The sequence below is a fragment of the Sulfitobacter sp. UBA1132 genome, from assembly GCF_002311545.1.
GTDB classification, from domain to species: domain Bacteria; phylum Pseudomonadota; class Alphaproteobacteria; order Rhodobacterales; family Rhodobacteraceae; genus Sulfitobacter; species Sulfitobacter pontiacus.
Genome location: NZ_DCAN01000011.1, coordinates 455,878 through 510,046 on the forward strand (window position 1 = coordinate 455,878; position 54,169 = coordinate 510,046).

Genomic DNA, 54,169 nt, shown 5'->3' on the forward strand with positions numbered 1-54,169 from the left:
GCCCATGCCGCCGCCGATGCACAGGGTCGCGAGGCCTTTTTTCGCGCCGCGTCGCTGCATCTCGAACAAAAGGGTGTTCAGGATGCGCGCGCCGGAGGCTCCGATGGGGTGGCCGATTGCGATGGCACCGCCGTTTACGTTCACGATCGATGGATCCCACCCCATGTCCTTGTTAACCGCGCAGGCCTGCGCCGCGAACGCTTCGTTGGCTTCGACAAGGTCTAGATCCTCGGCCTTCCAACCCGCTTTCTCAAGCGCTTTACGCGATGCATAGATCGGGCCGGCACCCATGATCGTCGGGTCCAGGCCAACGGTCGCATAGGACGCGATGCGCGCCAAAGGTGTGATGCCGCGCTTTTCGGCGTTGTCTGCGGACATCAGCAATGCGCCAGCGGCGCCGTCGTTCAGGCCGGACGCATTGGCTGCGGTGACGGAACCGTCTTTGGTGAAGGCGGGGCGCAGTTTCTGCATCGCTTCCATCGTGGCACCGTGGCGGATGTATTCATCTTGATCGACAACCACCTCGCCCTTGCGGGTTTTGACGGTGAACGGCACGATTTCGTCCTGGAATTTACCAGCCTTCTGGGCGGCTTCGGCTTTGTTCTGCGAGGCCACCGCGAATGCGTCTTGGGCGTCGCGGCTGATATCCCATTTAGCGGCAACGTTTTCAGCTGTTTGACCCATATGGTACCCGTGGAACGCATCCCACAGACCGTCGCGGATCATCGTATCGATAAGTTGCACGTCGCCCATTTTCTGGCCCGGACGCAGATTTTGTGCGTGGGGGCTCATCGACATGTTTTCCTGACCGCCGGCTGCCACAATATCGGCGTCGCCCAATTGGATGTGCTGTGCTGCCAAAGCGACCGCGCGCAGACCGGAGCCGCAGACCTGGTTGATCGACCATGCAGCGCTTTCGATAGGCAGGCCCGCATTAACATGTGCCTGGCGGGCAGGGTTTTGCCCCTGAGCGGCGGTCAGAACCTGACCCAGAATTGTTTCATTGACCTCGGAAGGGTCGATGCCTGCGCGGGCGACGATCTCTTTCAGCACCGCGGCGCCCAGATCGTGCGCTGGTGTATTTGCAAAGGATCCGCTGAAGCTGCCGACAGGCGTGCGCGCTGCGGATGCGATGACAACGTTGGTCATATGTGTTCTTCCCCTGAACTACTGACGTGGGGTAATATAATACGGCGTTTTCCCGTTCCCCCGTCTTCTATGGTTTGGACATATCCCATTGCTGCACATGCGGCAATCGCGCCATGTTCGCTTACGCATTTTTGCGCTCTTCCGGCGTGCTCTGCCAGTAGGGTTGGGTGGTTGGTGCGCCATACAGAAAGCCCTGTTGGCAATCGACCCCAAGCGCGAGAAGCAGGGATGCATCGTCTTGATTTTCCACCTGTTCGGCGACGGTAATCATGTCGAAGTTGCGGGCAATCGACACCATGATCGACACGATTGCACGATTGTCGGGGTGGTCGCTTACGCCGCGGGCGAACTGCCCGTCGATCTTCAGAATGTCAAAGAACATCTCTTTCAAATAGCGGATGGCGATGTAGTCAGAGCCAAAGTTATCCAATGCAAAGCAAACGCCCCGTGTCTGGAGCTGGTCCATAAAGCTGGCGACAAGCTCTGGCATCTGCATCGCCGATTTTTCGCTAATTTCTAGGATGAGACGTTCGCCAATGGTGCCGTCGCGCGACAGCCACCGGTTCAAAAGGGTCGTCCATCCCGCATACCCGATAGAGCGCGCGGACATGTTGATGGAAAGGCGTAACCCTTTGTTTTCGCTCAGCGCGGCAAGCCCCGCATTGAGCGATAGCACATCAATCTCGCGGCCAAGCTGGGTCTTCTCGACCACGGGCATGAATTCGCGGGCGGGGATGACGCGACCGGTGGGATCCAGAATGCGAATAAACCCCTCGTAAAAGGCGATTTTGGGGTCGTCCGCGTCCCGCATGACAGGCTGGTATGCCATCAACGTCTGATTATGCGCGACAGCAGCCCTGACCATGGCCAGCGTGCTGCCGTCGCGTTGGGTCAGCGCGTAGTCGAGCGGGTTTTTCGTTCCCTCGGGCAGATCGGCGAGCGGGTGTGGTGATATATCTTCCAAAGTGGCGCTTCCATTTATCGCTGTACTCATGTCACCTTGGCGCGGAAACTTGTAACGCCGGGTTAACGCGGCAATGCAGTACAAATTTTAGCCATCCGGCCAGATCCGTCGGAGAAGGGGATGTGGATGCAGCGGTGTGACTGGGCTGGGCCAGAGCAAATTTATCTGGATTATCATGACACTGACTGGGGTGTGCCGGAGTATGACAGCCGCGCGCTTTGGGAAAAACTGATCCTTGATGGCTTTCAGGCAGGGCTGAGTTGGATCACGATACTTAAAAAGCGAGAGAATTTCCGCGAGGCTTTTGCCGGTTTTGACCCTAATGTCATCGCTACATGGGGTGAAGCCGAGGTTGAACGCTTGCTCGCCAACCCCGGCATTATCCGCCACCGCGGAAAGATCGAGGCGGCGATTACAAATGCACGCGTTTGGCAAGAGATTGAAAAGAAGGAGGGATTTGATCGGTACTTATGGAAATACGTGGGGTTCGAGCCACTGCAAAACCGGTTTGAGCGTCAGTCGGATGTTCCCGCATGGACGCCGCTTTCAAAGCAGATATCGGCTGATTTGAAAAAACGGGGGTTTAAGTTCTGCGGCCCGACAATCGTCTATGCGTTTATGGAGGCTGTGGGCATGGTGAATGACCATTTGACGTGCTGTCCCCGTCATCAGGCTGTGGCGCAAAGGCCCAAACACGACTGGGACGCCGGCTAGGCCGCTGTTACCGTGTTAGGCGGTAACGGTACTTAGGCGCTTTGCGAGTTGGTCAAGCATCACAATCGTGTCGCCGCTGGTCGAGAATGCCTTGGTGCGGCAGTAGTCGAGGTTGACCACGATATCGCGATGACATGCTGCCTCTGGCGAAGTCTGGACGGCGTTCTTCACCACGTCAGCGATGTTGAGCGTGGATTGCGTTTTAAGCGCGGGCGAGAGCGCGGCGAAGGTGCCGTTTGATCGATATGTCACGATAAGGTTCAGGCTGCTGAGCGCATCGGTCAACCTGCGTGCCAATCCGACAGAAAACTCGACGCGCTGGTCTTGCGGAACCTGCGCAAGCACATCCGCAAAGTTCTGCAGCACGATCACAGCGATCTGCATGCCGCCACCAAACTCGGATTGCATGCGCATAATGCAGTTTTCAAAGGCGTCCTGCGGGACAAGGCCGCTCTCGGAAAGCTCGGACGGCGACATTGGACGGTCGAGCGCGAGCTCTTTCAGAACGTCGAAATTCTCTTGGTTGGGGGATTCATGCGGGCGTTTCAGGTGCCGGACAAATTCGGCGTTGCGCATTTCCGCACCATGAATGCGTGCCTCAAGGTCGAAGAACTCGAACGGTTTGATGATATAGTCCCACGCGCCCGCCACGAAGGATTTCGCGATGCTTTCGCTGTTCTTTACCCCGGTGAGCATGATGATGGGCACGAATTCGTACCCGTCGATTTGTCGGATGTGGGGGATCAGTTCTACGCCGGACATTTCCGGCATCTGGATGTCGAGCAGTAGGCAGTCGAAAATAACCGGCGCGCTATGGATGACTTCAAGCGCCTCCTTGCCGGAGGCGGCCGTGCGGACATATTCGTGATCTTGCGTCCGAAGATATTCTTCTAGCAAATTGCGCAGATCTTGATTGTCCTCGACGGCCAAGATCCTCATGCGCGTGGTCTTTCGACGCGATGCACCACAACTGCGTTATGAGTTCCGATGAAGTGCATTGGATGCAAACAGTATCCGCCGCGATAGCCCATGTTATGCGTCACACTAGCCCCCTCAAACCGTTCAACACCTTGATGCTGCGTGACAATCGTTAACATTTCAACTTAAAAGTGCCCGCTTTAACTTTTTGTTAACGATTTTGGCGATTTTAAGGCAACGTTCGGCGGGTCACATGACGTAGGGCGGCGGAGCGTTCATCGAAATGCGCATTTTCACGGACTTCCCGGCCGCTGCTGCCCAATAAGCTACGATTTGAGGCTAATTGGGCCAAGTTCGTGCATTGACTCCAACCCGCAGCACCGTATAAGCGCCGCTTGATTGGTGTTGGTGGACCCCGCAAGGGGAACCCTGTCAGGCTTCGGCCAGAGGACAACGCCCTTTACCGCCCGTCGCAATCCTGCGGGGGCCTCAAAAAGGAGAACAGCCGTGACTAAGCGTACAGCTGCCAAGCACAAAATTGACCGCCGTATGGGCGAAAACATCTGGGGCCGTCCTAAGTCCCCAGTGAACCGTCGTGAATACGGCCCCGGCCAGCACGGTCAGCGCCGCAAGGGCAAAATGTCCGACTTCGGCATTCAGCTGCGCGCCAAGCAGAAGCTGAAAGGCTACTACGGCGATCTGACCGAAAAGCAATTCCGCCGCATCTACGGTGAAGCCGAGCGTGTAAAAGGCGACACCGGTGAAAACCTGATCGGTCTGCTGGAGCGTCGTCTGGACGCCGTTGTATACCGCGCCAAATTCGTCGCGACCGTTTTCGCTGCGCGCCAGTTCGTGAACCACGGGCACGTCAAAGTGAACGGCAAGAAGGTTAACATTCCTTCCTACCGCGTCAAAGAAGGCGACGTGATCGAAGTGCGTGACCGTTCCAAGCAAATGGTTGCCCTGCTCGAAGCGACGCAACTGGCAGAGCGTGACGTGCCTGACTACATCGAGGCGGATCACTCCAAGATGACAGCGACATTCGTGCGCACCCCCGCTTTGGGCGACGTACCATACCCTGTCATGATGGAACCGAACCTCGTGGTCGAATTCTACGCGAAGAACTAAGGTTCCTCGCATATCAATGCCGAAGGGGCCACGCTGGAAAGACCGGCGTGGCCCTTTTTGCGTTTGGTGACGCGCCTTTAGCGCGGGGCCATATGACGCTGGGACAAGATCGTAGTGGCGCTGGCGACGGCGCGCGTTTATGGTCCGCCCGACAGGAGACATGACAGATGACAACCGCTATTCGCCCGCAACCCGGCATTATGGACATCGCGCTGTATCAAGGCGGGGCGTCCCATGTGGCGGGGCTTGATAATGTGATCAAGCTCAGCTCGAACGAGAACCCGCTTGGCCCGTCCGACGCGGCCGTCAAAGCGTTCCGCGATGCGTCCTATGATCTGCACCGCTATCCGTCCTCTGATCATACCGCGCTGCGTCAGGCGATCGCGCAGGTGCACGGGCTGGACGCTGACCGCATCATTTGCGGGGCCGGCTCGGACGAGATCATCGCCTTTTTGTGCCAAGCGTTCTCGGGCGAGGGGACAGAGGTGCTGCACACGGTGCACGGCTTTGGCATGTACCGGATCTCCGCGCTGGCCAACGGGGCGACCCCGGTCGAAGTTCCCGAAAACGAACGGGTCACGGATGTGGATGCGCTGCTCGCGGGCTGCACCGACAAAACGCGGCTGGTGTTCATCGCAAACCCGAACAACCCCACCGGCACCATGATCGGGCTGAGCGAGATTGAACGTCTTGCCGCCGGTATCCCCAAACAGGCAATTCTGGTGCTCGACGGGGCCTATGCCGAATATGTCGAAGGCTATGACGGCGGCGCGGCTTTGGTCGATAGCCACGATAATATCGTGATGACGCGGACGTTCTCCAAGCTGTACGGTCTGGGCGGGCTGCGGATCGGTTGGGGCTATGCTCCGGCGCATATTATTGACGTGCTGAATCGTGTGCGCGGGCCGTTCAACCTGTCGCAGGCCGCGCTGAATGCCGCGACGGCGGCGATCAAGGATACCGGCTACGCCGCCCATTGCCGGAGCGAGAACGCCAAATGGCGCAATTGGATGGCTGATGCGCTGGCAGAGATCGGCGTGCCGTCTGATGTGTCTTGCGCGAACTTCATCCTCGCACGGTTCAAGTCGCAGGACGAGGCCGAGGCCTGTGATGAATACCTCAAGACCCAAGGGTTGATCGTGCGGCGCGTGGCGGGCTACCAGCTGCCGACCTGCTTGCGGATCACCGTGGGCGATGAAAGCGCATGCCGCCGCGTGGTGCATGCGATCCGACAGTTTAAAGGCGACTGATATGCCCGTAATTTATGAGAAAGTCGCGCTGATCGGCTTGGGGCTGATCGCCTCTTCGATGTTCTGGGCGATGAAGCGCGGCGGGCTTGCGGGCCATGTGTCGGGCTTTGCACGCAGCGCCGAAACCCGCGACACCGCCCGCGAGATTGGCCTGTGCGACGAGGTCTGCGATTCCATCGCCAAGACAGTGAAAGACGCGGATCTTGTGGTGCTTTGTGTACCCGTCGGCGTCATGGGGTCGGTCGCGGCCGAGATGGCCGGGCATCTCAAACCCGGCTGCACGGTGACGGATGTGGGGTCGGTCAAGGCGGATGTGATCGCGCAAGTGGGCCCACTGCTGCCCGACGGGGTGCATTTCATCCCCGCACACCCTTTGGCGGGGACCGAACACTCCGGCCCACGCAGCGGCTTTGCAGAGCTTTTTGACAACCGCTGGTGCCTGCTGGTGCCTGTGCCCGACACCAACGCCAATGCGATCTCGCGGTTGCGGAACCTCTGGGATGGTATGGGTGCCAATGTCGAGGAAATGGATGCGGAGCATCACGATCTGGTGCTTGCGGTGACCAGCCACGCGCCGCATTTGATCGCGTATACGATGGTGGGCGTGGCCGACGATTTGCGCCGCGTGACCGATAGCGAAGTGATCAAATATTCCGCTGCGGGTTTTCGTGACTTTACCCGCATTGCGGCAAGCGATCCGACCATGTGGCGCGATGTGTTCCTGACCAACAAGGAGGCCACGCTCGAGATTCTGGGCCGCTTTACGGAAGAGCTTTTCGCATTGCAGCGCGCGATCCGTATGGGGGATGGCGATCATCTACATGATTACTTCACCCGTACCCGCGCGATCCGTCGCGGGATTATCGAAGCGGGGCAGGACACGGACGCGCCGAACTTTGGTCGCCAACCCGGCAATAAATGATCCGGACGGCGCTGATATACGCGCTGCTTTCCGGTGCCGCACTGGCCGGCCCCGATACCTCTTTGCGCCCGCCGGCTTTGGCCGGGGGGGCTGCGCTGACACCCCAAGGGTCGATTGCCACGCCGCCGCGCAATGTGGGGGCCAAACGCGCGATAGCGGCCACGGGCGAGATCTCCTCCTCGCTACGGCCCAGCCTGCGCAGCCGTAAGCTAGAGCAAGCGGCCAAGGCCAAACGCCGCCTGCTGGCCAAGGGCGCGGTATGCGGGGATATTTCCATTCAGGGCAAGGCGATCGGACGGGTGCAACCCAAGCTAAAGGGCTGCGGCGTCAGCGATGCGGTGCAGATCCAGTCGGTGTCGGGCGTGCGGTTGAGCCAAGCGGCGGTGATGGATTGCAAGACTGCCAAAGCATTGAAAACATGGATTGATCAATCGGCAAAGCCCGCTTTTGCCGGTCAGGGTGGCCTGCGAGGGCTGCGTGTCGCCGCCCATTACGCCTGCCGGACGCGCAACAACCAGCCGGGTGGCAAGATATCAGAACACGGGCGCGGGCGGGCGATCGATATCTCGGGTTTCCAGATGCACAGCGGAGCCGAGGTCAGTGTGTTGAAGGGCTGGAATGCCCCCGCCAGCCGTAAGGCCATGCGTCGGGTGCACAAGGGGGCCTGCGGGCCCTTTGGCACCGTGCTTGGCCCGAAAGCGAACCGCTTCCATCTGGATCACTTTCATTTCGACACGGCGCGGTATCGCAAGGGGACCTATTGCCGTTGATTTAACGCAATTCAGCGCAAGATAATCTTGGGTGCTCGGCCCAAGGGGATGAAACCCATAGACATCTTTCCGTCCTTCACGGTGATGTCCAGATCCAGCGCATCGGTGTTCCCCGACATTTGTGCCAACCCCTTCAGCATTTGTTCCGCTTGGGGGCGGAAGTTGGGGGGGATGTATCCCGCGCTCTCAACCATGGTCAGCATCGTCGGCCAGTCTTGTGCCGCGACCGACAGCGTCCCTGTTGCCAGACCGTCTTCGGCGACCACAATTGTACCGCGCAGGGACAGGGCGATGTCGCCCCAGGCAAGCTCGGCATGACGCAGGTCGATCACGCGGGGCTGGGGGCGGGTCGGGCCAAGGGCCTTGCGGTCCCACAGCCGGTCAAAGGTGATGGTCGCTTTGGCGGTGACGGTGTCAAACGCCTCTGCCCAATCGTCGGGCAGGCCGAACAGGCCGCGCAGTGCGGCACTGGGGGTGACGTTTTGCGCGTCCAGCGCCAGATCGTAGATCGGCTGGCCGACGGTCTGTTGCACAGCGCTCACGTTCAACCCGTGCCCCTCGACAGGGCCGGTGACGGGCAGATCAAGCACCCAGGCTCCGCCATCCAGCGTCAACCGGTCCAGCTGGCCGGAAACACTGGGGCGTAGGCGCAGATCGGTTGTCACGTCCTCGGCCGACAACATGGCGCGCAGGTTGGGGCCGGACAGGCCAAGCTCGACATAGGGCGAGGCTACGGTGACATATCCGGGCCAGTATGCGGGGGTAGAGATGTCGATGCGCTTTGCCGCGACGGCGCTGGCGATCCCGCGCCCGGCATTTTGGGCCGGCGGGGTCAGGGTCACATCGGTCAGACGGGTTTGCAACCGCGTGGGGAAGCCCTGCTTTTTCATTTCGCCCACGTCTGCCTGCCATCCGGCTGCGCGGCGCGTTTCGATCAGTTTCGCGATGCCCCGCTGCAATCCGGACGAGGCAGCGACCCACCATCCGCACCAAACCGCCGCCAGAACGACAATAACCAACACGACCTTGCCCATTTTACCCAACACCTTATTAACGCCTGCGATAGCGCAGCTTTAAACAAGCCAATGATAAAGGACCAGAGACATGGCAATGTGGGTGTTCGGTTACGGCAGCTTATTGTGGAAACCGGGGTTTGACGTCGCGGAAAGCGTGATCGGGCGGTTGCCCGGGTATGCGCGGTCTTTCTGCATGCGCTCCATCCACCACCGTGGCTCGGTCGAACGTCCGGGGCTTGTGCTGGCGCTGGATGCGGATACCGGCACGGCCTGCGATGGCATGGCGCTGCGCGTGGCACCGGGCACCGAAGAGGCGACGCTGGCCTATTTGCGCGAACGCGAGCTTGTGTCGTCGGCTTATGTAGAGAAAACCCTGGATGTGCAGCTAGAGGACGGGCGCACGGTCGCGGCTTTGGTCTACGTGATTGACGCAGAACATGACCAATACTGCGGCGGCTTGCCGCTGGAAGAGCAGGCGCAGATCATCTCGGGTGCGGTTGGCGGCATGGGGCCGAATACCGAATACCTATTCAACACCGCAGCGCATCTGACGCAGATCGGACTGCATGATCCGTCGCTGGCGTGGCTGCACGACCGCGTAAAGACTTTATGCGCATAAACCCGTGGCATAACCGTCGGGATTAAGTGTAGGCTGCGGCAACAGAAGCACAAAAGTGTCAGGAGCCACGAGGCATGGCGCAGTCAGATCGCGAATCCAAACCACAGTTTTCCCAGCCGGTGCGGCAGATCACGCTGATGCTGATCGCCCTCGGGCTGACTTGCATCGGGGCTTTTCTGGCGCTGCCAAGCGTTTTGCCTATTTTTGCGGCGAACCCCTATTTGAACGGGGTCATTATCGTCGTTTTCTTCATCGGTGTGATTGCCTGCTTTTACCAGGTGGTGCAGCTGATCGGCTCTGTCCGCTGGATCGAGAATTTTGCCTCTGACGCGCCCAATGCCGATGCCGTCGCCCCGCAGCTGCTGGCACCGCTGGCATCGCTGCTGCGCACACGCGGTGCGCGGATGCAGGTGAACGCAACCTCTACCCGATCTATCCTCGATTCAGTCGCCACCCGCATCGACGAAGCGCGCGAGATCACGCGCTATATCGTCAACATGCTGATCTTCCTCGGGCTTCTGGGCACGTTCTACGGCTTGGCGACGACCGTACCGGCTGTTGTTGAAACCATCCGCAGCCTCGCCCCGCAAGAAGGGGACGGCAGCACCGATATGTTCGCGCGCCTGATGACAGGGCTGGAATCGCAGCTTGGCGGTATGGGGGTGGCGTTCGGGTCGTCCCTTTTGGGGCTGGCGGGATCGCTGGTGGTTGGCTTGCTTGAACTCTTTGCCGGTCACGGGCAGAACCGCTTTTATCAAGAGCTTGAAGATTGGCTCAGCTCGATCACCCGCGTTGGTTTTTCCTCGGGCGAGGATGGGGCGTCGGATCAAAACGCGGTGGCAGGTGTGCTGGATCACATGGCCGAACAGATGGACAGCCTGCGTCAGCTGATCGGACAATCGGCGGAAAGCCAGACCGCGCTGAACAGCAAGATCGGTGCGCTGGCCGCCACGATGGAGGAACTGTCGGCGCGGGCCGCACAGACCGATACGCCGGCCGAAAGCCTTGACCGGATCGCCAAGGGGCAGGAGCGTATGGTGGCCGTGCTTGAAGGGCAGGGTGAACACGAACGCGCGGATGCGGAAAGCCGGATGCGCCTGCGGTCGATCGATGTGCAGATGCTGCGTATTCTCGAAGAGATTTCAGCCGGACGGCAGGAGACTATGGCCGAGTTGCGCAAGGATATATCCTTGCTGGCCAAGGCGCTGTCGGCCCCGCGTGGCGCTGAGCCGCGCCGCTTGCGCACCCCTGACCGTACCGACACCGAGGGCAGCTGACCATGGCGCTTTCCCGACGCACTGGAGCACGGTTTCAAGGCTCGATCTGGCCGGGATTCGTGGATGCGATGACGGGTCTTTTGCTGGTGCTGATGTTCGTGCTGACCATCTTTATGGTGCTGCAAGCCGTACAGACCCAGCGGATCAACGGCCAAGAGAACGAACTGAATTCACTGTCGGGTGAAGTCGCGGCGCTGGCGCAAGCGCTTGGGATGGAACGGCAAACCACGGCCGAGCTTGAGGCAGAACTGGGGACGCTGAACACATCCCTCACCGCTGCCCGCGATCAGGCGGCAGAGCAGGCGGCGATGATCGCCTCCTTGACCGCGACACGCGATGCGCAGGCCGCACAGCTTGACGCGGCAGAGGCCAAGATCACCGGTTTCGAGGCGCAGGTGGCAAGTCTGTTGTCCCAGCGGGATGCGGCGGTCGCCCGTGGAGAGGCGCTTGAGACACGACAAGAAGAACTGCTGAGCGCGCAAGAGGCGTTGAACCTTGCCTTGGCGCAGGCGCGGACAGAGACGGACGCTCAGGCCGAAGCCGCCCGCCTTGCCGCCGCCCGCCGTGATGCGCTGTCAGCGCTGGTGGATGATCTGCGGGCGCAAAATCAGGATGCGCAGGCCGCGTTGGAAACCGCCGCCGCGCAGAACGCCGCGGCGCTGTCAGAGGCCGAAGCCGCCCGTCTGGCCGAAGCCGCTGCCGCCGAACGCTTGCGTGAAAAGCTGGAAAACGCCGATGCAGAGCTGACCGCAATGACGCTGGCGCTAGAGACGCAGCGCAAAGAGGCCGAGGATACGCTGACCCTGCTCGCCGCCGCCCGCGCTGCCAAGGAAACGCTGGATGCAGAACTTGCCGCTGCGCTGGCGGAAACCGAAAATCTCGAGGCAACACAGGCCGATCGGGCAGAGCTGCGCGCCAAACTGGCGGATGCGCTTGCGGCAAAGCTTGCCGCTGAGAACCGCGCCGAGGCAGAGCTGTCGGATGCAGAGAAACAGGCCGCTTTACTGGATGCTGCGCGGTCCGAGCTGGCGCAGGAAGAAGCGGCGACTGCCGCGGCACAACGCCAGACAGAGTTGTTGAACCAGCAGGTTGCCGCCCTGCGCGGCCAGTTGGGGGAACTGCAATCCCTGCTGGATGATGCCGTCGCACGCGATGCCGCGAAAGAGGTGCAGTTGCAATCGTTGGGGTCAGATCTGAACACCGCCCTCGCACGGGTCGCCGCCGAAGAACGCCGCCGCGCCGAGCTTGAAGCGGCTGAACGTGCGCGGCTTGAGGCCGAGACGAAGAACCTCGAACAATACCGGTCCGAGTTCTTTGGCCGCTTGCGCGCGCTTTTGGGCAATCAGGAGGGTGTGCGCATCGAGGGGGACCGTTTCGTCTTCTCTTCCGAGGTGTTGTTCCCCCCGGGGGCCGCCACGCTGTCCGCCGATGGTCGCGGAGAGATCGCCAAGGTCGCCGGTATCCTGCGCAACATTGCGGCCGATATCCCGCCTGAAATCGACTGGGTCATTCGCGTAGACGGGCATACCGACAACCAGCCGCTGTCGGGGTTGGGCGAATTTGCGGATAACTGGGAGCTTAGTCAGGCGCGCGCCCTGTCGGTGGTCAAATATATGATCAACTTCCTCGGGATCGCACCGGAACGGCTGGCCGCGAACGGCTTTGGCCAATATCAGCCCGTTGCCAGTGGCAACACCGAAGCCGCCCGCGCACAAAACCGCCGGATCGAGCTGAAGCTGACCGAGAGGTAGCGTTATTTGACCTCGATTTCCGTGCTGCGTTGGCTGATGATCTGCAGGCCGCGGATCATCGTCACCGTGCCGGTATAGGTGCCGGCGGGCCAGTCCACGCGGCTACGTTTGCCGATGGCGCGAAAGGCTTGGGCCTGGGTTTTGGTCAGCGTCACATCATCCGCGATCACCATGCCGTCAGGGCCGGCGATGGACAGGTTCACGATGTCATCTGCCCGCGTGCCAAACATATAGCCCCAGACAACCAGCGCATCCGCATCCACGGGCAGGGAGGCTGCGGCCGCATCGCCTTGTTTGATGGCGTCATAGGCGGGGACCGCATCGGCAAAACCAATGCTGATCAGCCCACCGGCGCGGTAGTCGGGCCGTTCGGCCCAAAGATTGCTATCACCGGGCGCGTCGCAGCGGGTCGTCCCATCGGGATCGAAGGGGTCAACGACGGCCCCATCTTTGCGCACCGACAGATGCACATGGGGGAAGGCGGCCTTTCCCGACTGCCCGACAAAGCCGATGGTATCGCCCAAAGCGACCTCTTGCCCCGTGGTAACGCTGACGGAGCCTTGTTTGAGGTGGCAGTACTGGGTTTCCCAACCGTTCCCGTGGTCAAGCACGACGCCGTTGCCACATTCCTTACCGTCGATACCGGCGGCGTTTTCGCTGGTATAGCCGCTGTCAGCCATACCGTCGCGCATACCGGTGACACGGCCTGCAGCGCTGGCAAGGACGGGGATGTTGTCGGCGATACGGGCCCGGCTGGACAGTGCGAAATCCGTGCCTTTATGCCCGTCATAGCTTAACGCGGCACAGGTGAAATCCATCGCATCAGACGACGGGGCGCTATCTACATACTGCTGGATGAAGCAGTCTGTGCCAAGGTCGCAGTCAAGGGGAGGGGAGATAAGAAAACCCTCTGCCAGCACGGGGCTGGCAAAGGGCAGGGCAAGCGCAAATACGGCGCTGCGTGGTATCATTCAGCTGTCAGCAACGGTGGCTTGTTGCCTGTCAGCTTGGGGTTTTCCGACCCGAGGATCGTCAGGTCCAGCTCGCCCTTCTTGACGTTGACCTTGACCACACCACCTTTCGCCAGCTTGCCGAACAGCAGCTCTTCGGCGAGGGGCTTTTTGATGTGCTCTTGGATGACGCGTCCAAGGGGGCGCGCACCCATTCGTGCATCATAGCCTTTGTCGCCCAGCCATTCTGCGGCTTTGGTGGACAGTTCAATCGTCACGTTGCGGTCCATCAGCTGAGCTTCAAGCTGCAGCACGAACTTCTCGACCACCCGCAAGATCACATCTTTCGGAAGCGGCGCAAAGCTGATCACCGCGTCCAGACGGTTGCGGAATTCGGGCGTGAAGGTCCGTTCGATCGCGGCGGTATCCTCGCCGGTGCGACGGTCACGGCCAAAGCCGATCGCTTCCTTCGCCTGCTCGGACGCGCCTGCGTTCGACGTCATGATCAGCACGACATTGCGGAAATCCACTGTCCGGCCGTTATGGTCCGTCAGCTTGCCGTGATCCATCACCTGCAACAGGATGTTGTAGACGTCCGGGTGGGCTTTCTCCATCTCGTCGAGCAGCAGAACGCAGTGCGGGTGCTGGTCAACGCCATCGGTCAACATGCCGCCCTGATCAAACCCGACATAGCCGGGAGGGGCACCGATCAGGCGGGACACGGCGTGTTTCTCCATGTATTCAGACATGTCGAAACGCAGCAGTTCCACACCAAGCGTGTCGGCCAGCTGTTTCGCCACCTCGGTCTTACCTACACCTGTCGGTCCTGCGAACAGGTAGTTGCCGATGGGTTTTTCCGGCTCGCGCAGGCCAGCACGGGCCAGTTTGATCGCGGACGACAGGGCTTCGATCGCCTTGTCCTGACCGAAGACGACGCGTTTCAGCGATGCCTCAAGATCCTTGAGCACAATCACATCATCCTTGGATACGTTCTTGGGCGGGATGCGCGCGATCTTGGCCACCACGGCTTCGACTTCTTTGGTGCCGATGGTCTTGCGCCGTTTAGAGGCCGCCAGCAGATGCTGCGCCGCGCCCGCTTCGTCGATCACATCGATGGCGGAGTCAGGTAGTTTGCGGTCGTTGATATAGCGGTGCGCCAGTTCAACCGAGGTCCGGATCGCGTCAGAGGTGTATTTGACCGAGTGGTGATCCTCGAAGTAGGGTTTGATGCCCCGCAGGATTTTCACCGCATCCTCGACCGAAGGCTCGTTCACATCGATCTTTTGGAAACGACGCGCAAGGGCACGGTCTTTTTCGAAATGCTGGCGGAATTCCTTGTAGGTGGTCGACCCCATGGTGCGCAGCTTGCCGCCCGCAAGCGCGGGTTTCAGCAGGTTGGAGGCATCCATCGCGCCGCCGGATGTGGCACCGGCACCGATAACGGTGTGGATCTCGTCGATGAACAAGACGGCGTTGTCATGTTCTTCCAGTTCGGTCACCACGGCTTTCAGGCGTTCTTCGAAATCACCGCGGTAGCGGGTGCCGGCCAGCAACGCGCCCATGTCGAGCGAGTAGATCGTGGTTTCGGCCAAGACCTCGGGCGTTTCACCGGCAACGATCTTGCGCGCCAGCCCTTCGGCGATGGCGGTTTTCCCGACGCCGGGGTCGCCCACCAGCAGCGGGTTGTTCTTGCGGCGGCGGCACAGCACCTGGATGCAGCGTTCCACCTCGTCCGATCGGCCGATCAGCGGATCAACGTCGCCTTCGCGGGATTTCGCGTTCAGATCGACGGTGTATTTCGCCAGCGCGGATTCTTTCTTGTCGCCATCGGTGACGCCTTGGGCTTCTTCCTCGTGATCCGGCGCACCGGACACGGGGCGTGGTTCACCGAAAGCCGGATCCTTGGCGACGCCATGCGCGATGTAATTGACCGCATCATAGCGCGTCATATCCTGTTCTTGCAGGAAGTAGGCGGCGTTGCTTTCGCGTTCTGCAAAGATCGCGACCAGCACGTTCGCGCCGGTCACTTCGGTCCGGCCAGAGGATTGCACATGGATCGCCGCGCGCTGGATCACCCGCTGGAACGCTGCCGTTGGCACCGCTTCGGAGCCGTCAACATCGGTGACCAGATTGTTCAGGTCTTCATCGACAAATTCGACCAGCGTTTCGCGCAGTTCGGTCATATCGACGGAACAGGCTTTCATCACCTGCACGGCGTCGGGTTCGTCGATCAGGGCCAAAAGAAGATGTTCAAGCGTAGCGAATTCATGTTTGCGCGCATTGGCAAGGGCCAGCGCCGCGTGAATGGCTTGTTCTAGGGTAGACGAGAATGAAGGCACAGGCGTGCTCCTTTTCGATCTGTGTCGGAGGGGGCGTCAGAAACAGGACGCGCCGCAACCGAGCATGGCCTCATAGTATTAGAGTTTGGTTGATCACGGCGCAGCTTCAAGGTTTTTCTGCAATATCGCTGTCACATTTATCGTGAACGTCGATTTTAGACCATGATTGCGGCGGTCAGAAACGGTCTTTGCGCGCGCGAATTTCGGCAAACACATCGGTGTCGGTGGCGTTGACCATCCCCAGTTGCGCACGGATGCCCGGATCGGACGGGCGCAGAAAGGGGTTGGTTTCAAGTTCCGTTGAAAGCGTCGAGGGAACTGTCGGCTCGCCATCAGCACGGGCCTGATCGATCTCTCTTGAACGAGATATAAGTGCCGTGTTTTCCGGATCAACCGTCAGGGCGAATTTTGCGTTCGACTGCGTGTATTCGTGACCCGAACATACGGTGGTATCGGCTGGCAGGCGCATCAGCTTTTGCAGGCTGTCCCACATCTGCGCGGGCGTGCCTTCGAACAGGCGACCGCAACCAAGCGCCATCAGGCTGTCGGCGGTAAAGACGCATTTGGCCGCGGGGACGTGAAAGGCGATATGTCCGACCGTATGGCCCGACACGTCGATCACATCGACCGTATGCGCGCCGAAGCTGAAGGATTGCCCGTCGTCATAGGCCGCGTCCAGCGGGGGCAGGCGTTCGGCATCAGCCTTGGCACCGATCACCCGGGCAGGGTGGTCGGCCACCAGCGCGGGCACGCCCTGAATGTGGTCGGGGTGGTGATGGGTCAGCCAGATTTCTGTAAGCGTCCAGCCCAACTCGTCCAGCTTGGCAGCGATCGGCGCGGCCTCGGGCACGTCGATCAAGGCGACCTTGCCGCTGGTCTGGTCGCGCAGCAGGAAGGCGTAGTTGTCGGACAGGCAGGGGATGGTCACAAGATCAAAGGACATGGCAGCGGCTCCGGTCGGGGTTTCGGGGTGCGGATCACCACGCTAGCGCGGGCGGGGCGGTCCTGCAAACGGGTTTCGCGCAGTCCGCTCTTTTGCGGCGCGTGGCTTTGGTCTAGGGTCGGGGCGATCCACCCAACAAGGCCCTTTGCCCATGCACCTTGATGTCCAAGACCTGCGCAACTTTTACTATCGCAGTGCCCTTGGCCGCGCGGCGCAGCATTCCTTGCGTACCCGCATGCTTGAGCTTTGGCCCGAGGCCAAGGGGCAGACCGTTGTGGGCTTTGGTTTCGCTGCCCCCTTGCTGCGCCCCTATCTGGCGGATGCGCGGCGGGTGATGACGCTGATGCCGGGGCCGCAGGGGGTCATGCCTTGGCCTGCGGGCATGCCCAATACCTCTGTGCTGACCGAAGAAACGCTCTGGCCGATCGAAACCGGACATGTCGACCGGCTGGTTCTGATGCACGGGCTTGAAACGTCTGACCGGCAGGGCGACCTGCTGGAGGAATGCTGGCGCGTGTTGGGGCCGGGGGGCAGGGCGCTGTTCATCGTGCCCAACCGTGCAGGGTTCTGGGCGCGTAGCGATATCACGCCCTTCGGATACGGGCGACCCTATTCGCTGGGGCAGCTCGAAACGCAACTGCGCAAACACCAGTTCCTGCCAGAGCGCCAGTTGGGTGCGCTGTATCTGATGCCCTCGACCAGACGGACGTTCCGGCGCGCGGGGCCGCTGTTTGAAAAGGTCGGGCGGCACATGCCGACGATCATGGCGGGCGGGGCGTTTATGGTCGAGGTGACCAAGCTGGTGTACCCGCCCAAGGGCAAGGTTGCACGCACGCCAGCACGCCGGTCGATCCGCGTTTTGGAAGGGGTCGGCGCGGTGACGCCTTCGGCCGTTCAGGCGGTCCTGCCGCAGCCTATGTGACCCCCGCGCCACGGCGGCAAGAATCGCTGGCACACCCGAAATTGCCGGATGTCTATTGATTTTTAGGCAGGTTGATCAGGTCAAAGCGTCGCAGGGGTGCATTGCGCTAAGAATAAGGGGCGCTTTCCTGTGGCAACCTCACTATACTGTGTTGCGGGATGCGGGTCCGTCTGCTACATCCGCCCTGATTTAGACGTCTTGGGTAATTTCAAGTCGCGCCAACACCCCGGTGACGCGATGTATTCGCTTATCCGGCCCTGACGTATGAGAGGATGGACGTGTCCGAAACAGCATCAATCTCTACAGGTATCGCACAACGCTATGCGACCGCCGTGTACGAGCTGGCCCAAGAGGCCAAAGCCCTTCCCCAGATCGAGAAAGATCTTGATGCGCTGCAAGCCGCATTGGCCGAAAGCGAAGATTTCCGCGATCTGATCAATTCGCCGATCTACACGCGCGAACAGCAAGCCGCGTCGATCAGTGCCATCGCCAAAAAGATGGACCTGTCCCAGACGCTCGCCAGCACGCTGGAACTGATGGCCAACAAGCGCCGTCTGTTTGTCCTGCCGCAGCTGGTCCAGAACCTGCGTGACATCATCGCCGTTGAAAAAGGCGAAGTGACTGCTGATGTGATTTCGGCCAAGGCGCTGACCAAAGCGCAGTCCGAAAAACTGTCCAAGTCGCTCGCCGCGACCACAGGCAAAAAAGTAACGTTGAATGCGACCGTTGATGACTCCCTCATTGGCGGTCTTATCGTAAAAGTGGGCTCTAAGATGATCGACACGTCGATCCGCGCAAAGCTCAATTCCCTCCAGAATGTAATGAAAGAGGTCGGATAAATGGGTATCCAAGCTGCAGAGATTTCTGCGATCCTGAAGGACCAGATCAAGAACTTTGGTCAAGAAGCAGAAGTTGCCGAAGTTGGCCGCGTTCTGTCCGTTGGTGATGGTATCGCTCGCGTGTATGGTCTGGACAACGTCCAGGCTGGCGAGATGGTCGAATTCCCCGGCGGCATCATGGGCATGGCCCTGAACCTCGAGACAGACAACGTTGGTGTTGTTATCTTCGGTTCCGACCGCGACATCAAAGAAGGCGACACCGTCAAGCGCACCAACTCCATCGTGGACGTGCCAATCGGCAACGGTCTGCTGGGTCGTGTTGTTGACGGTCTGGGTAACCCCATCGACGGCAAAGGCCCCATCGAATCCACCGAGCGTGGCCTCGCGGACGTTAAAGCCCCCGGCATTATCCCACGGAAATCGGTACACGAGCCAATGGCGACTGGCCTGAAATCCGTTGACGCGATGATCCCCGTTGGCCGTGGCCAGCGTGAGCTGATCATTGGTGACCGTCAGACCGGTAAAACTGCCGTTGCTCTGGACGCGATCCTGAACCAACAGCAGATCAACGACGCCGCAGGCGACGACGAGAGCAAGAAAATGTACTGCGTGTACGTTGCGATCGGCCAAAAACGTTCGACTGTTGCCCAGCTGGTTAAAAAGCTCGAGGAAACAGGCGCGATTGATTATTCCATCGTTGTTGCCGCCACCGCGTCCGAGCCTGCGCCTATGCAGTACCTCGCACCATACTCCGCAACAGCTATGGCGGAATTCTTCCGCGACAACGGCCGTCACGCGCTGATCATCTATGATGACCTTTCCAAGCAAGCCGTGTCCTACCGCCAGATGTCCCTGCTGCTGCGTCGTCCGCCCGGGCGTGAAGCTTACCCAGGTGACGTTTTCTATCTCCACTCCCGTCTGCTCGAGCGTTCGGCGAAACTGGGTGATGACGCAGGCAACGGCTCTTTGACAGCGCTGCCGATCATCGAAACCCAGGGTGGTGACGTTTCCGCGTTTATTCCAACCAACGTGATCTCGATCACCGACGGTCAGATCTTCCTGGAAACCGAATTGTTCTACCAAGGTATCCGTCCTGCTGTGAACACCGGTCTGTCGGTTTCGCGCGTTGGGTCCTCGGCTCAGACCAAAGCGATGTCTTCTGTTGCTGGTCCGGTTAAGCTGTCCTTGGCTCAGTACCGCGAAATGGCGGCCTTTGCTCAGTTCGGTTCCGACCTTGATGCCTCCACTCAGCAGCTGCTGAACCGTGGTGCGCGCCTGACAGAGCTGATGAAGCAGCCTCAGTACTCCCCTCTGACCAACGCGGAAATCGTCTGCGTGATCTATGCGGGTACAAACGGCTACCTCGACAAGATCGACGTCAAAGAAGTCGGCCGCTTTGAAGCGGGCCTGCTGGCGCATCTGCGCAGCAAGCACGCCGACCTGATGGCTGACATCACCAACAACGACCGCAAGGTGAAGGGTGAGCTGGAAGACAAGATCAAAGCTGCCATCGATTCTTTCGCCGCTGACTTCGCTTAAGGGAGGGAGGGCACATGCCAAACCTCAAGGACCTAAAAAACCGGATCGCGTCGGTCAAATCGACCCGCAAGATCACGAAAGCCATGCAAATGGTTGCCGCGGCGAAGCTTCGCCGCGCGCAGGAAGCTGCCGAGCAGTCCCGCCCCTACACAGAGCGTTTTAACGCTGTGATGTCGCGGTTGGCTGCATCGGTAGGTGGGTCTGACACCGCCCCCAAGCTGCTGAGCGGCACGGGGTCGGATCAGGTTCACCTGTTGGTTGTCATGACCGCTGAACGTGGCCTGTGCGGTGGCTTTAACGCCAACATCGCCAAGCTTGCCAAAGCCCATGCCCGTGGCCTTATCGCCAAGGGTAAGGAGGTCAAGATTTTGACCGTTGGCAAGAAAGGCCGCGACAGCATCCGTCGTGACTTTGGCGACCTTTTGGTCGGTCACGTTGACCTCAGCGATGTCAAGCGCCTTGGCTATGCCGATGCGCAGGGGATCGCCAAGGACGTACTTGGCCGTTTTGACGCGGGTGAATATGACATCGCCACGATCTTCTATGCGAAGTTCGTGAACGTCGTCAGCCAGATCCCGACGGCACAGCAGATCATCCCGGCGACCTTCGAAGAGACCGAAGGCGCGGACGAGGCGACGACACTGTTCGACTACGAGCCCAGCGAAGAGGCCATCCTGGCCGACCTGCTGCCGCGCGGCGTAGCAACGGCGATCTTCTCGGCTCTGCTGGAAAACGCGGCCTCTGAACAGGGTGCCCGGATGTCGGCAATGGACAACGCTACACGGAACGCCGGTGACATGATCGAAGATCTGACCATCGAGTATAACCGTTCGCGTCAGGCCGTCATCACCAACGAGCTGATCGAAATCATTTCCGGCGCGGAAGCGCTGTAGGACAAATCGGAGAAACGACATGGCAAATGCAGTCGGCAAAATCACACAAGTCATCGGCGCCGTCGTCGATGTGCAGTTCGAGGATCACCTGCCAGAGATCCTTAACGCTGTTGTAACTGAAAACCACGGCAAGAAACTGATCCTCGAAGTGGCTCAGCACCTTGGCGAAAACACCGTGCGTACCATCGCGATGGACGCGACCGAAGGTCTGGTTCGCGGCCAGCGCGTCGAAGACACAGATGCGCCAATCTCGATCCCAGTGGGCAACGCCACATTGGGCCGCATCATGAACGTTGTTGGCGAAGCCATCGACGAAAAAGGCGACATCCAGTCGGCCGAGCGTCGCTCGATCCACGCGGACGCGCCCGAATTCGCGGAACAGTCGACCACATCCGAAGTACTGGAAACAGGCATCAAGGTTATCGACCTTCTGGCACCTTACGCCAAGGGTGGTAAAATCGGTCTGTTCGGTGGTGCCGGTGTTGGTAAAACCGTTCTGATCATGGAACTGATCAACAACATCGCCAAAGTGCACTCCGGTTATTCGGTTTTCGCGGGCGTTGGTGAACGTACCCGTGAAGGGAACGACCTGTACCACGAGATGATCGAATCCAACGTTATCAACCCTGATGATCTGGAAAAATCGCAGGTTGCGCTGGTGTACGGCCAGATGAACGAGCCTCCCGGAGCGCGTATGCGCGTTGCTCTGACCGGTCTGACACTGGCCGAACAGTTCCGCGACCAATCCGGTACCGACGTTCTGTTCTTCGTCGACAACATTTTCCGCTTTACCCAAGCCGGTTCCGAGGTTTCGGCTCTGCTGGGTCGTATTCCTTCGGCCGTGGGCTACCAGCCAACACTGGCGACCGACATGGGTGCGATGCAAGAACGTATTACATCGACCAAATCCGGTTCGATTACATCGGTTCAGGCCGTTTACGTTCCTGCGGATGACCTTACCGACCCTGCGCCGGCGACATCCTTTGCGCACCTTGACGCGACAACCGTTCTGGACCGTTCGATCTCGGAAAAGGGTATCTACCCTGCTGTTGATCCGCTCGGCTCCACATCGCGTCTGATGGACCCATCCATCGTTGGCGAAGAGCATTACAATGTGGCGCGTGACGTTCAGGGTATCCTGCAACGCTACAAGTCGCTGCAGGACATCATCGCGATTCTCGGCATGGACGAACTGTCGGAAGACGACAAACTGACCGTTGCCCGTGCGCGTAAGATCGAACGCTTCCTGAGCCAGCCTTTCGACGTTGCGAAAGTGTTCACCGGCTCCGACGGTAAGCAGGTTCCACTGGAAGAGACAATCACCTCCTTCAAGGCGGTTGTTGCCGGTGAATACGATCACCTGCCCGAAGGTGCCTTCTACATGGTTGGCGGCATCGAAGAAGTGAAAGCGAAAGCTGAAAAAATGGCGGCAGACGCCGCTTAAGGAGCGCTGAAAATGGCAGACACAATGCAATTCGACCTCGTTTCGCCCGAGCGGCGGCTGGCCTCGATGCAGGTGACGGCCGTTCAGATTCCGGGTGCGGACGGGGACATGACAGCAATGCCTGATCATGCCCCCACCATCACCACGCTGCGCCCCGGTGTGCTGCGTGTTGAAGGCCCGGAAGGCACTGCTGAGTATGTGGTAACCGGCGGCTTTGCCGAGATTTCTTCCGAAGGCGTATCGGTTCTGGCCGAACGCGCGGTATCCAAGGGTGATATGACCCAAGAGCATCTGGACGAAATGATCGCCGAAGCCAAAGCCATGTACACAACGGCAAAAGAGGGTTTCGTGAATGAACCTGGCCCCGTAGACGACGCAGCCAAGCTGCTGTCCGACATGGTTGCCATGGGGGACGAAATCGGCTTGTCGAGCAAGCAACCCAGCCTCTGACGTTTCCTTGCCCGTTTTGATGAAAAGGCCCTGCATCCGCGGGGCCTTTTCTATTTGTTAACCTTAACTTATGGTTGTCAGGTTGTAGGGGTAGGACAGGTTAGGGCAGGCCATCACCATGAAAAGAATGAACGCAAGCAGCGTTGGTATCGATAGCGGAGAGACGGTGTTGTTCTCCGATTTTCAGGATGGTGGCGAGATGTGGACGGGGAAGGGCCAGCGCGAGCGGCGCAACCATATCACCTTCTCCACGCCGTACCGCGATATCCCCACGGTACACGCCTCGCTTGCGCTGTGGGACGTGGATAACGCCACGGTCATGCGCGCGGATCTGCGATCAGAGAATGTGACGAAGGAAGGTTTTGAACTGGTGTTCCGCACCTGGGGCGATACGCGTATTGCGCGCGTCAGGGCGTCTTGGATGGCCATCGGGCCGTTGCCGCAGCAAGACGACTGGGAGCTTTAAGCAGCGCCCCCAGCCGTTGTTTCAGGGGCGCTTAGCCGGGTTTGTACATGCCGTCGTAGATCGGCTCTAGCGTGTCGGCGTCGAACAGGGACGAGACCGAAGTGCCGTTCCAGATGTTCAGGATCGCCTGCGCAAAGATCGGCGCTGTAGGCACGATCCGGATGTTTGTTGCTTGTTTGACGGCGGGCGTCGGCGCGATGCTGTCCGTGATGACCAGCGATTTCATCACCGAATTGCTAACGCGTTCGACCGCAGGGCCGGACATAACGCCGTGGCTGATGTAGGAATGGACTTCCTTCGCGCCGTTTTCCATCAGCACTTCGGCCGCTTTGCACAGGGTGCCGGCGGTGTCACAGATGTCGTCCACGATCAGGCAGACCTTGTCGGTCACATCGCCGATCACGGTCATCTCTGCAATCTCGCCGGGCTTTTCGCGGCGCTTGTCCACGATGGCGAGGGGGGAGTTGATGCGCTTCGCCAGTTCGCGTGCGCGGGCCACGCCGCCCACATCCGGAGAGATGACCATCAGCTCGTCCATGCGGCCCTTGAATTCGTTCTGGATGTCCAGCGCAAAAACGGGGGAGGCATAGAGGTTGTCGACAGGGATATCGAAGAAACCCTGGATCTGAGCGGCGTGCAGGTCCATCGTCAGGATACGCTCAATGCCGCTGCCGACCATCATATTCGCGACCATCTTGGCGGTGATCGGCGTGCGTGCCTTGGTGCGGCGGTCCTGACGGGCATACCCGAAATAGGGCAGAACAGCCGTGACACGCGCCGCGGAGGACCGGCGCAGCGCGTCGGCCATGACCAGCAGTTCCATCAGGTTGTCATTGGCGGGGTTCGACGTTGGCTGGATGATGAACATATCCTCGCCGCGGACGTTCTCGTAAACCTCCACAAAGATTTCGCCGTCATTGAACCGTTCGACCCGTGCGTCGACCAGCCCTACGTTGACCCCCCGATGCAGCGACATCCGCCGTGCGATGGCTTTGGCCAACGGCATGTTCGCGTTACCTGAGATCAGTTTGGGTTCGGTGGTTTGAGCCATGTGCAAAGGGTCCCTGGATGCAGAACATGTGACAGAATCGTGACGTTGACACCGCTTAGCATGGCCTTACGGTCTGGCAAAGCTGCACAGCCCTGATCGGAGACCCAAATGCCCCATATCGACTATTTTTTTGCGACACTTTCACCATATGCCTATCTGGCGGGAAACCGGCTTGAGGAAATCGCCGCCAAACACGGGGCGACGATCACCTATAAACCTTTCGATCTGATTACCGCTTTCGGGCGCACGGGCGGGCAGCCTCCGAAAGATCGGCATCCGTCGCGGCAAGAGTATCGCGCGATTGAACTGCCGCGTCAGGCCAAGAAGCTGGGCATGCCGTTCAATCTCAAACCCGCGCATTGGCCCACCAACGGTGCGCCTTCATCCTATGCGATCATCGCAGCGCAGAACGAAGGAGGCGACGTAGGCAAGCTGTGCCAGCTGATCATGACCGCCGTCTGGGCCGAGGAACGCGATATTGCCGAAGATGCGGTCGTGCGCGACTGTCTTGAAAAAGCGGGCTTTGACCCCGCGCTGGCCGATAAAGGCTTGCTGCAGGGGGCTGATACCTACGCGCGCAATCTGGAAGAGGCGGTCGAAAAGGGCGTCTTTGGCGCGCCATTCTATATTCTGGACGACAGCCACAAGTTCTGGGGCCAGGACCGGCTTGAAGACCTTGACCTCGTGATGGCAGGTAAATTGTGAGTTCAGGTTTATATACACGGCAATTCGGGCATGGTCCGCGGCAGGCACTGGCTGTTCACTGCACGCTTGCCCATTCCGGCGCGTGGCGCGGCGTGGGCGAGGCGTTGGCAGATGAACTGACGCTGCTGTGTCCCGATCTGCCCTCCCACGGGAAATCCGCCGATTGGGACGGGCAGGGGGATATCCATGCCCGGGCGACCGATCTGGTGCGGGAGCTGGTGACCGAACCGATTGATATTATCGGCCATTCTTTTGGCGCGACGATCGGCTTGCGGATTGCCATCGAGAACCCCGAACTGGTGCGCAGCCTGACGATGATTGAACCGGTCTATTTCGCGGCGGCCCTGGCTGACGATCCGGCACGGGTGGCGGCCGCGGATCGCAACTCCGACGGGTTCGATGCGGCTTTTGATGCGGGCGACCGGATGGAGGCCGCGCGCATCTTCAACACCGGCTGGGGCGATGGCAGCGGATGGGAACAGACGCCGGAAAAGCTGCGCCAGTATATGGCTGACCGTATCCATTATGTGCCCGCCAGCCAGCCGTTTTTGCGGGACGACAATGCCGGATTGCTAGAACCGGGCAAGTTCGCCCGCGCCGCGATGCCGGTGCTGTTGATAGACGGGGGCACATCGGCGGATATGGTAGATGCGATCAGCACGTCCATCGCCCGCCGTTTGCCGAACGTGACACGCAAGGCAATCGAAGGGGCGGGGCACATGGCTCCGATCACGCACCCGCAGGCCGTCGCCGCTGAAATCCGCAGCTTTCTCGAAACGGTATAGCCGTCAGAAATACGATAGGAACTGGTCGATCGCCTCTGTGCCGATCGACCAGTCACAGACCAGCCGCGCCGATAAGGGCTCATTCGGGTCGTCGCCCTCTAACGGGCCATCCATGACATAGTATTTCGCCCCCGCATCATGCAGCTTCTGGTGGATGCGGCGGGGCCATTTGGCAAAGATCATATTGGCGTCGGGTTTATGCAGCAACGTTGCCCCTGCGGTGCGCAAACCCTCGGCCAGATGGCGCGCGTTGGCATTGGCCCGGGCGGCGGTCGTCTTCCACAGTTCGTCCTGCATATAGCCCGCCATCTGCGCAGACAGGAACCGGTGTTTGGAAAACAGATGCGCCCCGCGTTTGCGCCGCAGCTCGAACTCCCACGCCTTGGCGGGGTCGAAGAAAATCACCGCCTCGACACCCATGCAACCGTTCTTGGTGCCGCCAAAGCTGACGACATCCACGCCCGCTTTCCACGTCATCTCTGCCGGGGTGCAGCCCAGGGCAACCAGCGCATTGGCAAAGCGCGCCCCGTCCAGATGCACCGGCAGGCCATAGCTTTTGGCGACAGCGGTGAGGGCGTTCAGCTCTTCCAGCGAGTGGACCGAGCCCCGTTCGGTCACCTGGGTGATCGACACCGGCCCGCGCTGCGCGCCATGTACATTGCCCTCGGGGTGTTTCTCGATCGCCTTTGTCAGCGCCTCGGGCGTCATCTTGTCGTCGGTTTCAACCACGGTCAGCTTTGCGGCACCGGCATAGAACTCGGGCGCGTTACATTCGTCTTCGTGGATATGCGAGGTGACGGAGCAAAAGATCGTCTGCCACGGCTGGGTGTAGCACGCCAGCGCGAGCGCATTGGCCGCGGTGCCGGTTGCGACCAGATAGACCGCGGCCTCTGGTGCCTCGAACGCGGTGCGGATCGCGTCGCGGACTTCGTCCATGATGGGATCGTTGCCATAGGGCATCGCGTGTCCGGTGTTTGCCTGTGCCAGACGGTTCATGATCTGGGGGTGAACAGGGCCCGCGTTGTCAGAGGCAAAAAACATCAGGTTGGCTCCTCGATGATGTGGTCTTCCCATTCCTCGAACGGGGTGTCGAATTCCGAGACGGTGTTATGCTGCACCGAGATTCCCGCGCGATGCACGCTATCAGGGTCACCGCTGATCAGCGGGTGCCAGTCATACAGCGGCTTGCCCTGCCATAGCAGCCGATAGGCGCAGGTGAGCGGCATCCAATAGGCGTGGGTATCCAGATTTTCGGGCTTCAGAACGATGCAATCGGGCACGAAGTGGTGCCGGTTCTCGTAGTGGCTGCACCGGCAGGTCGCATCATCCAGCAGGCGGCAGGCCACGCGGGTCAGGGCGACTTCTTCGGTGTCTTCGTCTTCAAGCTTGTTCAGGCAGCATTTCCCGCAGCCGTCACACAGCGCTTCCCATTCGTCTTGCGACATCTTGGTCAGCGGCTTCTTTTCCCAGAACCGTTTGGCAAGACCTTTGGCGGCAATCGGATCGGTCATAGTGCGGCCAGAATGCTGCGGGCCTGCGCGCTGTCCGCATCCATCTGGGTGATCAGCGCGTCAAGACTGTCGAATTTTTCCTCGCCGCGCAGGTGGTCGACCAGCGCGACCGAGACATGCTTGCCGTAGAGATCGCCTTTGAAGTCGAAGATGAATGTCTCGAGGTTGGCCTTGTTCTCGCCGAACATAGGGCGCACGCCAAGGCTGGCAACGCCGTGGTAGCGCCCTGCCTGCGGCCCTTCAAGCACATCGACAAGCACGGCATAGACACCAAAGGCTGGCGGGTGCAGCCCGTCGATCGACATATTCGCCGTCGGGTAGCCCAGTTCGCGCCCGCGCTTTTCACCGTGCAGGATCGGGCCTTCAACACGGTGCCAATGGCCCAGCATCGCGGCGGCATCGCGGGGGCGTGCCTCTGTCAGCGCGTTGCGGATTGCGGTCGAAGACACGGTATCAGGGCCCTTCGCCATCAGCGGCGCGATGGTCACGCCGAACCCCATCTCGGCACCGAAGGCCTGCAGCTGTTCAGCGGTGCCCGCGCGCGCCTTGCCAAAGCGGAAGTCCGCGCCCACGACCACATGGCGCAGGCCCAGCCCATCAACGATCACCTCCTGCGCAAAGGCGCGAGGGCTGAGGCCGGAAAGGGCGGCATCGAACCCCAGCTCATACAGCTTGTCGACGCCGATCTTTTGCAACTGGTGCGCGCGCGCCTCTGCGCCCATCAGGCGGAAGGGCGGGGCGTCGGGGGCGAAATATTCGCGGGGGTGTGGCTCGAATGTGACCACGCCCAAGGGCGCGTCGGGCAGGGCGGCGCGGGCCATATCGATGACCGACCGATGCCCCAGATGCACCCCGTCGAAATTGCCAATAGCGGCGGTCGCCCCCTGATCGGAAGCGGATACAAATTGATAGTCGCGAATGATTTCCATGCGCTTGGTGGTAGCCCCCTCTGCCGGTGCTGACAAGCAGCGGGGCGGGTCACGGTACCGAAAAACCGCAGCGTCCCGGGACGGGCGCTGGCGGGAGGGCTATCGTCAGTCGAACTTGCGCGACGGGGCCAGAACGGTTGCTTCGCCAATCAGGACCTTTTTGCCATCAATCGCACAGTGACAATCCAGTTTCACACGCCGCTTGTCGAATTCGATATTGGTGACCTTCACCTCGGCATAGACCAGATCGCCGGGGCGCACGGGGGCCAGAAACTTGAGCGACTGCGCCATGTAGACGGTGCCATGCCCCGGCAGCTGCTCTCCGATCACGGCAGAGATCAGGCCCGCAGTCAGCATGCCGTGGGCGATCCGCCCCTCAAAGATCGTGTCCTGCGCATAGGCGTCGTCCAGATGTACTGGATTACGATCAGTGGACACTTGCGCGAACATCTCGATGTCTTCGTCGGTGATGACCTTGCGCAGATAGCGCGTCATGCCGATTTCGATATCTTCAATACAGATCGTTCCACGGGGCAGATTATCCAACATGCCAGCCCTTTCAGTAATAAAGTGACGCCAGTTTTATCCAGTGTGAAACTTAATTACTTTGCAGGCGCAGAAACGCAAGGAAAAAGTAGGTCAGCGTAGGTGCCCAATTGTGTAGGTCGGAGCCGATGTTTCCTTTTCCAAATAACGGATTAGCGCCTCGGGATCGGGCTGGGTCTGCGTTTCGGTTTCCCGCGCGGCCAGACCGCCAGAGATGAAAAGCGAATCGATATCCTCGCCCATGGCCCCTTTGACATCGGTATGGATGCCGTCGCCGATGGCGAGAATGCCATTGTCGGTGATGTCCTTGTCCAATGCGTAGAGCTTGCGGCGGGCCAGATCATAAATCGGCGGGTGCGGCTTGCCGAAATACAGGCTTTCCCCGCCCATCTCGGTATAAAGCGCCGCGATGGCACCAGCGCACCATTCGCGCACATCGCCACGGTCCACCACGATATCGGGGTTCGCGCAAAGCAGCTTGAGCCCCTTTTGCTTGGCATAAAGAAGTTGCGGGCGCAGCACGGAGGGGTCTTCGGATGGATCGAAAGGGCCGGTGCAAACGATGCCCTCGGCGTCTTCCAGATCAACCCGCTGGATATCGACAGGATCATCAAGCACGTCGCTGGGATCAAAGAAGTGCTTGTCCGTGGGCGGGCCAAGGTGCCAGACCTGCGTGCCCACCATGCCGCGATACATCGCCGTGCGCGCAGAATCGCCCGAGGTGGCAATATCGTCCCACGCATCATCCGGTACGCCGAAATGCGCCAGTTGTTTGATCACGCCGTCGCGGGGGCGGGGGGAGTTTGTGACGAGCACCACCTTGCCGCCGCCGTTGCGATAGGCTTGCAGCGCGGTGACCGCATCTGGCAGCGCCTTGACCCCGTCGTGGACGCAGCCCCAAAGGTCGACGAACAAGGCATCATAGCGGTCAGAGATTTCGAAAAGGTTACTGATAATCTGGGTCATGGGCCGCTTTCCAATCTGCAAGAGCTTTGCACCGCAGAAAACACACATCTCCCCGCGGGGCAACTGGGCAGCGCAACAGGCCCGAGCCGTGATGCGCGTCAGAGCCGCGCCAACCCGTCCGCGATTTCGCCCGCGATGGCGGCGGCATCCACCCCCTCACGTTCCGCAGAGACGCGCAGCCCCAGCACATCGGATTGGTAGCGCCGCGCCAGACTGCGCGGATCGTGTTCGGTGCTGATGTCACCGGTGGCTTGGGCTTGGGAAAACAGCTCTGCGAACATCTGCTCCATCTTCAGCAGATGGGCGTTTGCCTTTTGCGCCAGCGGATGACGGTGGGCTTGCAGTTCAAGCAGGGTTTTCGAGAGCATGCAGGCTTTGGCCGGTGCGGTGTCATTCGAAATCACCATGCGGGGAAATTTTTGCAGCGCGGGCAGGGGGCCTTCGTTCCGGGCAAGCGTCTTCATCCGCTCTGACCCGTCGGCGGCGTAGCGATCCAGCGCCAGTTCGAACAGCGCATCCTTTGACCCGAAGGCTGCATAGAAGCTGCCCGGCTTCATCTTGAGGCTCGCCTCCAGGTCCTTCAGCGACGTGCCCGCCCAACCGCGTTGCCAGAACAGATCGCGGGCGCGTTCGATCAGATCTTCACGGTCATAGCTGGGTTTGCGGGGCATGGGTTCACCTTTTCTTGAATGATTGCTCAATTATATACTTGAGTGATCGCTCAATAAACCCTAAATGTACTTTAGCGAAACATTTACAGGAGCTTTTCCATGTCCTTCCCCTCTCACGATCTTGATACCGCACCCGAAGCCTCCAAGCCGCTGCTTGAGCAGTCGCAAAAGGCCTTTGGCCGTCTGCCCGGTTTGCACAAGGTTCTGGCCGAAAGCCCACAGGCTTACGAAGGCTATCAGGTGCTGCACAAGCTGTTCACCGAAACCGATTTTGATGCGGAAGAGCTGACTGTTGTCTGGCAGGCGATCAACGTCGAGAACGAATGCCACTACTGCGTCCCCGCGCACACAGGTATCGCCAAGATGATGAAGGTATCGGACGAAATCTCGGACGCGCTGCGCAACGAAACCGCGCTGCCGACACCCAAGCTGGAAGCGCTGCGCACCTTTACCGTCCAGATGTTCCGCCAGCGCGGCAACGTGTCTGACGATCAGATGAAAGCGTTCTTTGACGCGGGCTATGGCCACCGCGCGGTGCTGGATGTGATCCTTGGGATGGCGCAGAAAACCATCTCCAACTACGTGAACCACGTCGCGCAGACACCCGTCGACGACGTGTTCAAGCCGCTGGCATGGGAACGCGGCGATACCCCTTTGAAGGTGTAAGCCCCTCGCGCTTCGGCGCGGCGCTGAAATGACAAAAGCCCCCCTGATCTCAGGGGGGCTTTTGCGTTTGTGCCCCCGCCAAGCAGGGAGCCGGATAGGTCCGTTTAGACTTTGATGTTCGGGATGATCTGCTTTTTACGGCTCATCACACCGGGCAGGACAACGCTGTCACCGGTGACGGTCGCGCCAAAGCTTTTCTCTGCCACAGACTTGGTAAAGTCGTTGGGGATCAGCATGGTGGCTTCTTCGTTCAGGATGTCGACTACGAAAAGCAATACCTGATCGGCCCCGTCTTCTGTGGCAACGCCGGGCATTGCGGCCATCAGCGCGTCTTTGCGGTTCAGCACGGCTGCGGGCGATGTGGTTTCCAGAACGGAGACGCGGAATTTCTTGCCGTCGACTTCGTATTCTTTCGAATCCATGCGCAGCAGCTCTGCTTCGGAGAAGGACGAGACGTCGGATTTCGCCGCAAACATCTGCGCCGCATATTCAGCGATGTCGATACCCAGATCCTTGGCCAGCGCGTGGGCGATGGCGGTGTCTTCTTGCGTTGTGGTCGGGCTGCGGAATTCCAGCGTGTCGGACAGGATGCAGGTCAGCATCGCACCTTTGATATTGGCGGGCATCTGCGCCATGTCATCACCGATCATCTTGTACATGATCGTCGCGGTGCAGGCGAGCGTCTCCATCACGATGTTGACGGGGCCTTTAGTTTCAAGCCCGCCCACCAGACGGTGGTGGTCGATGATGGCGGTGATGTCCGCGTCATTGATGCTGGCGGGCAGCTCGGCAGGGTTGTTGGTGTCAACGATCACAACGGGCTGGTCGGCTTGCACGTCGTCGATGATCTGCGGTTTGTCCAGCTTCCAGTGGTCCAGCATGAACAGCGCTTCGGTGTTGGGCTCGCCCAGCAGGGCGGGGGCGGCATCGACGCCTTTGATTTCATTCAGGTACCATGCCCAGATGATCGGGCTGCCGGTGCTGTCTGTGTCGGGGGATTTATGGCCAAAAACAAGCGTTGTCATAGGAATGTCCTGCAGTGGGAGAGTGTTGATTTGCGCGCCTTATATGGTTGGTTGGCGCAGTTGTCACCACCTGCCTGATAGCCGCGGCTTTGGGGTTCTCAGCAGCGGGGCAAAGCTGGTAGCACTGCACCCATGACAAACCCGCGCGAAACCGACCTTTACCCGCCGATCAAATCCTTTCTCGAGGATCAGGGCTATGTCGTGAAGTCAGAGGTGGGGGCTGCCGATGTCGTGGCCGTTCGCGGGGCAGAGCCGCCGGTGGTGGTAGAGCTGAAGCTGGGCTTTAGCCTCGCGCTGTTTCATCAATGTATCGCGCGTCTGTCGGTCAGCGATGATGTCTATCTGGCGGTCGCCCGTCAGCCGGGCAAACGTTTTGCCAAGGCGGTCAAGGACAACACGGCACTGGCGCGGCGTTTGGGGTTGGGGTTGATCACCGTGCGGCTGCAGGATGGTCTGGTCGAGGTGCATTGCGATCCGGGCCCTTATGCGCCGCGTAAAAGCGCCAAGCGGCAGGCGCGTCTGCTGCGCGAATTCGCACGGCGTCAGGGGGACCCGAATGACGGCGGGCAGACGCGGGCAGGGCTGGTCACTGCGTACCGGCAGGATGCGCTGAAGCTCGCGATGTACCTGTTCGAGGCAGGGGCCAGCAAAGGTGCCCATGTCGCGCGCGAAACCCAGGTTCAGCGGGCAACCGCCATGATGCGCGACAATCACTACGGATGGTTTGAAAAGATCGAGACAGGCATATACGGCCTGACCCCGACAGGTGCCGAAGCCGTTTCCGCCTCGGGGCGGGTGCTCGGGTCGGACTAGCCTGCTCAGGCCACGGGGCAAGTTGGCTAAAATTTTTCAAATTACCGTGGTTGACTAGGGCCGTGCACATCCTTAGCTATCCCTCGTTAGCACTCGGCAGGGCTGAGTGCTAATGGCTGCACCCCTCGACCGGAGGGGCGGCTTGGGAGAATAACTTTGAGCCTTAAGGAGCTGAAAGATGGCATTTAAACCGCTGCATGACCGTGTGCTGGTGCGCCGCACCGAAAGCGAAGAAAAAACCAAGGGTGGCTTGATCATCCCTGATTCCGCAAAAGAAAAACCCTCCGAGGGTGAAGTTGTTTCTTGTGGCGAAGGCGCGCGCAAGGACAGCGGTGAGCTGATCGCAATGGCTGTAAAAGCCGGCGACAAGGTTCTGTTCGGCAAATGGTCCGGCACAGAAGTCACCCTGGACGGCGAAGAACTGCTGATGATGAAAGAAAGCGACATCATGGGGATCCTGTCCTGAGCTCAGGCAGACCGGGGCCTAGCGCCTCACCCAAGATACGCTGACATCAACCCAAGATTTTAGGAGAGACACTATGTCTGCTAAGGACGTAAAATTCGGGACCGACGCCCGTAACAAGATGCTTAAGGGTGTGAACATCCTTGCCGATGCCGTCAAAGTCACACTGGGCCCCAAAGGCCGTAACGTTGTGCTGGACAAATCCTTTGGCGCGCCTCGCATCACCAAAGACGGTGTATCCGTAGCGAAAGAAATCGAACTGGAAGACAAGTTCGAAAACATGGGCGCACAGATGGTCAAGGAAGTTGCTTCCCGGACCAACGACGAAGCGGGTGACGGTACAACAACCGCAACCGTTCTGGCCCAAGCCATCGTTAAAGAAGGCATGAAATCGGTTGCCGCTGGCATGAACCCGATGGACCTGAAGCGCGGCATCGACATGGCGACCACCACTGTCGTCGAAGCGATCAAAGCAGCAGCGCGCCCTGTCAACGACAGCGACGAAGTTGCCCAAGTCGGCACCATCTCTGCAAACGGCGAGAAAGAAATCGGCCGTCAGATCGCGGACGCGATGCAGAAAGTCGGCAACGAAGGTGTGATCACCGTCGAAGAGAACAAAGGTCTGGAAACAGAAACCGATGTTGTTGAAGGCATGCAGTTCGACCGCGGTTACCTGTCCCCTTACTTCGTCACCAACTCCGACAAGATGACTGTCGAGCTGGAAGACGCGATCATCCTGCTGCACGAGAAAAAACTGTCCTCGCTGCAGCCAATGGTTCCCCTGCTTGAGCAAGTGATCCAGTCGCAAAAACCACTGCTGATCATCTCGGAAGATGTTGAAGGCGAAGCGCTGGCAACTCTGGTTGTCAACAAACTGCGCGGCGGCCTGAAAATCGCAGCGGTCAAAGCACCTGGTTTCGGCGATCGCCGCAAAGCCATGCTGCAAGACCTTGCAATCCTGACAGGCGGTCAAGTGATCTCCGAAGATCTGGGCATGAAGCTCGAGTCCGTGACCATGGACATGCTGGGTTCGGCCAAGAAAGTCACCATCACCAAAGACGAAACAACAATCGTTGACGGCGCTGGCGAGAAGGCCGAGATCGAAGCACGTGTTGCTCAGATCCGTAACCAGATCGAAGAAACCACATCCGACTACGACAAAGAGAAGCTGCAAGAACGCGTTGCCAAACTGGCAGGCGGTGTTGCCGTGATCCGCGTTGGCGGCATGTCCGAAGTTGAAGTAAAAGAGCGCAAAGACCGCGTTGATGATGCCCTGAACGCGACACGTGCCGCTGTTCAAGAAGGTATCGTTGTTGGTGGTGGTGTTGCACTGGTTCAAGCGGGCAAAAAGCTCGAAGGGCTGACAGGCGACAACGCAGACCAGAACGTTGGTATCGGCATCGTCCGCAAAGCGCTCGAAGCGCCTCTGCGTCAGATCGCTGAAAACGCTGGTGTTGACGGTTCCGTAGTGGCCGGCAAAATCCGCGAAAGCGACGACCTGAAGTTCGGCTTCAACGCTCAAACCGAAGAATATGGCGACATGTTCAAATTCGGTGTTATCGACCCTGCCAAAGTTGTGCGTACAGCGCTGCAAGACGCGGCATCCGTTGCTGGTCTGCTGATCACAACCGAAGCCATGGTTGCCGACAAACCGTCGAAAGACGGCGGCGCAGCCGGCGGCATGCCCGACATGGGTGGCATGGGCGGCATGGGCGGCATGATGTAAATCACGCCGCGGGGGCGATCCCGCCCTTGTGCTGACAGAATGAAGGGGCGCATCACCAGATGCGCCCCTTTTTCGTGGTACGTCGCGCGTCGGTAGCCTAAGCAGTCGCCATGCGTATTTTCTTCCTCACCGCCCTTGTGATGGTCGCCTTCGCGGCCAACTCTGTCCTGACCCGCTTTGCCATTGCCGGCGGGCATATTGACCCCACCGGATTTGCCGTGGTGCGGGTGTTGTCGGGGGCGGTGCTCTTGGCGCTGCTGGTCGTGCTGCGCGGCGGGCGGGTGCCCTTGCTGCGACGTCAACAGGGGCTGGGGGCGGTCACGCTGGCGATCTATATCATCGGTTTCTCGCTCGCCTATCTCACGCTGGACGCAGGGTTGGGCGCGCTGATCCTGTTCGGTGTGGTTCAGATCGCCATGTTCGCCCACGGTGCGCTGTTCGGCGTGACACCGACACCGCGCAAGCTGTTAGGGGCGGGGGTGGCCTTTGCCGGATTGGTGCTGGTGCTTTGGCCGTCGCAAGGCGTGGCGGTTGACCCATTGGGCGCCGTATTGATGATCGCCGCAGGGCTCGGCTGGGCCGCCTATACGATCATTGGCCGAGGTGCCTCCGACCCGCTGGCAGGCAGCGCGGGGAACTTCGTGATCTGTACGCCCTTGGTCGCTATCCTGCTTCTGGTGCAGCCGACATTCTACACCCCCGCGGGCATTGCTCTTGGCGTGGTCTGCGGGGCCGTCACCTCGGGCCTCGGATACGCGCTGTGGTATGCGGTACTGCCAAGGCTGGCGCAGGCGACGGCGGCGGTGGTGCAGCTATCGGTGCCGGTCATCGCGATTCTTGCCGGTGCGCTTTTGCTGGCAGAGCCTTTGGGCGCAAAGGTGGTCATTGCCACCGCGCTGGTGCTTGGCGGGATCGGGCTGGCGGTCAGCGCACGATCGGCTCCAGCGGGTCGTAGCTGATCGGGTCGTTGCCAAAGGCGACCTGCGCCAGACTGTCCGGCTTGACCCGCAGACCGCGCATCTCGTCGGGGGTGACCCAGCGGCGGTCGGTCACGATCCTTTCGGCGTCCTGCCACGCGGGGTCCACATCAGCAGAGCCGGTCACCGTGCAGCGGAAGTAGATATCCACCTGATGGAAATCCCCCTGAGGGTCGTGGAATTCATTCACCAAGCAGGGCACCCCCACGGCGATCTGCAGGCCGGTTTCCTCAAACACCTCGCGGACCAGATTGTCGGGCAGGGCGCTGCCGCGTTCTACCCCGCCGCCGGGCGCGCACATCAGGTCGCTTTTGCCATCGGGATAGGCGTTGACCAGCAGCAAGCGGCCTTCATGGACCAACACGGCACGAACCGCCAAACGCGGGCTATTTTCCGCCATCTTACCCTCAATCTCGCGGCGCATGCGTCAAAGCATTTCACATGCGGCGTTTTCAGTCTATTTGACCCTAGCTATGAAAACACTGGTCACAATCACTTTCTCGCTTGGCGTGCTGTCGGGCATGGCACAGGCGCAAGCGCCGCTTTCCACCGCCGGAGAGGGGCGTTGCGTGGTGCTGTTGCACGGGCTCGCCCGGACCGAGACCTCCTTTGCCGTGATGGAGGCCGCGCTCGAGACCGAGGGCTACACCGTGGTGCGCCCCGGCTACCCGTCAACCACCGCCCCCGTCGAAGAGCTGACCCGCCGCACCTTGCCCGACGCAGTCGCGGCATGCGGGACGCAAAAGGTTGATTTTGTGACCCATTCCATGGGCGGCATCCTTCTGCGGCAATGGGTCGCCGAAACAGGCGATGCGCGTATTGGCCGCGTCGTGATGCTGGCCCCGCCCAATCACGGCAGCGAGGTCGTGGACACGCTGGGTGATCTTGCCGCCTTTGACTGGATGAACGGTCCCGCAGGGGCGCAGATGGGGACGGGTGAAAACTCCCTCCCGCTGCGGTTGCCTCCGGTTACCTTTGATCTGGGCGTGATCGCAGGGACGCAATCGCTGAACCCCTATTTCTCGTCGCTGCTGCCAGGGCGCGATGATGGCAAGGTGTCCGTCCAATCCGCGCGGGTCGACGGGATGCGAGATTTTTTGATGCTGCCGGTGACGCATACGTTCATGATGATGAACCCGACGGTGATTGCGCAGACGATGACCTATCTGGACACAGGGAAATTCGACCGGTCGCTGGGGTTCGTGGACGCAGTGCTTGATTCAATCGGCTGCCCAGATGGGGCCTGCTTGCCGGGACAAAAGGCTAACGATGCTGAACGTTGAATTTACGGGGGCGCACGTCTTGGGCGCGGATGTGCTTGAGCCCCGCCCGCTGGCGGTTGCGCAGGGGCTGATTACCGATGTGGCGCAAACCACGCGCGTTGATCTTGACGGTTACATGATCGTGCCGGGGATCGTCGATGTGCATGGGGACGGGTTCGAACGGCACCTCGCCCCCCGTCGCGGTGCGATGAAAACCATGCAAGAGGGGCTGGTCGCCGCCGAGGCAGAGCTGGCCGCCAATGGCATCACCACCGCCGTGCTGGCGCAGTTCATCAGCTGGGAAGGCGGCTTGCGCGGCTATGAATTTGCCGAACAGGTCTTTGGCGCGATCCAGCAGGTGTCGGATACGTTGGTTACGGACCTGCGCGGACAGCTCCGGCTCGAGACGCATCTGCTGGACCTTTACGCCGATCTGCCGCAGCGCATGCAGGATTGGGGGCTGTCCTATGTCGTGTTCAACGACCATCTGCCGCACGACCGGCTGGCGAAAGGGCAGGTGCCCAAACGCATGGTAGGTCAAGCGCTTAAGGCGGGGCGCAACCCGGACGACCATCTGCGGATGATGGAAGACCTGCACGCCCAAAGCGCCGATGTCCCCGGCGCGCTGGACTGGCTGTGCAAGGTGCTGGCGGCGCGGGGCATCCAGATGGGCAGCCATGATGACACCACCGCCGAAGGGCGCGCCCTATGGCGCAAGCGTGGCGTGCGTGTCGCCGAGTTCCCCGAGACGCAGGAGGCAGCCGAAGCCGCAGCGGCGGCGGGGGATCATGTGGTGCTGGGGTCGCCGAATGTGGTGCGCGGCGGGTCGCACAACGGCAATGTTTCCGCGCTTGACCTGATTTCGATGGGGATCGGCGGGGCGCTTGCCTCTGACTACCATTACCCGTCGCCACGACGCGCGGCCTTCATGCTGGCGGATCGTGGCGTATTGCCCTTGGCGCAGGCGTGGCACTTGGTATCGGCAGGGCCCGCGGCGGTGCTGGGGCTGTCGGATCGGGGCGTGATCGCCACCGGAAAGCGGGCTGATCTGCTGGTGCTCGACGCGCAGACGCGCCGTGTGGCCCTGACGATGTCGGGCGGGCGCGTCAGCTATATGTCCGGTGAGATTGCCGCGCGGTTCCTTCGCTAGGCCCGCGCGGATAGTGCCCTAGCTGGGCCGTTTGACGATGTTCACATGGCCCATCTTACGGCCCGGTTTGACGTCGGCCTTGCCGTACAGATGCAGCGCCGTGTCGCGCTGTTTCGCCAGCTCGGGCACGCGGTCCATATCGTCGCCGATCAAGTTCTCCATCACCACATCTGCATAGCGGCTGCCGTCGCCCAAGGGCCATCCCGCCACGGCACGGATGTGCTGTTCGAACTGGTCCACCGCACAGCCGTTCTGCGTCCAATGACCCGAGTTATGCACCCGTGGCGCGATCTCGTTCACGATGAAACCTTGCGGCGTGACGAAAAGCTCGACCCCCAGCACGCCGACATAATCCAGTGCATTCAGGATCTTGGCGGCCAGCAGTACCGCATCCATGCGCTGTGCGGCGCTTAGCCGGGCAGGGACGGTGGTGGTGTGCAGGATGCCGTCGCGGTGCACGTTCTCGCCCGGATCGAAACAAGCAACCTCGCCCGAGGGGCTGCGCGCGGCGATCACGGACACTTCGGCGGTGAAGTTCACAAAGCCTTCCAGCACCGCAGGATTGCCAGCCATATCCGCCAAGGCACTCGCCGCATCATCCGCGCTGCGCAGACGCGACTGGCCCTTGCCATCATAGCCGAAGCGACGGGTTTTCAGGATCGACGGCGCGCCAATGGTCGTCATCGCGGCGTCCAGATCGGCGGCATTCGCGATATCGGCAAAGGGCGCGACAGTCAGGCCCAAACCTTCGAGGAACTGTTTCTCCACCAGACGGTCCTGACTGGTGCGCAGCGCCTCGCGGTTGGGACGGATGGGGGTGATGTTTTCGATCACATCCAGCGCATCTGTCGGGATGTTTTCAAACTCGAAGGTGACGATATCAACCGATTTGGCAAAGGCGGTCAGCGCGTCGACGTCATCATAGCCAGCGGTGGTCAGCGCATGGGCGACATCACCTGCAGGCGGGTTGGCACCGGGTTCAAAGATATGCGTGCGAAACCCCAGCCGTGCGGCGGCAACGGCCAGCATGCGCCCCAATTGCCCGCCGCCCAAAATCCCGATGGTGGCCCCTGTCTTCAATGATTCAGTCATCCGAAGGCTCCTCTGGGATAGACGCGCTAAGCGCATCGCGCCAAGCGTCAAGACGGCCGGCAAGGGCAGGGTCTTGGAGGGCCAGAATGCCCGCAGCCATCAACGCGGCATTCGCGGCACCTGCTGCACCGATCGCCATGGTCGCGACCGGAAAGCCCCGGGGCATCTGCACGATAGAATAAAGCGAATCCACACCCGACAGCGCCTTGGTCTGCACCGGTACGCCGATCACCGGCACGCGGGTCTTGGACGCCATCATGCCGGGCAAATGCGCAGCACCACCCGCACCGGCGATGATCACCTGCAGGCCACGGTCGGCGGCGGTTTTCCCATAGCTCCACAACCGGTCGGGGGTGCGGTGTGCCGATACGATCTTGGCTTCGTAAGCGATACCAAGTTCATCCAGCAGCGTCGCTGCTTCGCGCATCGTGGCCCAATCGGACTGCGAGCCCATGATGATGCCGACAGGTGGATTTTCCATGAGAAAGGGCCTTTGCTAGAGCGTATAAGAAGCGCGCACTATAGCCATGATCGCCCGCGTGGCAATCCGCTGGCGGGCGCTGTCAGGCGGTAATATCGGGGGTCAGCCGGTCTTCGATCTGGGCAATCAGGTCTTTCAGGCGCAGCTTGCGTTTCTTCAGCCGCTGCAGCGTCAGTTGATCGCCCGTCCCCTTGTCGACCAGCGCTTGAATGGCATCGTCGAGATCGCGATGCTCGCGGCGAAACACCTCAAGCTCGACACGCAGGACATCGTCATTCTTCATCGACAGGTCGGAGGGAGGATTCATAGGTTTGGCTGATTCTTGCTATATCTAGGCCTGCGAATATAGGCGGTTGCAATTCAAAGGCATAGCCCTTGCGTCCTGCCCCCATGGCCCCCATATTTGATGCAGGTCGCCGAATACGGGGCCGGATGACTGACTGTCGCTTATCTTAAAGGACGTGTCTTATGACGAAATTAACGCTGGCTTCCTACCCGCATATGCTGGGTTTCGAGCAGTTGGAACGGGTGATGGAACGTACGGCGAAGGCCGGAAACGAAGGCTATCCACCGTTCAACATTGAACAAACATCTGACTATAGCTACCGCATTACGCTTGCGGTTGCAGGTTTTGCGGAACAAGATCTCTCTATAACCGTTGAGGATAGACAGCTTGTGATCCGTGGCCGTCAGGTCGACACGCAAGAAGACCGAATCTTTTTGCACCGCGGGATCGCCGCACGCCAGTTCCAACGATCCTTCGTGCTGGCCGACGGTGTAGACGTTGGCGAAGCGCTGATTGAAAACGGCCTGCTACACGTCGATCTCACCCGCGCGAAGCCCGAAAAGGTCGTTCAGACCATCAAGATCAGAAAAGGGGAATAAAATGCATAACGAAGAAACGCATGTTCAGGACCGTACCGTCTACGTCAAGATGATTGCCGTGTCCGACCTTCCCCTCGAAGTGCGCGAGCAGGCGGAAGGGCTAAAACAGCTATACGCCGTGCATGACGCCGAAGGGCAGCAGCTGGCACTGGTCGGTGACCGCAAGCTCGCCTTTAGCCTCGCGCGCGATCATGACTATGCGCCCGTGATGGTGCATTAAGGCGCAACATATAAAATTAAACAAAAAGGGTCGCTGTTTTGCGGCCCTTTTTTGTGCACGACGTCCAACAACGCGCACGTAAAAGGCCAGCCTATGAGGGCTGGCCTTTCTGTATCCGACTTGGCGAAAGGGTCACCCCTTGATCAGGCCCATGCTTTCCAGCTTGAGCAGCACCTGATGGGCGCAGTTGTCGACGTCGACATTTTCTGTCTCGACGCGCAGCTCGGGGTCGGCGGGAACGTCATAGGGGTCTGAGATCCCTGTGAATTCCTTGATCTTACCCTCACGCGCCAACTTGTACAGACCCTTGCGGTCGCGGCGTTCGCATTCCTCGATGGAGGTGGCGACGTGGACCTCGACGAAGGCACCAAAGCTTTCCACGTCTTCGCGCACGGCGCGGCGGGTGGTGGCGTAAGGCGCAATCGGCGCGCAGATGGCGATGCCGCCGTTCTTGGTGATCTCGGACGCGACATAGCCGATGCGGCGGATGTTCAGATCGCGGTGCTCTTTGCTAAAGCCCAGTTCCGACGACAGGTTCTTGCGGACGATATCGCCATCCAGAAGCGTGACGGGACGGCCGCCCATCTCCATCAGTTTGACCATCAAAGCATTGGCGATTGTCGATTTCCCCGAGCCGGAGAACCCGGTGAAGAAGACGGTAAAGCCCTGCTTGTTGCGTGGCGGCTTGGTGCGGCGCAGCTCTTCGACCACCTCGGGGAAGGAGAACCATTCGGGGATTTCCAGCCCTTCCTGCAAACGGCGACGCAACTCGGTGCCCGAGATGTTAAGGATGGTGATGTCATCCTTGTCCTCGATCTCGTCAATCGCCTCGTATTGCGCGCGCTCGGCGACCCAAACCATATGTTTGAAGTCGACCATTTCGATGCCCATTTCTTCCTCATGAGCGCGGAACAGATCCTGCGCGTCATAGGGGCCATAGAAATCATCACCGGCAGAGTTCTTGCCGGGGCCCGCGTGGTCGCGGCCCACGATGAAATGGGTGCAGCCGTGGTTCTTGCGGATGAGACCGTGCCAGACGGCCTCGCGGGGGCCGGCCATGCGCATTGCAAGGTTCAGCAGGCTCATCGCGGTGGTGGCGGCAGGGTATTTGTTCAGCACGGCCTCGTAGCAGCGCACGCGGGTAAAGTGGTCCACATCGCCGGGCTTGGTCAGGCCGACGACGGGGTGAATCAACAGGTTCGCCTGCGCTTCACGCGCGGCGCGGAAGGTCAGTTCCTGGTGCGCGCGGTGCAGGGGGTTGCGGGTCTGGAAGGCCACAACCTTGCGCCAACCCATCTTGCGGAAATAAGCACGCAGCTCGTTGGGCGTGTCGCGACGCGCCTTGAAATCATAGTGAACGGGCTGCTGGATGCCAGTCACAGGGCCGCCCAGATAGACGTTGCCCGCGGTGTTGTGCAGATAGTTCACCGCCGGATGCGCGCTGTCATCCGCGCCAAAGACTTTCTCTGCTTCGCGGGCCTTGTTTGGAACCCAGCGGTCGGTGACGGTCATAACCGCCAAAATCACGCCTTCCTGATCGCGCAACGCAATATCCTGCCCGATCTCGAGCCCTTCGGCAAACTTCTCGGACACATCAAGGTTGATCGGCATCGGCCACAGCGACCCATCTGCCAGACGCATGTTTTCGACAACACCGTCATAGTCTTCTTCGGTCAAGAAACCCTTAAGAGGGTTGAAGCCACCGTTCATCAGCAGCTCTAGATCGCAGATCTGGCGCGGCGTCAGGTCATGGCTGACCAGGTCGCCAGCTTCCACCTTCAGCTTCTGCGCCGAGTCGTAAGAGACATAGAGTTCAGGGATCGGAGCAAGGTTGGGCGTTTGCATGGGCGTCTCGCAATATTTTAGGTTCAAATTCGAATATTCGGGCTGATAGACCGCACCGATTGGGCTAGGCAACCTTTGTAGCCGCTTTGCGGCGAATTACGGACAGCGACGTGTTTTTTGCTGGGAAAAGGCAATCTTATCCCAGCAAATGCCATCCTAGGCGAACGTTATGCGTCGTCTTTTACCTCGGCTCCATAGCCAAGCGGCAGCGATGTGTCTTTGCCTTCGTCATCGCCAACTTCCGCAAGGAATCGTTCAGCCTCTAGCGCGGCCATGCAGCCCATGCCGGCGCTGGTCACGGCCTGACGGTATTTGTGGTCGGTCAGGTCGCCCGCCGCGAATACACCGGGGACAGAGGTTTCGGTGCTGTCCGGCTTGGTGACAACATAGCCGCCCATATGCGTTTCCAGCGTATCCTTGACCAATTCATTTGCGGGCGCGTGGCCGATGGCGACGAAAACACCTTTGCACGGAATATCGGTGATCTCGCCGGTTTCGACGTGCTTGACCTTGACCCCTTCGACACCAAGCGGCGCATCGGTCCCATAGACTTCATCCAGTTGGTGGAACCACAGCGGTTCGATCTTTGGATTTTTCATCAGCCGGTCGATCAGGATCTTCTCGGCGCGCAGCTCGTCCCGGCGGTGGATCAAGGTGACCTTGGAGGCGAAGTTGGTCAGGAACAGCGCTTCTTCCACGGCGGTGTTGCCACCCCCGATGACCACGATTTCCTGATTGCGATAGAAGAAGCCGTCGCAGGTGGCGCAGGCCGAAACGCCGAAGCCTTTGAACTTCTCTTCGGTCTCAAGCCCCAGCCATTTCGCCCGTGCGCCTGTTGCAAGGATCACGGCGTCGGCCACATAGGTCGTGCCGCTGTCGCCCTTGGCGTGGAAGGGGCGGCTGGACAGGTCCAGATCGGTGATGATGTCGCCGATGATCTCGGTCCCCATCGCCTTGGCGTGGTCCTGCATACGGATCATCAGATCGGGGCCCTGGACCTCGCTGTCGCCGGGCCAGTTTTCAACCTCGGTCGTGGTGGTCAACTGCCCGCCCGGTTCGATGCCTTGTACAAGGATCGGGTTCAGCATCGCGCGGCTGGCATAGACACCGGCAGTATATCCGGCAGGGCCGGAGCCGATGATCAAAAGCTTGGTTTCGCGAGTTTCGGCCATGATAAAGAACCCCAGAATGTATCATTTGTTGCGTTCCAACCGATATAGACGTCCCTCGGGTTGCCTTAAACCCCAAGTTTGCATATCCGCCCTGCAAAGATCGCCATCATCGAAAATGCGGTTGATTTTTGCTTGAATTCAGAACATTGCGCACCGGCGAAAGATTATTGCGTCCAACGATGTTGGTGCTATAACAATTGAAAATCCTATGGGGGTATTATGGCAGGGACGCGGCTTGATCCGATTGATCGGAAAATTTTAGCCGAATTGCAGGCGGACGGACGCATGACCAACGTTGAGTTGGCCAAACGTGTAGGCATCTCTGCACCGCCGTGCCTGCGCCGGGTCCGGACCCTTGAGGAAAGCGGATATATCCGCGGCTACCACGCGAATGTTAACGCGCGCGAGCTGGGGTTCGAGGTACAGGTCTTCGCGATGGTCGGTCTGGCCAGCCAGGCTGAATCCGACCTCACCGCCTTTGAAGAGAAGTGCCGCAACTGGCCGCTGGTCCGCGAATGTCACATGCTCAACGGCGAGGTGGATTTCCTGCTGAAATGCGTCGCCCCCGATCTGTCGAGCTTCCAAAGCTTTCTGACCGGACAATTGCTGACGACGCCCAATGTGGAAAGCGTCAAAACCAGCCTTGTGATCCGCCCGGCCAAAGACGAACCTGGCGTACCTTTTGATGTGCTGGAAAGCCGTCTGAAAAGCGAACCCTAAGGGCTATTGCGCAGCGTAGATCGGGTCTGACCGTTCTGACGCGCGGGGGTGGCACAGCGGGCCAAAGTCTTTGGCACCACCGATATGCGGAAACATTGATAAAAACGCGTCACGTTGATGCAGCGGCAGGGCTGCGATTGTCGACGGGCCGGGGTGAAATGTCTCCATCTCCAGACCGCTGACGCTGATCGCGGCATGACGGGCAAGACCCAAGTGATACAGCCGTACCGGCGTCGGAGGCTGAATTTCGATTATATTCACCCCGTCCACCAGATCTCGCATCAGGGTAAAGACCTTGCGCGTCTGTTCTGCGCCGCGAAGACTTTGTGGCGTATGCAGGATGCGCGCAGCGGGGCCGAAGGTCAGGAAACCAGAGGGGCGCGCCAGCCCTAGACTGTCCGCCATGACCCGTACAAGCGGCGTGCGATGGCCGATATCCGCAGGGACGAACTTGCTTGATCCAACCCAAAGAAGCGGAGTGTGCAGCCCGTCGGCCTGTACGATCCGGTCACCGGGGCAAAGGTCTTCGACCGGGATTTCCCCTTGGGTCGTGCGGATCAACGTGCCATGGGCGAAAGCGGAAAACGGTTCTTCGAACAACGGTGTGGCAGGGGCGTAGCCTTCGGTCACAAAGACGGAGCCGTCCTGACGCAGCACCGCAATCTCATACGCGCGGGTGCGTCCGGTCGATCGGGCCCGCGCCTCCCGCAGAACCGAACGGGAGGCTGCTGATTGCGCCGTATGTGTAGGGGAGGGGATGAAATCGGGGGCAGTATGCAATGTCATAATGTGACCTTTATATGGTCGATCCCACGTGCCTAGCCCCCGCTGAAACACCTGCGATCCGGATTAATCCGCGCGAGAGAGGCCCGCGCGCATAGAATATCTGTGATCGGTCTCAAACCATCTGTGCGGACAGGCACCCGCCCGTCGCGCGCAGGGTCACCGGCTGGCCCGAGAACCCCGGGGCCATAAGCCGACCCTGTTCAGGCGGCTTTTTGCTGGGACGTCAGGGCAGCGCGTTTCGCGATAAACGCGGCGCGGCGTGTGCCACGGGACCAAGGCAGGTTCACGCCTTCCTTGTTGGAAGCGTCGATAACCGATTTGATGAAGCGTGCGTTGGTTTTCATGCTCTGTATCCTATTGTCTATGGGCAATGCCCTTTCGTCGAGGATCACTATGCAAATGCTTTCGGGCACCGATTGGGCATTTCACGAAAAAATACAGATAATTTAAGCAGACCTGGGCGCGGTTTGTGGCACGGGCTCAAAAGCGCGGAACACCCTTGAATTTATGACCTGTGGTAGAAAATGCGCCGCTATTCAAACAGGCTGCTGGCTGGCTATGGGGCGAAATTTGGGCAGGTGCCTGTCGCATTGCTGCCTAAATTCAGGCTTCTATAGCACAATCGCAGCGATCAGCCGGCCATAGTCAGCCTCTTTCGCGTGGGTGCTGCGACGGTAGCTATAGAAACGATCAGCATCGCTATAGGTGCAGTGGCGCGTCCATTCCGCATGGCCCACACCCGCGGCGCGCAGGCGGTTCAGGCCAAAGCCCGCAAGATCGAACTGCATCCGGTCATCGGTGCCATTTGCGAAATAGCGGGCGAATGTCGGATCTTCTGCTAGGAAGGCGTCGATGAACTCTGGCCCGACCTCATAGGCGCGCTGGCTGATGCAGGGGCCGATCACTGCTGTGATATTGTCGCGCGTGGCGCCAAGGTCTTCCATCGCCTCGACCGTGGCGGTCAGCACCCCGTCAAGCGCGCCGCGCCAACCGGCATGCGCCGCCCCGATCACGCCGGCCTCGGCGTCGTGGAACAGCACAGGCTGGCAATCAGCGGTCAGGATCGACAAGGCCAGCCCCGGTGTCGCGGTGACCAGCGCATCGGCGCGGGGCTTCTCGTTCAGGGGGGCATCGACGCTAATGACGGTGGCGGAATGGATCTGATGCACGCCAACCAGATGGTCCGGTGCCACGTCCATTGCATCGGCGACACGGGCACGATTGATCTCTACGACCTCGCGCTGGTCGGAACTGCCAACCCCGCAATTCAGCCCGGCAAACACGCCAGAGGAAGCACCGCCGCGGCGCGTAAAGAAACCGTGGCGCACGTCGCCAAGACTATCGGAGGTGAGTATTTCCAGCGTCATGGTTCCAATCCTGGGGGCGGGCTATGGTGCGGAGGATAAATCCCCATCACTTTAAACAAATTTCCCATTTCTGACGGATGCGTCAAGCGTCTATGTGCGGCGACATGGGCGTTCAGCGCGTCCTCGGTCATGCTCTTGGCAAGGGTCTGTGCGCGTTGAGTGATCCCGAGGCGTTCAAGAAAGACGCCCTGCGGGGTGATGCGAGTGTGGCTAGCCGGTGCGGCTGCGAGGGCAAGCTTTTCAAAATCGACGTGTGCTGTCAAATCGGCTTGGCCAGGGGCGGCCAGCGGATCGGCTTTTTCATGGCCCTGCAGCGCCTGCAAGGTATCGCCCAGACTGTGCCAGTCGCCATAATCCACGATCAGCGCGGCACCGCCGTGGGTCGCGATCCGTTCCGACACCGGGTGGAGGATCGGCGCAAGCTGGGTGCAATCCTCGACCAGATCGCCGGGTGTGGTATCGGCCAGCCGGTCGGCCAACGCGGGTTGCGGCAGCTCGGGCCCCAGCCCAAAGCTCAACGCGCCGTCCGCCAGCCCAACCTGTCGTTCGCGCCACGATGTATCGCCACGGACGAACTGGCGGATCGGCAGCGCGTCGAAAAATTCATTCGCCACCAGAAAAAGCGGCTGGTCGGGCAGCGCGTCGGTCCCGTCGGCCCAGATCACCTGATGCCCCGCAAGGGTCTTGGCCTGCACATCGCGCAGCGTCGGGGACGCCTCTACCAGCGTAACTCGCGCCGCCTCGATAAAGCCGGGCACGTTACGGGTCGCGCGCAGGATATCGGCCATCAGGGTGCCGCGGCCGGGGCCAAGCTCGGCCAAGGTGAAGGCCGAAGGCGCGTCTTGGGCGAGCCAGCTTTGCGCGAGACACAGGCCCAACAGCTCTCCGAACATCTGGCTGATCTCGGGGGCAGTGGTGAAATCGCCTTGGGCACCAAAGGGGTCACGGGTGGTATAATAGCCCTGCGTTGGGTGCAGCAGGCAGGTGGCCATATATTCGTCGATCCGCATCGGCCCGTTGGACGCGATGCGGCTGTGTAGAATGTCGCGTAGTGTGGTCATGCCTTGCGCGTCGCCCGCAAGATCAGGAACACCCCGATTGCAATCATCGGCAGGCTCAGCAGTTGGCCCATGGTCAGCCCCCAGCCGTTCACATGCCACGCCAGCCCCAGCGGGTTGTTGGCGCTGACAAATTGCGCATCAGGTTGGCGTACGAATTCGACGATGAAACGCGCGGCCCCGTAGCCGGCCAGAAAGACTCCGCCAATCAGCCCCTCTGATTTCAGCCCGCCGCGGCGCCATGCCAGATAGATCAGCAGAGCCCCAAGGATCAGCCCCTCAAGCAGCGCCTCATATAGCTGCGAGGGGTGCCGCGCACAGATTGTCGCAATGTCCGGGCAGTCCTGTGCGGCCACCGTGGGAAAGGCCACGCCCCAGGGCAGATCAGTGGGGCGGCCCCAAAGCTCTGCATTGATGAAATTCGCCAGACGCCCCAGAAACAGGCCAGGTGCCAGCCCCAGACAGACGACATCACCGGTAGAGATCGTGCTGATGCCGTGACGTTTGGTATAGGCGATGCCCGCAAAGATCACCCCAAGCGCGCCGCCGTGGAACGACATGCCCCCCTCCCAGATCCGTAGGATCTGCGCGGGATTGCTGAGGTAATAGCCCGGTTGATAGAACAGTACATATCCCAGACGCCCGCCCAGAATGACGCCGAGAATGACCCAGAATAGCAGATCCTCGACCTGCTGTTTGGTCATGACGGGGGTATTGCCCGCCCAAAGCCGGGGCCGTTCAACGGCGCGCACAACGATGCGCCAGCCGACAAGGATGCCGACGATATAGGCCAGCGCATACCAGCGCAGGGCAACGGTCATGCCAAATAACGTGAACGAGAAAATCTCGGGCGATAGGTCGGGGAAGGGGAGCATTGCATTCATGCGCTGATTGAGCCTGACCGTAAACGGAAGTCAACCTTGCGAGAACCCGCTTTGCACACCATATAGTGAGCAACAGCCGATCAGGAGAGAATGACCATGCAAACGCGCAACAAGATTTTCGACGACATCTCGCAGATGATGACCAATGCCATGGGCGTGGCCCAAGGGGCCAAGACCGAAGCAGAGACCGCGATGAAGGGCATGCTGGACCGTTGGCTGGCAGACCGTGATTTCGTGACACGCGAAGAATTCGACGCGGTGCGCGCCATGGCGCAAAAAGCCCGCGAAGAGAATGAAGCGCTGAAGGCGCGGCTTGATGCGATGGACAGCAAGGGCTGATCGCCGCGCTTACCTTCGGCCTACGTTGAACGATGTGATCCGCACCCGCCTTTTGGCGGGTGTGTTCATTTTCGGGGTGGCATCTTCGCCTCTAATGCTGTCTGTCGGGGTCAGTGCTCTATAGATTGGGGGTTATGCTGCTTTTATCCACAAGATACTGAGGTTATCCCCTATCTTTCGTGGTTACCCCCAGAAAAAGACTTGCCTCAGGGCCGCGTTGCGCGCACCATATTTGGTATAGGTCGCTAAGAGCTTCGGCGATTTATGGTAGATGCACCCATGTATTGATGTGCCTGCGCATATGAATACCCGGATCCAAAGAGGTGACCACATGGCCCTGACAGAGCAGTATCTTGAAGAAGACATTCACCCCATCGACATCGTAGAAAATCTCGCGGCGTATCACGACTGGGACTTCGACCGTATATCGGACGAACAGATCGCGATGGCCGTCGAAGGGCAGTGGCGGACCTATTCCATCACCCTCGCGTGGTCGCCCTTTGACGAAACCCTGCGCCTTGTCTGCACCTTCGAAATGGATCCGCCCGCGGAAAAACTGCCGGTGCTCTATCACTTGCTCAACGATGTGAACGATCAATGCTGGACCGGTGCCTTCACATATTGGCCGGAACAAAAGCTGATGGTTTATCGCTACGGGCTGGTTCTTGCCGGGGGGCAGGATGCCTCTGCGCAGCAGATTGATACCATGATCAACGCCGCCGTGAGCAACGCAGAGCGGTATTATCCCGCGGTGCAACTGGCGGTTTGGGGCGACCAGACGCCCCGACAAGCCCTTCAGGTTGCCATTGCAGAGGCGTACGGCCACGCATAGGTGTATCCCCGAATGTTAATTTAGGGGTACAGATATGAAAGATACGCGCATCGCCAAAGACGGTTTGGTTCTACTGGGCTGTGGCAAGATGGGATCCGCGATGCTGGCGGGCTGGCTGGCACGCGGGCTTCCGACATCTTCGGTATATGTCATCGATCCGAAACCCTCTGACTGGTTGAAAGAGCAGGGCGTGCAGTTGAACGTCGATCTGCCCAAGGAGCCCGCTGTGGTTCTTGTGGCGGTGAAGCCGCAGATGATGGGTGACGCGCTGCCCACGTTGCAGGCCATGGGCAACGGCAAGACGGTTTTTGTCAGCGTCGCCGCCGGCACCACCATCGCGACGTTTGAGAAAACGCTAGGGGAACAGACGCCGATCGTGCGCGCCATGCCCAACACACCCGCCGCCATCAGCCAAGGCATCACCGCCATCGTCGGCAACGACCACGTCGACGCCAAAGGCATGGACGAAGCCGAAGAGCTGCTGTCGGCCGTGGGCGACGTTGTCCGGCTGGAGGAGGAATCCCAGATCGACGCGGTCACAGGGGTCAGTGGGTCGGGTCCGGCCTATGTTTTCCACATGATCGAAACCATGGCCGCGGGCGGGATCGCGCAGGGGCTCAGCCCCGAGCTCGCGCTAAAGCTCGCCACGGCCACGGTCGCAGGGGCCGGGGCGCTGGCGAAATCCGCCGACGAAGGCCCGGACCAGCTGCGCGTCAACGTGACCAGCCCCAACGGCACCACACAGGCCGCGCTGGACGTGCTGATGAACGAGCAAGACGGCTTTCCGGTCCTGCTCAAACGCGCTGTGGCGGCAGCCGCCGATCGTTCGCGCGAGCTTTCGAATGGCTGAGATCAGCTTTGACGACTTCATGAAAGTCGACATCAGGGTCGGGACGGTCACCCGTGCCGAACCCTTCCCCGAGGCGCGCAAGCCCGCGATCAAGATGTGGATCGACTTTGGTCCCGATATCGGTGAGCGTAAAACCTCGGCTCAGGTGACGGTGCATTACACGCCCGAGACGCTGATCGGGACGCAGGTGATGGGGGTGGTCAACTTCCCGCCGCGTCAGATCGGGCCGTTTATGTCCGAAGTTCTGGTGCTTGGGGTGCCGGACGAGGACGGGGCGATTGTGCTGATGCGCCCCACGCAACCCACCCCGAACGGAGGACGTCTGCATTGACGAAACTACTGATCGCCCGCCCTGCGCCCCCCGAAGTGCACGAGGCCCTGGAAGGCTTTGACGTGACCTATCGTGAGGACAGCGCGCCCCTGTCCGAGGACGAGATGCAGGACGCCCTGCGCGACTATGACGGGGTGCTGGCCACCTTGGGCGACCGCTTTACCGCGGATGTCTTTGGCAAGGTCGGCATGCCACGGTGCAAGATGCTCGCCAATTTCGGGGTGGGCTATAACCACATCGATGTCGAGGCGGCAAAGGCGGCGGGGCTTCAGGTCTCTAACACGCCCGGTGCTGTGACCGATGCCACCGCCGATATCGCCATGACGCTGATGCTGATGGCCGCACGCCGTGCGGGAGAAGGCGAACGGCTGGTGCGGTCAGGTCAATGGTCCGGATGGGAGCCTTCGCAGCTTTTGGGCATGCATCTGACGGGCAAGACTGTCGGGATCGTCGGGATGGGACGTATCGGCCAAGCCGTCGCGCGGCGCTGTCACTACGGCTTTTCGATGGATGTGAAATACTTTAGCCGCAGCGCGAAAAGTGTCGCCTATCCGGCGGAACATATCAGTGATCTCAAACGGTTGGTTGCCGCTGTTGATGTGGTTGTTATCGCCGTGCCGGGCGGGGACGACACGCAGCATCTGATCAATGCGGATGTGCTAGCGGCGATGCAGCCGCATGCCTTCCTGATCAACATCGCGCGCGGCAATATCGTCGAGGAAGCCGCTTTGATCCAGGCCCTGCAAGCGGGCACCATCGGCGGCGCAGGGCTGGATGTGTATGAGTTCGAGCCAGAGGTGCCGCAAGCCCTGCGGGATCTGGATAACGTGGTGCTATTACCGCATCTAGGCACGTCTTCCCGGGAGGTGCGTGTGGATATGTGGATGATGGCGGTTGAGAATTTGAAAGCGGGCGTCGCGGGCGAAACGCCCCCGAACCTCGTTTAACGGCCCACGGCTTCGCGCCAATGTCGGCGGCACAATGAGATATAGGTCTCGTTGCCGCCGATCTGCACCTGCGCCCCTTCGCGGATCGCTTTGCCTTCGGCATCCTGTCGCACCACCATCGTCGCTTTCTTGCCGCAGTGGCAGATCGTGCGCACCTCGCGCATTTCATCGGCAAGGGCGAGCAGCGTCGCAGACCCGGGGAAGAGCAGACCACGGAAGTCCACGCGCAGCCCATAGCACATGATAGGTACCCGCAGGTCATCCACCGCTCGGGCCAATTGCCAGACCTGATCAGGGCTGAGAAACTGCGCCTCGTCGATGAAGATGCAGGCGCAAGGGCCTTCAGCCAAACGCTTTTCGATCTTCGCCAAAAGGTCTTCGTCCGTCTCGAAAGTGTCGGCCTCGTGCCCAATCCCGATACGCGATGCGATCCGCCCGTGTCCGGCGCGGTGGTCGAATTTCGCGGTCATCAGATAGGGGACCATGCCGCGTTCGACATAGTTATGAGCCGCCTGCAGAAGCACGGTCGATTTGCCCGCGTTCATGGTCGAATAATGAAAGTAAAGCTTTGCCATGGCCCTCTTTAGCGTCAGGCGACCTTGGCGTTCAAGGTGGGGGGAGGGCAGCGGGGACGCGTCTGTCGCAGACCGCGCCCCACATGTCACAGGTGTTGAGGTGGCTCTTTGCCGGTGGGCTTAGCCGTGGCGCTGTACCAGCACAGACCCCACGGAATATCCGGCCCCGAAGGAACAGATCAGCCCGGTGTCCCCATCGGTCAGATCGTCGGAGTATTTTGAGAACGCGATGATCGACCCGGCAGAGGAGGTGTTGGCGTAGTCTTGCAGGATGTTGGGCTGCTCGCCCGCTTCGGGCGCGCGACCCAGCACTTTGCGACCGATGAAGTCATTCATCGATTTATTCGCCTGATGCAGCCACAGACGCTTCAGATCAGCGGCCTCAACGCCTTCGTCAGCCATGTGGCCCGCGATGTGTTCGGCAACCATCGGCAGCACTTCTTTGAACACCTTGCGCCCGTTCTGCATGAACTGCATGTCGCGGCGGTCTGCGACGCCATCGGGGCGGGACCGGCGTAAGAAGCCGTTGTTGTTGCGGATGTTGTTCGAGAACTCGGTCGCGCAACGGGTCGATTTGATCTCGAAATAAGCACCGGCTGCGTCTTCGGCGCGTTCAATCAGCACGGCGGTGGCCACGTCCCCAAAGATAAAGTGGCAGTCACGGTCGCGCCATTCCAGATGAGCCGAGCATATTTCGGGGCAGACCACCAGCGCCGAGCGGATCGAGCCGGAGCGGATCATATCCGCCGCCGCTTGGATGCCGAAGGTCGCGGACGAACAGGCGACGTTCATATCGAAGGCAAAGCCGTTGATATCCAGCAACTGCTGGATTTCGATCGCAACGGCCGGATAGGCGCGTTCAAGGTTCGACGCCGCGCAGATGACGGCATCAACATCAGCCGCGGTTTTCCCCGCCGCCAGCAACGCCTTTTGTGCCGCATCCAGCGCCATCTCGGCCATCAGGCCGGGTTCGTCGTCGGACCGTTGGCGCAGCAGGGGGTGCATCACTTTGGGGTCCAGAATGCCCGTCTTATCCATGACATAGCGCTGTTCGATCCCCGACGCCTTGACGATGAACTCCTCCGAGGAGTGTTCCTTGGCGGGCAGTTTTCCGGCGTCGATCTCAGCGGCGTGTTCGGCATTGTACAGATCGGCATAGGCGTTGAACGCCTTGACCAGCTCGGCGTTGGTGATGACCTGTTCCGGCGTAAAGATGCCGCTACCAGTAATGGCGGGTGTGTACATGGGTAAACCTTTTTCAGCGTTGTCCGAGTAG

At 60.1% G+C, this 54,169-nt stretch carries 60 protein-coding genes; 32 read left to right on the forward strand and 28 right to left on the reverse strand.

Features of this window, described 5'->3' with window-relative positions; all coding sequences use genetic code 11:
- Both B4F27_RS09865 and B4F27_RS09870 read right to left on the reverse strand, forming a co-directional pair.
- A partial coding sequence (locus B4F27_RS09865; protein WP_286759565.1) for an acetyl-CoA C-acetyltransferase occupies positions 1 to 1,149 on the reverse strand: 1,149 nt, incomplete at its 3' end.
- Positions 1,150 to 1,270: 121 nt separating this feature from the next.
- Entirely contained in the window at positions 1,271 to 2,113 is an 843-nt protein-coding gene (locus B4F27_RS09870; protein WP_037966077.1) for an EAL domain-containing protein, read from the reverse strand.
- A gap of 126 nt (positions 2,114 to 2,239) precedes the next feature.
- Between B4F27_RS09870 and B4F27_RS09875 the strand changes: the two genes are divergently transcribed.
- A complete protein-coding gene (locus B4F27_RS09875) occupies positions 2,240 to 2,827 on the forward strand; it encodes a DNA-3-methyladenine glycosylase I (RefSeq protein WP_167543134.1) in 588 nt (195 codons plus the stop codon).
- 15 nt (positions 2,828 to 2,842) lie between these two features.
- Here B4F27_RS09875 and B4F27_RS09880 read toward each other — a convergent pair whose 3' ends face one another.
- Positions 2,843 to 3,766, reverse strand: coding sequence for a response regulator (locus B4F27_RS09880; RefSeq protein WP_286759566.1), 924 nt, complete (start codon positions 3,764 to 3,766; stop codon positions 2,843 to 2,845).
- A gap of 486 nt (positions 3,767 to 4,252) precedes the next feature.
- Here B4F27_RS09880 and rpsD point away from each other — a divergent pair, with 486 nt between their 5' ends.
- The 4 genes from rpsD (at position 4,253) to B4F27_RS09900 (ending at position 7,815) form a co-directional block, all read left to right on the forward strand.
- On the forward strand, positions 4,253 to 4,873 hold the full coding sequence (gene rpsD / locus B4F27_RS09885) for a 30S ribosomal protein S4 (RefSeq protein ID WP_005849596.1): 621 nt from the start codon (positions 4,253 to 4,255) through the stop codon (positions 4,871 to 4,873).
- A 167-nt stretch (positions 4,874 to 5,040) separates the two neighbouring features.
- Complete coding sequence (hisC, locus tag B4F27_RS09890) at positions 5,041 to 6,123, forward strand: histidinol-phosphate transaminase (RefSeq protein WP_074634717.1); 1,083 nt, start codon at positions 5,041 to 5,043, stop codon at positions 6,121 to 6,123.
- A 1-nt stretch (position 6,124) separates the two neighbouring features.
- Positions 6,125 to 7,045, forward strand: a complete 921-nt coding sequence (locus tag B4F27_RS09895; RefSeq protein WP_005849593.1) for a prephenate/arogenate dehydrogenase family protein — start codon at positions 6,125 to 6,127, stop codon at positions 7,043 to 7,045.
- On the forward strand, positions 7,042 to 7,815 hold the full coding sequence (locus tag B4F27_RS09900) for an extensin family protein (RefSeq protein WP_286759567.1): 774 nt from the start codon (positions 7,042 to 7,044) through the stop codon (positions 7,813 to 7,815). Before B4F27_RS09895 ends, B4F27_RS09900 begins: the two co-directional genes overlap by 4 nt.
- A gap of 11 nt (positions 7,816 to 7,826) precedes the next feature.
- Here the strand turns inward: B4F27_RS09900 and B4F27_RS09905 are convergent, their stop codons facing one another.
- A complete protein-coding gene (locus tag B4F27_RS09905) occupies positions 7,827 to 8,861 on the reverse strand; it encodes a DUF2125 domain-containing protein (RefSeq protein ID WP_286759568.1) in 1,035 nt (344 codons plus the stop codon).
- Positions 8,862 to 8,919: 58 nt separating this feature from the next.
- On the opposite strand from B4F27_RS09905, the gene B4F27_RS09910 reads away from it, so the two are divergent.
- The 3 genes from B4F27_RS09910 to B4F27_RS09920 all read left to right on the forward strand — a co-directional run bounded on the left by B4F27_RS09910 (position 8,920) and on the right by B4F27_RS09920 (position 12,478).
- A complete protein-coding gene (locus B4F27_RS09910; protein WP_005849587.1) occupies positions 8,920 to 9,450 on the forward strand; it encodes a gamma-glutamylcyclotransferase in 531 nt (176 codons plus the stop codon).
- A gap of 74 nt (positions 9,451 to 9,524) precedes the next feature.
- Positions 9,525 to 10,727 (forward strand): hypothetical protein, encoded by a 1,203-nt coding sequence (locus B4F27_RS09915; protein WP_005849585.1) that lies wholly within the window; start codon positions 9,525 to 9,527, stop codon positions 10,725 to 10,727.
- Positions 10,728 to 10,729: 2 nt separating this feature from the next.
- Positions 10,730 to 12,478 carry a peptidoglycan -binding protein gene (locus B4F27_RS09920; RefSeq protein WP_286759569.1) on the forward strand — a complete coding sequence of 583 codons (1,749 nt, stop codon included), beginning with the start codon at positions 10,730 to 10,732 and terminating at the stop codon, positions 12,476 to 12,478.
- Positions 12,479 to 12,480: 2 nt separating this feature from the next.
- On the opposite strand, the gene B4F27_RS09925 is transcribed toward B4F27_RS09920, so the two are convergent.
- From B4F27_RS09925 to gloB, 3 genes are all read right to left on the reverse strand, one after another.
- Positions 12,481 to 13,449, reverse strand: coding sequence for a M23 family metallopeptidase (locus B4F27_RS09925; protein WP_286759570.1), 969 nt, complete (start codon positions 13,447 to 13,449; stop codon positions 12,481 to 12,483).
- Positions 13,446 to 15,767 (reverse strand): ATP-dependent Clp protease ATP-binding subunit ClpA, encoded by a 2,322-nt coding sequence (gene clpA, locus B4F27_RS09930; RefSeq protein WP_005849580.1) that lies wholly within the window; start codon positions 15,765 to 15,767, stop codon positions 13,446 to 13,448. The genes B4F27_RS09925 and clpA overlap by 4 nt, the downstream gene beginning before the upstream one ends.
- 175 nt (positions 15,768 to 15,942) lie before the next feature.
- Positions 15,943 to 16,710 (reverse strand): hydroxyacylglutathione hydrolase, encoded by a 768-nt coding sequence (gene gloB / locus B4F27_RS09935; RefSeq protein WP_286759571.1) that lies wholly within the window; start codon positions 16,708 to 16,710, stop codon positions 15,943 to 15,945.
- Between the two features lie 151 nt (positions 16,711 to 16,861).
- Here gloB and B4F27_RS09940 point away from each other — a divergent pair, with 151 nt between their 5' ends.
- The 7 genes from B4F27_RS09940 (at position 16,862) to B4F27_RS09970 (ending at position 23,263) form a co-directional block, all read left to right on the forward strand.
- A complete protein-coding gene (locus B4F27_RS09940; protein ID WP_005849577.1) occupies positions 16,862 to 17,632 on the forward strand; it encodes a methyltransferase domain-containing protein in 771 nt (256 codons plus the stop codon).
- A gap of 278 nt (positions 17,633 to 17,910) precedes the next feature.
- Entirely contained in the window at positions 17,911 to 18,471 is a 561-nt protein-coding gene (locus B4F27_RS09945; protein ID WP_174226613.1) for a F0F1 ATP synthase subunit delta, read from the forward strand.
- A complete protein-coding gene (atpA, locus tag B4F27_RS09950; RefSeq protein ID WP_005849573.1) occupies positions 18,472 to 20,010 on the forward strand; it encodes a F0F1 ATP synthase subunit alpha in 1,539 nt (512 codons plus the stop codon).
- A gap of 14 nt (positions 20,011 to 20,024) precedes the next feature.
- Complete coding sequence (locus B4F27_RS09955; RefSeq protein WP_005849572.1) at positions 20,025 to 20,903, forward strand: F0F1 ATP synthase subunit gamma; 879 nt, start codon at positions 20,025 to 20,027, stop codon at positions 20,901 to 20,903.
- A 19-nt stretch (positions 20,904 to 20,922) separates the two neighbouring features.
- The gene (gene atpD, locus B4F27_RS09960) at positions 20,923 to 22,347 is read left to right on the forward strand and encodes a F0F1 ATP synthase subunit beta (RefSeq protein ID WP_009825206.1); all 1,425 of its coding nucleotides are present in this window, start codon (positions 20,923 to 20,925) and stop codon (positions 22,345 to 22,347) included.
- A gap of 12 nt (positions 22,348 to 22,359) precedes the next feature.
- Positions 22,360 to 22,797 carry a F0F1 ATP synthase subunit epsilon gene (locus tag B4F27_RS09965; protein ID WP_005849569.1) on the forward strand — a complete coding sequence of 146 codons (438 nt, stop codon included), beginning with the start codon at positions 22,360 to 22,362 and terminating at the stop codon, positions 22,795 to 22,797.
- A 127-nt stretch (positions 22,798 to 22,924) separates the two neighbouring features.
- Positions 22,925 to 23,263 carry an H-type lectin domain-containing protein gene (locus B4F27_RS09970; protein ID WP_081858800.1) on the forward strand — a complete coding sequence of 113 codons (339 nt, stop codon included), beginning with the start codon at positions 22,925 to 22,927 and terminating at the stop codon, positions 23,261 to 23,263.
- Positions 23,264 to 23,294: 31 nt separating this feature from the next.
- Here B4F27_RS09970 and B4F27_RS09975 read toward each other — a convergent pair whose 3' ends face one another.
- Positions 23,295 to 24,314 (reverse strand): ribose-phosphate pyrophosphokinase, encoded by a 1,020-nt coding sequence (locus B4F27_RS09975; protein ID WP_005849565.1) that lies wholly within the window; start codon positions 24,312 to 24,314, stop codon positions 23,295 to 23,297.
- A gap of 108 nt (positions 24,315 to 24,422) precedes the next feature.
- Between B4F27_RS09975 and B4F27_RS09980 the strand changes: the two genes are divergently transcribed.
- Together B4F27_RS09980 and B4F27_RS09985 are read left to right on the forward strand one after the other, a co-directional pair.
- Positions 24,423 to 25,019 (forward strand): 2-hydroxychromene-2-carboxylate isomerase, encoded by a 597-nt coding sequence (locus B4F27_RS09980; RefSeq protein WP_184581550.1) that lies wholly within the window; start codon positions 24,423 to 24,425, stop codon positions 25,017 to 25,019.
- Entirely contained in the window at positions 25,016 to 25,804 is a 789-nt protein-coding gene (locus B4F27_RS09985) for an alpha/beta fold hydrolase (RefSeq protein WP_286759572.1), read from the forward strand. The genes B4F27_RS09980 and B4F27_RS09985 overlap by 4 nt, the downstream gene beginning before the upstream one ends.
- A gap of 3 nt (positions 25,805 to 25,807) precedes the next feature.
- Here B4F27_RS09985 and B4F27_RS09990 read toward each other — a convergent pair whose 3' ends face one another.
- The 6 genes from B4F27_RS09990 to B4F27_RS10015 all read right to left on the reverse strand — a co-directional run bounded on the left by B4F27_RS09990 (position 25,808) and on the right by B4F27_RS10015 (position 30,427).
- The gene (locus B4F27_RS09990; protein WP_286759573.1) at positions 25,808 to 26,845 is read right to left on the reverse strand and encodes a threonine aldolase family protein; all 1,038 of its coding nucleotides are present in this window, start codon (positions 26,843 to 26,845) and stop codon (positions 25,808 to 25,810) included.
- Positions 26,845 to 27,315 carry a YcgN family cysteine cluster protein gene (locus tag B4F27_RS09995; protein WP_286759574.1) on the reverse strand — a complete coding sequence of 157 codons (471 nt, stop codon included), beginning with the start codon at positions 27,313 to 27,315 and terminating at the stop codon, positions 26,845 to 26,847. The genes B4F27_RS09990 and B4F27_RS09995 overlap by 1 nt, the downstream gene beginning before the upstream one ends.
- Positions 27,312 to 28,244 carry a bifunctional riboflavin kinase/FAD synthetase gene (locus tag B4F27_RS10000; RefSeq protein WP_037944760.1) on the reverse strand — a complete coding sequence of 311 codons (933 nt, stop codon included), beginning with the start codon at positions 28,242 to 28,244 and terminating at the stop codon, positions 27,312 to 27,314. The genes B4F27_RS09995 and B4F27_RS10000 overlap by 4 nt, the downstream gene beginning before the upstream one ends.
- Positions 28,245 to 28,349: 105 nt before the next feature.
- A complete protein-coding gene (locus B4F27_RS10005; protein WP_005849555.1) occupies positions 28,350 to 28,793 on the reverse strand; it encodes a MaoC family dehydratase in 444 nt (147 codons plus the stop codon).
- A 90-nt stretch (positions 28,794 to 28,883) separates the two neighbouring features.
- Positions 28,884 to 29,756 carry a TIGR01459 family HAD-type hydrolase gene (locus B4F27_RS10010; RefSeq protein ID WP_286759575.1) on the reverse strand — a complete coding sequence of 291 codons (873 nt, stop codon included), beginning with the start codon at positions 29,754 to 29,756 and terminating at the stop codon, positions 28,884 to 28,886.
- Positions 29,757 to 29,854: 98 nt separating this feature from the next.
- Positions 29,855 to 30,427, reverse strand: a complete 573-nt coding sequence (locus tag B4F27_RS10015; RefSeq protein ID WP_286759576.1) for a TetR/AcrR family transcriptional regulator — start codon at positions 30,425 to 30,427, stop codon at positions 29,855 to 29,857.
- A 99-nt stretch (positions 30,428 to 30,526) separates the two neighbouring features.
- Here B4F27_RS10015 and B4F27_RS10020 point away from each other — a divergent pair, with 99 nt between their 5' ends.
- A complete protein-coding gene (locus B4F27_RS10020; RefSeq protein ID WP_005849548.1) occupies positions 30,527 to 31,093 on the forward strand; it encodes a carboxymuconolactone decarboxylase family protein in 567 nt (188 codons plus the stop codon).
- 104 nt (positions 31,094 to 31,197) lie between these two features.
- Here B4F27_RS10020 and B4F27_RS10025 read toward each other — a convergent pair whose 3' ends face one another.
- On the reverse strand, positions 31,198 to 32,118 hold the full coding sequence (locus B4F27_RS10025; RefSeq protein ID WP_286759577.1) for a manganese-dependent inorganic pyrophosphatase: 921 nt from the start codon (positions 32,116 to 32,118) through the stop codon (positions 31,198 to 31,200).
- Between the two features lie 132 nt (positions 32,119 to 32,250).
- Here B4F27_RS10025 and B4F27_RS10030 point away from each other — a divergent pair, with 132 nt between their 5' ends.
- From B4F27_RS10030 to B4F27_RS10045, 4 genes are all read left to right on the forward strand, one after another.
- The gene (locus B4F27_RS10030; protein WP_286759578.1) at positions 32,251 to 32,931 is read left to right on the forward strand and encodes a DUF2161 domain-containing phosphodiesterase; all 681 of its coding nucleotides are present in this window, start codon (positions 32,251 to 32,253) and stop codon (positions 32,929 to 32,931) included.
- A gap of 178 nt (positions 32,932 to 33,109) precedes the next feature.
- A complete protein-coding gene (locus tag B4F27_RS10035) occupies positions 33,110 to 33,397 on the forward strand; it encodes a co-chaperone GroES (RefSeq protein WP_005849542.1) in 288 nt (95 codons plus the stop codon).
- A 73-nt stretch (positions 33,398 to 33,470) separates the two neighbouring features.
- Positions 33,471 to 35,120 carry a chaperonin GroEL gene (groL, locus tag B4F27_RS10040; RefSeq protein WP_005849541.1) on the forward strand — a complete coding sequence of 550 codons (1,650 nt, stop codon included), beginning with the start codon at positions 33,471 to 33,473 and terminating at the stop codon, positions 35,118 to 35,120.
- Positions 35,121 to 35,230: 110 nt separating this feature from the next.
- Positions 35,231 to 36,079, forward strand: coding sequence for a DMT family transporter (locus tag B4F27_RS10045; RefSeq protein WP_286759579.1), 849 nt, complete (start codon positions 35,231 to 35,233; stop codon positions 36,077 to 36,079).
- Here B4F27_RS10045 and B4F27_RS10050 read toward each other — a convergent pair.
- Positions 36,045 to 36,521 (reverse strand): NUDIX domain-containing protein, encoded by a 477-nt coding sequence (locus tag B4F27_RS10050; RefSeq protein WP_286759580.1) that lies wholly within the window; start codon positions 36,519 to 36,521, stop codon positions 36,045 to 36,047. The two genes, B4F27_RS10045 and B4F27_RS10050, sit on opposite strands and share 35 nt — an antisense overlap.
- A 49-nt stretch (positions 36,522 to 36,570) precedes the next feature.
- Here B4F27_RS10050 and B4F27_RS10055 point away from each other — a divergent pair, with 49 nt between their 5' ends.
- Both B4F27_RS10055 and B4F27_RS10060 read left to right on the forward strand, forming a co-directional pair.
- On the forward strand, positions 36,571 to 37,380 hold the full coding sequence (locus tag B4F27_RS10055) for an esterase/lipase family protein (protein WP_074634700.1): 810 nt from the start codon (positions 36,571 to 36,573) through the stop codon (positions 37,378 to 37,380).
- Positions 37,367 to 38,509 carry an alpha-D-ribose 1-methylphosphonate 5-triphosphate diphosphatase gene (locus B4F27_RS10060; RefSeq protein ID WP_286759581.1) on the forward strand — a complete coding sequence of 381 codons (1,143 nt, stop codon included), beginning with the start codon at positions 37,367 to 37,369 and terminating at the stop codon, positions 38,507 to 38,509. Before B4F27_RS10055 ends, B4F27_RS10060 begins: the two co-directional genes overlap by 14 nt.
- Before the next feature lie 18 nt (positions 38,510 to 38,527).
- On the opposite strand, the gene B4F27_RS10065 is transcribed toward B4F27_RS10060, so the two are convergent.
- The 3 genes from B4F27_RS10065 to B4F27_RS10075 all read right to left on the reverse strand — a co-directional run bounded on the left by B4F27_RS10065 (position 38,528) and on the right by B4F27_RS10075 (position 40,389).
- Positions 38,528 to 39,601 carry a 5-(carboxyamino)imidazole ribonucleotide synthase gene (locus tag B4F27_RS10065; protein ID WP_286759582.1) on the reverse strand — a complete coding sequence of 358 codons (1,074 nt, stop codon included), beginning with the start codon at positions 39,599 to 39,601 and terminating at the stop codon, positions 38,528 to 38,530.
- A complete protein-coding gene (purE, locus tag B4F27_RS10070) occupies positions 39,594 to 40,082 on the reverse strand; it encodes a 5-(carboxyamino)imidazole ribonucleotide mutase (protein WP_286759583.1) in 489 nt (162 codons plus the stop codon). The genes B4F27_RS10065 and purE overlap by 8 nt, the downstream gene beginning before the upstream one ends.
- Before the next feature lie 82 nt (positions 40,083 to 40,164).
- Positions 40,165 to 40,389, reverse strand: a complete 225-nt coding sequence (locus tag B4F27_RS10075) for a YdcH family protein (protein WP_005849528.1) — start codon at positions 40,387 to 40,389, stop codon at positions 40,165 to 40,167.
- Positions 40,390 to 40,550: 161 nt separating this feature from the next.
- On the opposite strand from B4F27_RS10075, the gene B4F27_RS10080 reads away from it, so the two are divergent.
- Together B4F27_RS10080 and B4F27_RS10085 are read left to right on the forward strand one after the other, a co-directional pair.
- Positions 40,551 to 40,967 (forward strand): Hsp20 family protein, encoded by a 417-nt coding sequence (locus B4F27_RS10080; protein ID WP_005849527.1) that lies wholly within the window; start codon positions 40,551 to 40,553, stop codon positions 40,965 to 40,967.
- A gap of 1 nt (position 40,968) precedes the next feature.
- Complete coding sequence (locus tag B4F27_RS10085; RefSeq protein ID WP_009825186.1) at positions 40,969 to 41,187, forward strand: DUF1150 family protein; 219 nt, start codon at positions 40,969 to 40,971, stop codon at positions 41,185 to 41,187.
- Positions 41,188 to 41,319: 132 nt separating this feature from the next.
- Here B4F27_RS10085 and B4F27_RS10090 read toward each other — a convergent pair whose 3' ends face one another.
- Positions 41,320 to 43,032, reverse strand: a complete 1,713-nt coding sequence (locus B4F27_RS10090; RefSeq protein WP_037966127.1) for a bifunctional sulfate adenylyltransferase/adenylylsulfate kinase — start codon at positions 43,030 to 43,032, stop codon at positions 41,320 to 41,322.
- 167 nt (positions 43,033 to 43,199) lie between these two features.
- Entirely contained in the window at positions 43,200 to 44,204 is a 1,005-nt protein-coding gene (gene trxB, locus B4F27_RS10095; protein WP_005849520.1) for a thioredoxin-disulfide reductase, read from the reverse strand.
- A 219-nt stretch (positions 44,205 to 44,423) separates the two neighbouring features.
- Between trxB and B4F27_RS10100 the strand changes: the two genes are divergently transcribed.
- Positions 44,424 to 44,924: an Lrp/AsnC family transcriptional regulator gene (locus tag B4F27_RS10100; protein ID WP_005849518.1), complete on the forward strand. Its 501-nt coding sequence runs from the start codon at positions 44,424 to 44,426 to the stop codon at positions 44,922 to 44,924.
- 3 nt (positions 44,925 to 44,927) lie between these two features.
- Here the strand turns inward: B4F27_RS10100 and B4F27_RS10105 are convergent, their stop codons facing one another.
- The 5 genes from B4F27_RS10105 to lgt all read right to left on the reverse strand — a co-directional run bounded on the left by B4F27_RS10105 (position 44,928) and on the right by lgt (position 49,019).
- Positions 44,928 to 45,710, reverse strand: coding sequence for a Hint domain-containing protein (locus tag B4F27_RS10105; RefSeq protein WP_286759584.1), 783 nt, complete (start codon positions 45,708 to 45,710; stop codon positions 44,928 to 44,930).
- Between the two features lie 200 nt (positions 45,711 to 45,910).
- On the reverse strand, positions 45,911 to 46,054 hold the full coding sequence (locus tag B4F27_RS10110; protein WP_005849514.1) for a hypothetical protein: 144 nt from the start codon (positions 46,052 to 46,054) through the stop codon (positions 45,911 to 45,913).
- A 267-nt stretch (positions 46,055 to 46,321) separates the two neighbouring features.
- Positions 46,322 to 47,077: a peptidoglycan editing factor PgeF gene (pgeF, locus tag B4F27_RS10115; RefSeq protein ID WP_286759585.1), complete on the reverse strand. Its 756-nt coding sequence runs from the start codon at positions 47,075 to 47,077 to the stop codon at positions 46,322 to 46,324.
- Positions 47,074 to 48,138 carry a class I SAM-dependent methyltransferase gene (locus tag B4F27_RS10120; protein WP_074634695.1) on the reverse strand — a complete coding sequence of 355 codons (1,065 nt, stop codon included), beginning with the start codon at positions 48,136 to 48,138 and terminating at the stop codon, positions 47,074 to 47,076. Before B4F27_RS10120 ends, pgeF begins: the two co-directional genes overlap by 4 nt.
- Positions 48,135 to 49,019 (reverse strand): prolipoprotein diacylglyceryl transferase, encoded by an 885-nt coding sequence (gene lgt / locus B4F27_RS10125; protein ID WP_074634694.1) that lies wholly within the window; start codon positions 49,017 to 49,019, stop codon positions 48,135 to 48,137. Before lgt ends, B4F27_RS10120 begins: the two co-directional genes overlap by 4 nt.
- A 96-nt stretch (positions 49,020 to 49,115) precedes the next feature.
- On the opposite strand from lgt, the gene B4F27_RS10130 reads away from it, so the two are divergent.
- The 5 genes from B4F27_RS10130 to B4F27_RS10150 all read left to right on the forward strand — a co-directional run bounded on the left by B4F27_RS10130 (position 49,116) and on the right by B4F27_RS10150 (position 52,318).
- Positions 49,116 to 49,358: an accessory factor UbiK family protein gene (locus B4F27_RS10130; RefSeq protein WP_005849508.1), complete on the forward strand. Its 243-nt coding sequence runs from the start codon at positions 49,116 to 49,118 to the stop codon at positions 49,356 to 49,358.
- Between the two features lie 331 nt (positions 49,359 to 49,689).
- Entirely contained in the window at positions 49,690 to 50,190 is a 501-nt protein-coding gene (locus tag B4F27_RS10135) for a YbjN domain-containing protein (RefSeq protein WP_005849506.1), read from the forward strand.
- A 34-nt stretch (positions 50,191 to 50,224) separates the two neighbouring features.
- Entirely contained in the window at positions 50,225 to 51,040 is an 816-nt protein-coding gene (gene proC, locus B4F27_RS10140; RefSeq protein ID WP_074634693.1) for a pyrroline-5-carboxylate reductase, read from the forward strand.
- Complete coding sequence (locus B4F27_RS10145; protein ID WP_005849502.1) at positions 51,033 to 51,371, forward strand: tRNA-binding protein; 339 nt, start codon at positions 51,033 to 51,035, stop codon at positions 51,369 to 51,371. Before proC ends, B4F27_RS10145 begins: the two co-directional genes overlap by 8 nt.
- Entirely contained in the window at positions 51,368 to 52,318 is a 951-nt protein-coding gene (locus B4F27_RS10150) for a 2-hydroxyacid dehydrogenase (protein WP_074634691.1), read from the forward strand. Before B4F27_RS10145 ends, B4F27_RS10150 begins: the two co-directional genes overlap by 4 nt.
- On the opposite strand, the gene B4F27_RS10155 is transcribed toward B4F27_RS10150, so the two are convergent.
- Both B4F27_RS10155 and B4F27_RS10160 read right to left on the reverse strand, forming a co-directional pair.
- Positions 52,315 to 52,893, reverse strand: a complete 579-nt coding sequence (locus tag B4F27_RS10155) for a thymidine kinase (RefSeq protein ID WP_005849498.1) — start codon at positions 52,891 to 52,893, stop codon at positions 52,315 to 52,317. The two genes, B4F27_RS10150 and B4F27_RS10155, sit on opposite strands and share 4 nt — an antisense overlap.
- A 120-nt stretch (positions 52,894 to 53,013) precedes the next feature.
- Entirely contained in the window at positions 53,014 to 54,138 is a 1,125-nt protein-coding gene (locus B4F27_RS10160) for a beta-ketoacyl-ACP synthase III (RefSeq protein WP_286759586.1), read from the reverse strand.
- Positions 54,139 to 54,169 lie beyond the last annotated feature (31 nt).

What these genes read in the sequence shown, in the direction of transcription:
- B4F27_RS09875 (WP_167543134.1), top strand. Translation starts at nt 2,240, where the DNA reads ATGCAGCGGTGTGACTGGGCTGGGCCAGAGCAAATTTATCTGGATTAT.
- B4F27_RS09880 (WP_286759566.1), bottom strand. Translation starts at nt 3,766, where the DNA reads ATGAGGATCTTGGCCGTCGAGGACAATCAAGATCTGCGCAATTTGCTA.
- hisC (WP_074634717.1), top strand. Translation starts at nt 5,041, where the DNA reads ATGACAACCGCTATTCGCCCGCAACCCGGCATTATGGACATCGCGCTG.
- B4F27_RS09895 (WP_005849593.1), top strand. Translation starts at nt 6,125, where the DNA reads ATGCCCGTAATTTATGAGAAAGTCGCGCTGATCGGCTTGGGGCTGATC.
- B4F27_RS09900 (WP_286759567.1), top strand. Translation starts at nt 7,042, where the DNA reads ATGATCCGGACGGCGCTGATATACGCGCTGCTTTCCGGTGCCGCACTG.
- B4F27_RS09910 (WP_005849587.1), top strand. Translation starts at nt 8,920, where the DNA reads ATGGCAATGTGGGTGTTCGGTTACGGCAGCTTATTGTGGAAACCGGGG.
- B4F27_RS09915 (WP_005849585.1), top strand. Translation starts at nt 9,525, where the DNA reads ATGGCGCAGTCAGATCGCGAATCCAAACCACAGTTTTCCCAGCCGGTG.
- B4F27_RS09920 (WP_286759569.1), top strand. Translation starts at nt 10,730, where the DNA reads ATGGCGCTTTCCCGACGCACTGGAGCACGGTTTCAAGGCTCGATCTGG.
- B4F27_RS09925 (WP_286759570.1), bottom strand. Translation starts at nt 13,449, where the DNA reads ATGATACCACGCAGCGCCGTATTTGCGCTTGCCCTGCCCTTTGCCAGC.
- gloB (WP_286759571.1), bottom strand. Translation starts at nt 16,710, where the DNA reads ATGTCCTTTGATCTTGTGACCATCCCCTGCCTGTCCGACAACTACGCC.
- B4F27_RS09940 (WP_005849577.1), top strand. Translation starts at nt 16,862, where the DNA reads ATGCACCTTGATGTCCAAGACCTGCGCAACTTTTACTATCGCAGTGCC.
- atpA (WP_005849573.1), top strand. Translation starts at nt 18,472, where the DNA reads ATGGGTATCCAAGCTGCAGAGATTTCTGCGATCCTGAAGGACCAGATC.
- B4F27_RS09955 (WP_005849572.1), top strand. Translation starts at nt 20,025, where the DNA reads ATGCCAAACCTCAAGGACCTAAAAAACCGGATCGCGTCGGTCAAATCG.
- atpD (WP_009825206.1), top strand. Translation starts at nt 20,923, where the DNA reads ATGGCAAATGCAGTCGGCAAAATCACACAAGTCATCGGCGCCGTCGTC.
- B4F27_RS09965 (WP_005849569.1), top strand. Translation starts at nt 22,360, where the DNA reads ATGGCAGACACAATGCAATTCGACCTCGTTTCGCCCGAGCGGCGGCTG.
- B4F27_RS09970 (WP_081858800.1), top strand. Translation starts at nt 22,925, where the DNA reads ATGAACGCAAGCAGCGTTGGTATCGATAGCGGAGAGACGGTGTTGTTC.
- B4F27_RS09975 (WP_005849565.1), bottom strand. Translation starts at nt 24,314, where the DNA reads ATGGCTCAAACCACCGAACCCAAACTGATCTCAGGTAACGCGAACATG.
- B4F27_RS09980 (WP_184581550.1), top strand. Translation starts at nt 24,423, where the DNA reads ATGCCCCATATCGACTATTTTTTTGCGACACTTTCACCATATGCCTAT.
- B4F27_RS09990 (WP_286759573.1), bottom strand. Translation starts at nt 26,845, where the DNA reads ATGTTTTTTGCCTCTGACAACGCGGGCCCTGTTCACCCCCAGATCATG.
- B4F27_RS09995 (WP_286759574.1), bottom strand. Translation starts at nt 27,315, where the DNA reads ATGACCGATCCGATTGCCGCCAAAGGTCTTGCCAAACGGTTCTGGGAA.
- B4F27_RS10000 (WP_037944760.1), bottom strand. Translation starts at nt 28,244, where the DNA reads ATGGAAATCATTCGCGACTATCAATTTGTATCCGCTTCCGATCAGGGG.
- B4F27_RS10005 (WP_005849555.1), bottom strand. Translation starts at nt 28,793, where the DNA reads ATGTTGGATAATCTGCCCCGTGGAACGATCTGTATTGAAGATATCGAA.
- B4F27_RS10010 (WP_286759575.1), bottom strand. Translation starts at nt 29,756, where the DNA reads ATGACCCAGATTATCAGTAACCTTTTCGAAATCTCTGACCGCTATGAT.
- B4F27_RS10015 (WP_286759576.1), bottom strand. Translation starts at nt 30,427, where the DNA reads ATGCCCCGCAAACCCAGCTATGACCGTGAAGATCTGATCGAACGCGCC.
- B4F27_RS10020 (WP_005849548.1), top strand. Translation starts at nt 30,527, where the DNA reads ATGTCCTTCCCCTCTCACGATCTTGATACCGCACCCGAAGCCTCCAAG.
- B4F27_RS10025 (WP_286759577.1), bottom strand. Translation starts at nt 32,118, where the DNA reads ATGACAACGCTTGTTTTTGGCCATAAATCCCCCGACACAGACAGCACC.
- B4F27_RS10030 (WP_286759578.1), top strand. Translation starts at nt 32,251, where the DNA reads ATGACAAACCCGCGCGAAACCGACCTTTACCCGCCGATCAAATCCTTT.
- B4F27_RS10035 (WP_005849542.1), top strand. Translation starts at nt 33,110, where the DNA reads ATGGCATTTAAACCGCTGCATGACCGTGTGCTGGTGCGCCGCACCGAA.
- groL (WP_005849541.1), top strand. Translation starts at nt 33,471, where the DNA reads ATGTCTGCTAAGGACGTAAAATTCGGGACCGACGCCCGTAACAAGATG.
- B4F27_RS10045 (WP_286759579.1), top strand. Translation starts at nt 35,231, where the DNA reads ATGCGTATTTTCTTCCTCACCGCCCTTGTGATGGTCGCCTTCGCGGCC.
- B4F27_RS10050 (WP_286759580.1), bottom strand. Translation starts at nt 36,521, where the DNA reads ATGCGCCGCGAGATTGAGGGTAAGATGGCGGAAAATAGCCCGCGTTTG.
- B4F27_RS10055 (WP_074634700.1), top strand. Translation starts at nt 36,571, where the DNA reads ATGAAAACACTGGTCACAATCACTTTCTCGCTTGGCGTGCTGTCGGGC.
- B4F27_RS10060 (WP_286759581.1), top strand. Translation starts at nt 37,367, where the DNA reads ATGCTGAACGTTGAATTTACGGGGGCGCACGTCTTGGGCGCGGATGTG.
- B4F27_RS10065 (WP_286759582.1), bottom strand. Translation starts at nt 39,601, where the DNA reads ATGACTGAATCATTGAAGACAGGGGCCACCATCGGGATTTTGGGCGGC.
- purE (WP_286759583.1), bottom strand. Translation starts at nt 40,082, where the DNA reads ATGGAAAATCCACCTGTCGGCATCATCATGGGCTCGCAGTCCGATTGG.
- B4F27_RS10075 (WP_005849528.1), bottom strand. Translation starts at nt 40,389, where the DNA reads ATGAATCCTCCCTCCGACCTGTCGATGAAGAATGACGATGTCCTGCGT.
- B4F27_RS10080 (WP_005849527.1), top strand. Translation starts at nt 40,551, where the DNA reads ATGACGAAATTAACGCTGGCTTCCTACCCGCATATGCTGGGTTTCGAG.
- B4F27_RS10085 (WP_009825186.1), top strand. Translation starts at nt 40,969, where the DNA reads ATGCATAACGAAGAAACGCATGTTCAGGACCGTACCGTCTACGTCAAG.
- B4F27_RS10090 (WP_037966127.1), bottom strand. Translation starts at nt 43,032, where the DNA reads ATGCAAACGCCCAACCTTGCTCCGATCCCTGAACTCTATGTCTCTTAC.
- trxB (WP_005849520.1), bottom strand. Translation starts at nt 44,204, where the DNA reads ATGGCCGAAACTCGCGAAACCAAGCTTTTGATCATCGGCTCCGGCCCT.
- B4F27_RS10100 (WP_005849518.1), top strand. Translation starts at nt 44,424, where the DNA reads ATGGCAGGGACGCGGCTTGATCCGATTGATCGGAAAATTTTAGCCGAA.
- B4F27_RS10105 (WP_286759584.1), bottom strand. Translation starts at nt 45,710, where the DNA reads ATGACATTGCATACTGCCCCCGATTTCATCCCCTCCCCTACACATACG.
- B4F27_RS10110 (WP_005849514.1), bottom strand. Translation starts at nt 46,054, where the DNA reads ATGAAAACCAACGCACGCTTCATCAAATCGGTTATCGACGCTTCCAAC.
- pgeF (WP_286759585.1), bottom strand. Translation starts at nt 47,077, where the DNA reads ATGACGCTGGAAATACTCACCTCCGATAGTCTTGGCGACGTGCGCCAC.
- B4F27_RS10120 (WP_074634695.1), bottom strand. Translation starts at nt 48,138, where the DNA reads ATGACCACACTACGCGACATTCTACACAGCCGCATCGCGTCCAACGGG.
- lgt (WP_074634694.1), bottom strand. Translation starts at nt 49,019, where the DNA reads ATGAATGCAATGCTCCCCTTCCCCGACCTATCGCCCGAGATTTTCTCG.
- B4F27_RS10130 (WP_005849508.1), top strand. Translation starts at nt 49,116, where the DNA reads ATGCAAACGCGCAACAAGATTTTCGACGACATCTCGCAGATGATGACC.
- B4F27_RS10135 (WP_005849506.1), top strand. Translation starts at nt 49,690, where the DNA reads ATGGCCCTGACAGAGCAGTATCTTGAAGAAGACATTCACCCCATCGAC.
- proC (WP_074634693.1), top strand. Translation starts at nt 50,225, where the DNA reads ATGAAAGATACGCGCATCGCCAAAGACGGTTTGGTTCTACTGGGCTGT.
- B4F27_RS10145 (WP_005849502.1), top strand. Translation starts at nt 51,033, where the DNA reads ATGGCTGAGATCAGCTTTGACGACTTCATGAAAGTCGACATCAGGGTC.
- B4F27_RS10155 (WP_005849498.1), bottom strand. Translation starts at nt 52,893, where the DNA reads ATGGCAAAGCTTTACTTTCATTATTCGACCATGAACGCGGGCAAATCG.
- B4F27_RS10160 (WP_286759586.1), bottom strand. Translation starts at nt 54,138, where the DNA reads ATGTACACACCCGCCATTACTGGTAGCGGCATCTTTACGCCGGAACAG.